The sequence below is a fragment of the Paenibacillus sp. NFR01 genome (assembly GCF_900111565.1).
Lineage (GTDB): Bacteria > Bacillota > Bacilli > Paenibacillales > Paenibacillaceae > Paenibacillus_AQ.
This window is the reverse complement of record NZ_FOIK01000002.1, coordinates 631,903-689,573: the sequence shown is the minus strand read 5'-3', so window position 1 is coordinate 689,573 and position 57,671 is coordinate 631,903. Positions and strand designations below refer to the sequence as shown.

Here is a 57,671-nt window from a genome sequence, read left to right as displayed (position 1 = left end):
GGATACCTCGCCGCGGAGATGGTGATCCGCAAATCCTGGCATGTGCTCTCAAGGAAAGCCGTACGGGAGTTTGCGGTTTACGCTGTGCTGCTTGGGATTGTCATCTACCTTCCGGTGAGCAATTGGAACGGCTATGAGGCCCGGGTTCCGGATACCGATCGCATCACCGCTGCATATGTCGGAGACGAGTACCGGATGTACGCCGAAGATTCGTTTATGACCGACTCTCCGTCTCAAGCGGAACCGATGTTTTCTTCTGATAAAAGTTATATTGCGGCGGCGCGCGGGCTTCATCAGGCATTGGCAACGGCCCGTCCTGTAATGGATACTTCGGCAAACTCGAATCGCACATACAGATATTATGATTTCGTGTATAAGCTGAATAACGGCCGGACCCTGCACCGGGCCTACTGGGTGCCGTCCGCGGGATTCGAACCGGAACTGAAAGCGTTGATGGAGAATGCGGAGTTCAAACGGAAGGAATACAAGCTGTACGCTTTGAATGCGGAAGTGGAGGGCTTCCGGATCACCAACGGGGATAAGGTGCTGAATATCTCCGATCCCGGAGAGGTTGCCGAGCTCAAGGCGCTCCTTGAAAAAGAAAACCTGAACATGTCCTACGCGGATCAAACGGGCAATCAGATGCCGTACGCGTCCTTTCAAACCCTCGTCAAGCCGGACGAGTCCGGGTACCAGGCCTATTACAGTTATTATTGGTATCCGTCGTTTGACGAAATGACGACATGGTTCGAGAAGAACGGGTATACTGCTAAAATACGCACGCTACCGCAGCAGATCAAGTCCGTGGAAATCGTGCCCGGTGCTTTGGGCGGTACTGATCAAGCCGGGTATTACGGGGATTTGCAGGCCTATTTTACCCAAGCCGAAGGCGAAAATCGAGCATGGAAGACGGAAGATCAAGCAGCCATTGCGGATGTGCTGGACCGCCAGCGGTATGTAGTACGTGCATCAGGGGCATATTTGGTTAAAATAGAGTATCCCGATCCCAACGAGCCGGCCAACTATGTTATGCTCGAAGAACAGGATCTTACGCCGGCGCTGAAGGCGCTGATCCGCTAGCCGGTATGCGGCATTCAAGGCGCGGGCTGATTTAAAGGGGCGTCTGCCGCCGTTTGGTTAGCCCTGCATCAGGAGGTGAGCGCAAATGAACGAGATTCCCGATCATTTGGACCATGGTTTGCAGGTCGTATTTATCGGCTTTAATCCGAGCCCGATTTCCGGCGAGCTCGGCCATCACTATGCCAATCCGCGCAACAATTTCTGGCGCATTCTGCATCAGTCCGGGCTGACCCCGCGGCTGTACCGGGCCGCGGAGGATGGAGAACTGCTGAAGCTGGGCTACGGCTTCACGAATATCGTCGCCCGCCCGACGCGCGGCGCCGAGGATATTACCCGCGAGGAATATGCGCAAGGGCGGGAAGTACTGCGCGAGAAGCTGGAGCGGTACCGTCCGGACATCGCCTGTTTTGTCGGCAAAGGCGTCTACACCGAATTCAGCCGCAATGCCAAAGCGGGATGGGGGTTTCAGGAGGGCGTGCCGGTCGTCGACGGGGTGCGCGAATTCGTCGCCCCGTCCTCCAGCGGCCTTGTCCGCATGCCGTTGGAAGAAATCGTCGGCATCTACCGGGAGCTGAGCGAATGCATACAAAAAAGCCGCTGAACGCAGCGGCTTTTTTGTATGCTTGATGGTTGCAGCGGAAGGCGGCGGCCTCCCGCAAATTAGCGGGAGTTTTTCTGCCTATTTTTCCTGTGAGAGGGTGTATGAATCAGCGAATGCGAAAAATCTGGCGGCTGTCGCATCCATCATCTTTAGGTTTGAATCAGCAGCAGGATGATCGACGATAGCGACAGGCAAACGCTGACGAGATACAGCACGGCGACCACCTGCTTCTGGGTGAGCCCGGCTTTCAGCAGCCGGTAATGCACCTGCGTGGCATCCGCCTGGTAGATCGGCTTGCGCTGCATGAAGCGTTTAATCACGACGAACAGATTGTCGAAGATCGGCACGCCGAGCGCCAGAATCGGAATAAACAGCGACAACACAGTCGCCTGCTTGAACGCGCCATCCAGCGCGATGACGGCGAGCATGAAGCCGAGGAAGGTCGCTCCGGCGTCGCCCATGAAGATTTTGGCCGGCGGTTTGTTATAACGTAAATAAGCAAGGGTTACGCCAACGAGCGTAATCGCCATCAGCGCCGAAGCGGATTGGCCTTTGGCCAATGCTACGACAAACAGTGTAGCCGCCGAAATCGCCGTCAGGCCGCCCGCAAGTCCATCCATGCCGTCGGAGAAATTGATGACCGTCGTCACGCCGAAGATCCAAATGATGGTCAGCAGAAATTGCAGCACGACCGGCAGAACCAGGTATTCCCCGGAGAAGGGATTATAAAATCCGGTAAATGCATTCCCGGAGAGGTAGACAAGCACGGCCGCCGTAATCTGCACCAGGAATTTGGGCAGCGCGGGAAAGTCTTTGCCTTTGGTTTTGTACCAATCATCAATCGTGCCTATGGTAAGCAGGAGCACCCCGCCGACAAACAGCGCGAGCGTCTCCAGCGAAAAATCGCGGGCGGTAACCAGGTATGTAATGAAAAAACCGATAAAGATGGCATAGCTTGCGGTCAGCGGAATCGGTTCACGGTGAATTTTGCGTTCGACGTCCTTACGGGGCCGGTCGACAAAATCAAGCCGGAATGCCAGCTTGGCCAGCGGAGGAATCAGCGCATTGACAATAAAAAACGACAGCAGAAACGATAAGACGTAAAAAATGACAATCACCACCGTTGATTTATTTAAGCATGTCCTCTAAATTATATCGCAGAAGACATACCAATGTCGATTAGACGAACCAGGAGGGAATTCCGGCATGAAATACGATGTGATTTTATTCGACGCCGACGATACGCTGTTTGATTACGGCATGGCGGAAAGCAATGCGTTGTACCAGGCTTTTGCCCATTTCGGGCTGCCGACGGGTGCGGAAACGTATGCGGACAGCTACAAGGCGATCAACGCTGCGCTGTGGAAGGATCTGGAGCAGGGACGCATCTCCTCCGCGGTACTGCGGGTAGAGCGGTTTAACCGCTTGTTTGCCGAAAATAAACTGGAATACGATCCTGAAGCCTTCAGTGATGCCTATTTGCGCTTTCTGGGCGAAGGAACGTTCCTTATCCAAGGGGCGGTGGAGCTGCTCGGAGCGCTGAAGGACTGCCGGCTCGCGGTGATCACCAACGGCATCCGGGATGTGCAGCTCTCGCGGATCGGCGGTTCGCCGCTGCGGGAAGCATTCGAGGAGATTATTATTTCCGAGGTGGCCGGCAGCCAGAAGCCGGAGACGGGCATTTTTGATTATGCCTTCGCCAAACTGGGCTTGTCCGCAGCCGATAAGGCCCGCGTGCTGATCGTCGGCGATTCGCTGACTTCCGACATCCAGGGCGGCATCAACTATGGCATTGATACGTGCTGGTTCAATCCTTTGAACAAAACCAACGGCAGCGGGCTGAAGCCCAAATACGAAATTAGGGATCTGGCCGAGCTGCTGGCCATCGTCCGCTAGGAGGGTCGAAACCCTCTCCCCGTGTTAAATATATTACGAGGTTATAGCAGCGCCCAAAACTATTCGTACCAGGGAGAGGATTGCGATGAACAATAAAAAATGGCTGATCGCCCTTGTGGCTGCAGGCATGGCCGTCACCGGCTCGGCCGGGGTCTATGCGGGAACCAAGCTGGAGCAAATCAAGGCTTACCTGAATCATGGCATCGGCGTCGTGGTCGACGGCAGCCCGTATTGGCTGAGGGACGGCAACGGCAAAACGCTGACGCCGATCACCTACAACGGCCTGACCTATCTGCCGGTCCGCTCGGTCGCCGACGCCCTGCATGTACCCGTCTACTATGACGCCGCAAACGGCAAGGTAAGGATCGGCGAAGGTGCGGTAAACGCCGGTTCATCGGGCAGCTCCGGCTCCGGCAATTCCGGCGGCACGCCGGTAGAAACAGTGGCCCGGCCGGTTAACCTGCCGGCGGATTTTCCGATCCCGCAGGATGCCGTGTTGACCATTACCGTGGACACCAATGCAAACGGGGTGAAAAAAGCGGCGTTCAGCTATTCGACGCAGGAAACGCTGGATACGATGGGTTTCGTGTACAGTGAATATGCCCGAATTAAACGGCTTGACAATGCCTCGCAGTCCGTAAGCGCCAGCTCCGTCAAAATCAGCGGCAGACTCGGCGGCACCAGTCCGGTATCCATTGTCGGCAAGCCTTCGACGGCCAAGCCCGGCTTCAACATCTTCACTATCACTTGGTCAGAAAGCTAGAGTCTGGCTTGTTCCTGCCGATCTATGGTATATTTAGTTCACAAAAACCTAAGTAAGGAGATTGGAAATGGAAAAAACGCTCGTTTTTGGACACAAAAATCCGGATACGGATACGATTTGTTCGGCAATTGCCTACGCTGCGCTCAAGAAAGAACTGGGCTGGGACGCTGAAGCGGTTCGCCTGGGCGAAGTCGGCGGAGAAACCGCTTTTGCCCTGAACTATTTCGGCGTGGAAGCTCCGCGCCACGTGGAGAAAGTGGCAGAAGAAGCCAAACAGGTCATCCTGGTTGACCATAACGAACGCCAGCAAAGCGCCGGCGATATCGATCAAGTACGCGTGGTGGAGGTTATCGACCATCACCGGATCGCCAACTTTGAAACCGCGCATCCGCTGTACTACCGCGCAGAACCGGTGGGCTGCACCGCAACGATTCTGAACAAGCTGTACAAAGAGAACGGCGTAGCCATTCCGAAGGCCATTGCCGGACTTATGCTGTCTGCCATCGTTTCCGACTCCTTGCTGTTCAAATCGCCGACCTGCACGCCGGAAGACATTGCCGCGGCAACGGAACTGGCTGAAATCGCCGGAGTCGACAAAGACAGCTACGGCCTGGAAATGCTGAAAGCCGGCGCCGACCTCAGCGACAAGAGCATTGCACAACTGATTTCCCTTGATTCCAAGGAGTTTACGATGGGCGCTCATAAAGTCGAGATTGCCCAAGTCAATGCCGTAGACATCAATGACGTGCTCTCCAAGCAAGCAGAACTGGAAGATGCACTGAACCTGATCGTCTCTAACAAAGGCCTGGACTTGTTCCTGTTTGTCGTAACCGACATCCTGAACAACGACTCCGTCGGCCTGGCGCTCGGCAAGCTGGCCGGTGCGGTAGAGCAGGCTTATGGCGTGAAGCTGGACGACAATAAAGCGGTTCTGAAGGGCGTTGTATCCCGCAAATCGCAAATCGTGCCGGTCTTGACCGAAACGATCTCCAAGCTGTAAGCAATCTTTTTTGAGAAAACAAAGCGAAGGCAATTCCCCTGCACCCGTTACCGCGGTTGCTTACAGGCTGCAGATTGCGGCCGATAGGGGATGACCTTCGCTTTTTTTGCTGTTATTTAAACTGAAATCGGAATTCGTGAAGCAGCAGCTGCAATCGGCTGGAGCGAATTCGAATGAGTTCATCGACAAAATATGCCAATTTCTGATTATAAAAGCCAAATCGGGACTTTAAACCCGGGTTGGCTTTTTATTTTGTGCAAATTATATTGTTCGTCTATAACAAAAGTCACACATTAGTCCGAAATATGGATAGCAGGGAGAATTTTTTATGAAGTCAGCCTCGAGGTTGAGGATATCAGGAAAGGAAAGTGTACAGCATGAAAAACGCATTGTACCATCATCCCCAATTTGCAAGACATCGAACCAAACTGCTGTTGCTGTGCACATTGTTGGCCGCTGCGCCGCTGGGAGGCGTGGTCTCGGCAGCTCCCGCATCTTCTGCAGCTATTTTGGACCCGGTTAACAGTACGGGCATCGGTTGGCTCAACAACGGTGGAACCCCTATCCAAGTGTCAGGCACGACCATTCGGATTGACCTGACTGAACATCATTCGTGGAATTTCGACAATTCCATGCAATGGTCTGCCCTATCCAAAAGCCCTTTGGTGACGGCATCCATCGATGGAAAAATATTAATCCTGAATGTGCTAGGAGCAGGCAGGGCCGATATCGAACTCCGCGCCGAAAAATCCGGGACGGCTCCGGTTGTCGATAGCTGGGTGCTTGAGGTCTCCAAGACGGGGGACATCAACGGCGACGGGCAAATCACATCGGCCGATGCGCTTTATATCATCAAGGTCGTCAACAGCAAACTAACGCTGTCTCCGCAGGAAATCAACCGGCTCGACATCAACCGCGACGGCGTAGTCACCCTGGCGGATTCGACGGCGCTGCTCTCCAATTACGTGGGCAAAACGAGTACCTCCAACGTCTCGTATATTGTGAACTTGCTGGATGCCAACGACGGTCCGGGCATTAAAAACGGACGGATGGAAGGCGAACTGAAAGTTGGCGCGCAGTTGACGGCACGCTACGATTATTACGATGTCGAAAACGACCCCGAAGCCGGTGCTTCCTATCAATGGTACCGGGGCAGAGAAGCGGACGGATCGGACAAAACGGCCATTGCCGGCGCAACTTCCGGGACATACATAATTACTTCTGATGACCTCGGTCATTATCTCTATGCGGAAGTAACGCCTGAAGCCAGTGTTGGCGTGATCCAGGGGCTGCCGAATGTGCTGGCAACCGCATCCTATATTCCGGATACGACGCCTCCCGAGCTGGCGGCCGCTCCGGCCCCGGCCGGCCTGCTGACCAAAGCGCAGTCGGGCGAGGATTGGGTATTGGCCTTTAACGAACCGGTATTTGCCGGCTCCGGCAAAATCGTGCTGCGCAAGAATAACGATACCCTTGTCGGCGAATATTCTGCGAGCGATGCCGCGCATGTCAGCATCAGCGGCAACAAGGTCACGCTGCTGAATCACGGACTGGATGAACTGACGGAATATGCGGTTACCGTCGAACCCGGCGCCATTGTCGATTTGGCGGGCAATCCCTTTGCCGGACTGACCGGCGCAACAGTATGGCGGCTATCGACCCCGGACCTGATAGGGCCCCGGGTGAATGCGAAGTTGCCTGCCGCCCATGCCGTGCAGGTGCTGCCAAGCAGCAATCTGGTGTTGACGTTCAATGAGCCGGTTCGAGCCGCGGCGGGGCAGCCGATTGTGCTGCACCGTACAGATGGCAGCGTGGCGGACACGATTGCCGCGGACGATACGTCGCGCGTCACGATTCAGGGGGCAAATGTGACGATCCAACCGGCTGTGCTGGAAGAAAGTGAAGCTTATTATGTAACGGTGCCGGAAGGCGCCTTTACCGATGCAGCAGGCAATTTCGCCGAAGGCGTTGCCGGGGCGACCGGCTGGGACTTTACGGTGGCGGACATTACGCCGCCTGCCATAACCGGCTGGACGCCGTCCAATCACGCGAAGCAGGTACTGCCGGGCAGCGCCTTGGTGTTGACGTACAGCGAACCGGTTCAGTCGGCCGCCGGCAAGACGATTACAATCTACAATGAAACCACGCATACTGAGACGGCTTCTATTCCGGCGGACGATACGGACAAAGTCACGATCCTGGGCAATCGGGTAACCGTCGCCAATCCGGGCCTGCTTGCCAATATGACCTACCGCATTGATCTGGCGGCCGGGGCGTTTACTGATGCGGCCGGCAACCCGTCCGCGGCGGTGAGCGGAAATACCGACTGGAGCTTCGCGATGATCGATACGATTGCGCCGCAGCTTGTGTCCACACTGCCGGCCGACGGCGGCGTTTCGGGCGGGTCCGGCGCGGATCTGAAGATGACCTTCAGTGAGCCGGTTCTTGCTGCGGCTGGCAAAAAGATCGTCATTCACCGGGCGGATGACGGCAGCTCGGCAGCCGAACTGGATGCCGGGGACATTACGCATGTTGCCGCAGCCGGCACTGCCGTAACTTTGACCGGCCTTCAGCTTGAGGAGAAGACGGATTATTATGTCACGGTGGAAGAAGGCGCGTTGGCCGACTTGGCCGGCAATGATTTTGCAGGGTTCACGCAGGCGACGGATTGGAGTTTTAGCGTCCCGGATAAAACGGCGCCGGCGGCGACGGATTTCTCTCCGGCCCGTTCCTCGTCTGCAGCGGGAATGAACACGCCGCTGGTGCTTACTTTTAGTGAAAATGTGTCGGCGGTGTCCGGTAAATCGATCCGGATTGTGCCCGCCTTAACCCATACTGCAATTGCAACCTATAACGCCGGCGATACGGCTTTCGTGCAGATCGCAGGAAATATAGTCACCATCGCCAATCCCGGTCTCGCCGACGGTACGGCATACCATGTGGAAATCGACAGCGGCGCATTCCGCGACGAAGCGGGCAATGACTTCGCCGGTTTCTCGGGAAGCGGCGGCTGGAGCTTCTCTACCCCGGATACCCTCGCCCCGGTCCTGACGGGCAAGCTTCCGTCAGCTTCAGCGACAGGCGTCGGATTATCCACGGATTTCATGGCGACATTCAACGAACCGGTCGCAGCAAAGCCGGGTAAACAGGTGCGCATCCGTAATCTCGATACCGGTACGGTGGCGGCGGAATTTGCAGCAGACGATACCCAAGCCGTTACGGTGAGCGGTCAAACTGTCACGATTCACAATCCCGGACTGCTAAACCTGACAACTTACGGAATCGAAATCGAAGCCGGAGCATTCACCGACGGCAGCGGCAATCCGTTCGGCGGAATCTCCGCCGCCGGCTGGAGCTTCTCCACACCGGACCCTCGCGGATTTAATGCGCAGAATCTGAGCAGCGACTTCTCGGCTGCCCAGATGATCGCGGATAACGGCGCGGTACTCCTGCTGTCGATGAACGGCGATACCTTCAAAGAAACATTAACGGGAGCGGACTTTACACTGAATCATGCGCCTGCCGGCGTAACGATCTCCAGCGCCGCATACTCCAGCGGCGACAGCGCGTTCCTGACGCTGGGTTACGACGGAACTCCATTTACTGGCACCGTTACCGATTTCAGCGTGACGGCGGCAGCCGGTGCGCTGGCCAGCGGTAAACCCGCCACGTCCGGAACCATGACTATCGTCGGCAATATCGGTCCAAAGGTCACCGCTCTGGCTCCGCAACCCGGCAATACGGACGCGGATAAACGCGGCGTGCTGAGCATCGCCTATGATAAAACGATCTCCTCCGGCGTAAGCGGGAAGAAGATTCTGATCTACAAGGCGTCCGACGATAGCCTGGTACAGCAGATCGATGCCGCTGACAGCACCAAGGTATCGATTTCCGGAAATACAGTAAACATCACGCCGAATTGGCTGCTTGATGCCACGGCTTATTATGTACTGGTGGACAAGGGCGCTTTCGCCGGCGCCCAGGGCGGCGACAGCCCGGCGATTTCCGGCAAGACCGACTGGAGATTCACGACGTCGGCGGCGATTCCGGGGCCGTTTTTCTCGGAATACCTGAATGCCGGGAACGAGCGGATCGCTTATGAGATCTACAGCTCGGTTCCGAACGCCAGCTATGATAATTATAATCTGGTTGCTTACAAGTATATGAAATCGACGGGTAAGGTCGTCACCGATTCCATTAAACTGATCAATTCCTGGACGAATAACCCACTGAACCTCGGCATCAACGCAACGTATTACAGCGCCATGGATCCGGGTGAACTACCGATCTGGTATCTTAACGAGGTTGATTTGGTGCTTTATGATCCGAACTCGTTCACATTGAACGCGCTGGTAATCACCGACCCCTCCGGCAAAGTGATCGATGTGCTCGGCGATCCTACCGCTGCCGGACCAAGCCCATTCCTTCCGAATGGCGGCACGATTGTCCGTAAACCGGGCACGTACGGCGGCTCGCCGACCTTCCGGTTGAATCAGTGGACGGTGTATCCAAAAGGGACGCTGCAATACTTCGGCACGCATACGAACTAACCGCAACAGTGAATGTGTACAACAACAGGAGGAATTTCATTATGTTCAAGTCATTAAGGATGATCCAAACGGCATTCGTCCTGCTGTTAGCGTTTATGCTGTCCTGGACGGGCGGCGTTCCGCCTATCGCAGCTGCCGAATCGGCCGGACCGGCCGTTAAGCTGACTATTGGCGATGTGTCGCTGTCCACGGGCTCGATCAGTACAGTTCCGGTGAAGGTTACCGCCGTCCAAGGCATTTACTCGTATAATCTGCAGCTCAATTTCGATCCCGCGCGTTTGGAGGTGAGCGGCCTTTCCTCGGTGTACGGCAATACGGACAAAGACGCCGGACTTGCAGATCCGAAAGGGTACTTCAGTTCCAATATCGACAATAAGGAAGGCTGGCTGCGGGTGGCCTGGATCGACACCAGCGCGGGCGGCGAGACGGAGCATCCGATTCTGGGCGATCGGGAACTGTTTGTCATTCATGTAAAAGCGAAGGGAGCGACCGGCGACACGGGCTTCACGCTGGCAAGCGGCGACCCGGAGCAGCTGTTGTTCGCCGGCGTGAATTTCGGGGCGGATGCCGCCGCCGAGGCGCTGCAAACGGCGGTGACCGGTGGCGCAGTTACCGTTATTCCAGCCCGCAGCGACGATTCCGGCAAGCTGCCGTCGCTTTCGGATGTAAAGGTCTACTTAGGCGGCAAGGAGCAGCCATCCTATGCCAGTGCCTCAAGCGATGCGGTGAACGGCCGGACCGTGACCACGATCAAGGTAGACAACGATAAAGCCTTGGCACAGATCGGGCAGCAGGGGCAAACCCGTCTGACGCTTGCCCTGAACAGTTCCTTGGCGGATAAAGTCGTCGGCAAACTGAACGGAACGCTGGTCAAAGCGATGGAAAGCGGAAAAGCTGAGGTTGAAGTAAAGACCCCGTTCGCTTCCTATGTCCTTCCGGCCCCGATGATTCAGATCGACGAGGTTGCCAAGAAGCTGGGCGCGGAGAATGCGTTATCCGCGATTACCATCGATATTTCCCTCAATGAGGCGGATGCTGATGCGGCCGCTGCAGCGCAGAAGGCCGCGCAGATGCAAACGGCTTCCTTGGTTTCCGCGCCGGTTGAATTTAAGGTAAGCGCCGAATACAACGGGCATCAGGTAGCCATTGACCGTTTCAACAATTATGTGGAACGCAGCATTGCCATTCCGGAAGGGACGGATCCCGGACGGATTACGACGGCAGTCGTGATGGGCGAAGACGGCAGCCTGAAGCATATTCCGACCCGCGTGGTTCAAGGGAGCGACGGCAGCTATTCGGCCGTGGTCAACAGCATGAGCAACAGCGTATACGCCGTGATCTACAGTGCCAAATCGTTTGCCGATACGGAAAAACACTGGAGCCGGGCGGATGTCGCCGATCTGGCTTCCAGGCTGGTGATTCAGGGTGCTTCCGCAAACCGCTTTGAGCCGGACCGCAGCATCAGCCGGGCCGAATTTGTCACCGTGCTGCTGCGCGGGCTTGGACTTTACGGTTCTACGCAGTCCACGGCTTCCCTGCCGACGGATGTGTCCGCCTCGGCCTGGTACGCAGGCGGCGTGCAAACCGCGGAGTCCCGCGGCCTGATCGGCGGTTATGCCGACGGAAGCTTCAAGCCGGGCGCATCCATCAGCCGCGCCGAAGCCATGGTCGTGCTGAACCGGGCTGCGGCTTTGCTGGGGCAAAGCCGGACTCCGGCCGATCCGCAGGCGGTTCTGTCCGCGTTCGGCGATGCCGGCAAGGTCGGGGCCTGGGCGAAGGAAGCCGTAGCCGCAGCCGTCGGCCAGGGATGGATCAAGGGCAGCGGCGGTGAACTGAAGCCGGGCGCTACCTTGACCCGGGCCGAAGCCGCGGCAATGATCCGCCGCCTGCTGATCCAAGCCGATTTGATCAATTCGTAAACACCTAACCGCTAGAGAAAAAGCGCGCCGCCGGAAACCAATCCGGCGGCGTCTTTAGTTCCGGCAGGCTTATGAATGAGTTCGCGGCGAATGGAGCGGCCAGCCCTTTGCCAAAAACAACAGCACAATCTATACTTTACTTGGAAAGATCCGCAAGAAGGAGCGAGAGACATGGCAAAAATACGAAGCGACGGCGCTTACCAGCATCGGGCATTCGGACTGGTGCTCCAGGCGCTTGTCCTGCTGGGGCAGAAGAAGGAGACTTGTTCCAGCTGCGAGCTCGCCGGCCGGCTGGCGTCGGATGCGACGCTGCTGCGGCGAATCATGGCCAATCTGACCCGCGAAGGCATTCTGGTAACCCGCGAGGGCCGGGACGGCGGTTATCTGCTGAACCGCAAGCCCGAAGAGCTTACGCTGGCCGAAGTCTATCTGGCGCTTGAGGTCGGCGAGTCCTGCAGCCGTGCGGTCAGCGGCACGATGCCCGACGGCGAATTTGGCGAACGGATGAAGTCGGCATGCGGGGAAGTGCTGGAGGAAATGGACCGCAGCGTATTGGGCGTATTGGAGAATTATACGCTGGCCGATCTGATGCGAAGGGCAGGTTGTTGACAGCAAATCTTGGCTTAACGTATACTGTGCGTATAAAATAACAGTTGCAATTGAAGAGAAAAAAATAGGGTAGACGAGAGGAGATCAAAACCATGTCCACTGGGCTGAAACCCGAAACCGAATTCGGGAAAGTGATCCGCGATCGACATTCGGTGCGCAAGTACGACCCGTCCTGGGTGATTTCAAATGAGGAGATTCAGGAGATTTTGAATGAAGCAATCCTGGCTCCGTCTTCCTCGAACCTTCAGCCTTGGCGTTTTATCGTCATCACTGATCCGGAAGTAAAAGCAAAACTGCTGCCGGTCGCCAACAACCAGCAGCAGGTCGTGGACGCTTCCGCGACCATTGCGGTGCTCGGCGACGTTCACGCCTATGAGAATGCCGATGTTATCTATGAATCGGCGATCGCCAAAGGCATCATGCCGTCCGATCTGGGACTGGCGATGGCGAAGCGCAGCCGCGAGGGCTACTCATCCATGCCGGACCAGAAGCGCAAGGAGATCGCGCTGATCGACGGCGGCCTGGTGTCGATGCAGCTGATGCTTGCCGCCAAAGCCCGCGGCTATGACACTGTGCCGATGGGCGGGTTCAACCCCGCTGCTTTCCGGGAGCTGTTCCAAATTCCGGAACGCTACGAGACGGTCATGCTGATCGCGCTCGGCAAAGCGGCTGTGGAGGGACATCCGACGGTGCGGCTGCCGCTGGAATCCGTCGTGCAATGGAATTCCTTCGAGGGCTAAACTGGTACTTCCGGCATATGCAAGCAGGCTCGTTCTCCATGACGGAGGATGAGCCTGTTTTTTGGTTTCGGTATGCGGTCTGTTAAAATGAGGAAGACGAAAAGGAGGGATTTCCATGATTGAACGATATGCCGCAGAAGCTGCGCACCGATTCGATTATGGCTGGCTGAAAGGCGCGCATTTGTTTTCGTTCGGCGACTATTATGACCCGGACAATACCGCATTCGGACCGATGCGGGTCTGCAATGACGACACGATCGCTCCGGGAAAAGGGTTCGGCGCCCACCCGCACAGCGATATGGAGATCGTCTCCATCGTGCTGAGCGGCACGCTGCGCCATGAAGACAACCTTGGCCATGTGGTGGAGACATCGTTCGGCGGCGTACAGCGCATGTCGGCCGGAACAGGCGTCATCCACACCGAGCATAATCCATCGGATGACGAACCGGTCCGGCTGCTTCAGCTCTGGTTCATGCCGCGGCGTCGCGGCGGGGCACCGTCTTACCGCACCGGCGGTTTTGATCCGCAAAAGCTGGACGGACGGCTGCTCCCGGTCGTCGCGCCTGAACGCTCGGAAGAGACGGTGGACATCGCCCAGGATCTGACGATTTATCTGGGGAAGGCGCAGGCGGGAGGACGACTGGAGCTGCGGCAAGCGCCGGGACGCCGGGTGTTTGTGTATGTCATCGAAGGACTGGCCGGGCTGGGAGCGGATGAGCCGCTGCAGCCGGGCGATCATGCCCGGATCGAAGCACCCGGTCCCCTGACGATTGCCGCGATCCATGATCTGTTCGTGATGGTCATTGATCTGCCGTAATGGCATTTCACAGACCGCAACGTGGGAAGCAAATTCGATGAAGCCGGATGGCTTGGGAGGTAGGTACACATGCACAAGGATGAACGAGTGCTGGTCAAACATTCGGTAACCGGAAGAATGCTGGCAGCAAGCGCGGACGGCGTGGAATATGTCCTGGAGCGCGAGGGCGGGCAAACGGTGATTACGCTGACCGGCGTATCTTCGGAGCAGGGGGCCGAGATTCTTAAACTGTGGCCGGAACTCAACGTGTTCCGGTTCGAAGAACCGCCGGGCGGCCCGGTGGTCAAACACTGGTATTATGTCGGCAACCATCCGGTGCAGTACGATGCGGCATCCGGAAGGCTTACCGTTACGGCCGAGTCCGAAATCGAGTACCGCCCCGACCGCTATTGGCAGTAAAGGATAAAGTTTATTGACAATCTTTTTCGGTTGTACTAGCGTGAGTAGGGGTTCTTAACCTTAGGATAGAAGTGAGACGGGAGATATGAAAAAGATGGAATTGTTTGCAGCAATGGAGCAGGAAGATTACGAACAGCTGTTGTTTTGCCAGGACAAGGCATCGGGATTAAAAGCGATTATTGCCATCCATGACACGACGCTGGGCCCCGCACTGGGCGGAACCAGAATGTGGACTTACGCCTCGGAGGAAGAGGCGATCGTGGACGCGCTGCGGTTGGCCCGGGGAATGACCTATAAAAATGCCGTGTCCGGCCTGAATCTGGGCGGGGGCAAAACCGTAATCATCGGCGATCCGCGCAAGGATAAAAACGAAGCGATGTTCCGCGCCTTCGGCCGGTTCGTCGAAGGCTTGAACGGCAGATATATAACGGCAGAGGATGTGGGCACCACCGAAGCGGATATGGACATTATCCACCAGGAGACCGATCATGTAACCGGCATCTCCGCGACCTACGGCTCGTCGGGCAATCCGTCCCCGGCCACGGCTTTCGGCGTCTACCAAGGCATGAAAGCGGCAGCCAAAGCCGCCTTCGGGACCGACTCGCTGGAAGGTAAAACCATCGCCGTGCAAGGCGTGGGCAACGTCTCCTTTACGCTGTGCAAATATCTGCACGAGGAAGGCGCGAAGCTGATTGTTACCGACATCCACAAGCCTGCCGTGCAGCGTGCAATCGAGGCTTACGGCGCCCAGGCAGTGGATCCGGACGAGATCATCGGCGTGAAATGCGATATTTATGCGCCTTGCGCCCTCGGCGCAACGATCAACGACGAATCGCTGCCGCGCCTGAAGGCAAAGGTCATCGCCGGCGCGGCGAATAACCAGCTTAAGGAGGCATGCCACGGCGCGGCGCTGCATGAGATGGGTATCGTCTATGCTCCGGACTACGTGATCAATGCCGGCGGTGTCATCAATGTTGCCGACGAGCTGAACGGCTATAACAAGGATCGCGCCTTCAAGCAGATTGCCAAAATTTATGACAGCATTACGCGCGTGATCGAGATTTCCCGTACGAACAACATTCCAACCTCCGCGGCAGCGGACCGCCTGGCTGAACAGCGGATCGAATTGCTGCGCCAAAGCCGCAGCACCTTCCTGCGCGGCGGCCATCACGCTATCAGCAGACGGGGCTGACAAACAAACACCCGCCCGACCCTCCGGATTTAAACGGAAGATCGGGCGGGTGTCTTTGTGTGTTTACGGCATTTTGGCCGGCTCGGGATAAGTGACGCCGAGCGTATCGACCGTTACCTTTTTTATCACCGGCGGATGATCCGGACGGTCCAAGTCGTTGCGCGGCAGATTTACGATTTCGCTCACGACGTCCATGCCTTCCGTCACTTTGCCGAAAGCGGCATACAGGCCGTCCAGAGACGCCGCATCCCCGTCCATGATGAAAAATTGCGAGCCGGCGGAGTCCATGCTGTCCCCTAACCGGGCCATGGATAATACGCCTGAGGTGTGCTTCAGGTCGTTGGTGAAGCCGTTCGCCGAAAATTCTCCAGCAATGCTGTAGCCGGGTCCACCCTTGCCGGTGCCGTCAGGGTCCCCGCCCTGAATCATAAAGCCGGGAATGACGCGGTGAAAGATGGTTCCGTCATAAAAACCCTTGGAAATCAGGGATATGAAATTGTTGACGGTATTCGGGGCAATCTCGGGATACAGCTCGGCTTTGATGATGCCTCCGTTATCCATCTCGATCGTAACGACCGGATGGCTGGCCGGGCCGGCGGCCGTACCGCTGTTCAACGCTTTGTTGCTCCCGGTTTGGCCGTTCTCTGCTTCGGGTTTGTTTCCGCAGCCGGAGACGAGCGCCAGTGCCAGTATCAGCAAAAATCCGGCAGTAATTCCCCGTTTAAAACGAAACTTCACAATCCATCTCTCCTTGCGGCAAGTTTGCTTTTCCAGTACCCATCATACCCGCTTTGTTCATGGATTTGCAAAATGACGGCTTCGTCCTGACATTGGCAGCTTCAGAAAATGGGTCTACAATGTAAAAATGGCTTCCATCGAAACGTAGAGAGGATGTGGACAGATTGCAATTATCGTGGAAGCGGAACCTGGCTGTGCTATGGACGGGCGTGTTTTTTTGCAGCATGGCGTATTCGATCTCCATTCCGTTTATGTCTATTTTTTTGAGCGACGACCTTGGGGTCCATTCCCATCTCGAAGCGTGGTCCGGCATCAGCTTTGGGATTACCTTTCTGGCCAGCGCGCTGATCTCCCCGTACTGGGGTTCGCTGTCCGACAAATACGGCCGCAAACCGATGCTGATCCGTTCGGGCTTCAGCCTGGCGGCGCTGTATCTGATCAATTATTTTGTGCACGATCCGTATGTGTTCGTCGTGGTCCGGATCTTTCAGGGCCTGCTTGCCGGCTTCGTCCCGGCTTCGATTGCGCTCGTAGCGACCAATACGCCGGATGAAAAAACGGGCTACGCCCTCAGCATCATGTCGACGGCCGGCGCCACCGGCAGCATCGTCGGTCCATTGATCGGCGGGGTGGTCAGCTACTATTCGGATAACCGCACCGCCTTTTTGTTTTCCTCCGCCATCGTTTTGGTGGCGGCGATGATCGCGACCCTGTTTGCGAAGGAGCATAATTTCGACCGCTCGGCGAAACGCTCGCATGTCATGGACGATATCCGCGAAGCGCGGAGCAACAGCGCGTTTATGACGCTGCTCAGCCTGTCGGGGATCGCGACCTTTTCGGTGATGATTCTGGAGCCGCTGCTGCCGATTTATTTGCTGGATATGGGCATCTCCAAGGATTCCGCTACACTGCAGGCCGGGATCGTCTTCTCGGCGGTGGGCATCGCTACGGTAATCATGGCCCCGCTGTGGGGTCGGCTCGGCACCCGCAAGGGCTTCGGAATGATTTTGTTCCTCGGCCTGATCGGCGGTGGCATCGGCAATATTCTGCAGTATTTTGTCTCCGGGTACGTGGAATTCGCCGCCCTGCGGTTTGTGTACGGCTTGTTCTACGCCGGGGTCATTCCTTCGGTGAATGCGATGATCGTCAAGACGATCGAGCCGGGCTTCCGCGGCCGTGCGTTCGGGTTGAACCAGTCCGCTTCCCAGCTGGCAACCATGGCCGGCCCGATCATCGGCGGCCTCCTCGGCGGAATGATGCCGATCCGCGGCGTCTTCGTCATCAACGGCCTGCTGCTGTTGGTTTCGGCGGTGCTTGTGAAACTGTCGCGCCTGAAGTCGAAGCTGGAGCCGGAGCTGCACGAGAAGGTACAGGAGGGCGAAAGCGGCGCTTCCGCGCCGATGGCTTGACCTGGGGCTGACGGGAAAGCGCATCGCTGCGCCGAACCAGCCACGCTCGCTTTTCCGCATCTTTGTCAAAAAAAGACGCCCCCATCTCCGCGTACTCCGCGGGAATGGGGGCGTCTTGCATACCAGGCCGGCACTCCGGCCGCTTGCTCTGCCGCAGCTCCGGTGCCTGGCGGCTTACTCGTCCTCGCCGTTCGAACCGTTCAGCACATCGGTTCCCGGCATGGCGTCGACCGGTGGCGCGGCGGGATCCACTGCCGAGCCAGGGAAGAGCTCGTCAGCGTCGGGAACGTCCTCGAGCGGCGGCTCGTCCGCCTCGTCGGTATATTGCTCCTCGCCGGCTGCGTAATCGCCAAGCCCGCCGGTCAACCCGGCGGCGCCGGCGGCCGCGAGCGCATCCGAGGCGAGCACCTCGTCTCGGCCAGGCGCCGTCTCCGCGGTGCGGACGCCGTGGCGCTCCGCCCGCGGACCCAGCGCGGGCTCCGGTGAGTTCAGGCCGATGTCTGCGGCCAGAATATGGTCACCCGTCAGCGCAGGGTCGGATCCGTCATCGGGCACGCCGTCAAAGTCGACGGGCACGGAGCCGACCGGTTCGTGACGGGTGAATGCGGATTCCAGCGGCCGGTCATTGGCCGGAATGTCCGGGTCGCTCCTTCCCTGCGAAGTGATCGTGCCCAGCGGCCGCAGCTCCTCCAGCGGAATGTCTTCCTCCGGGGTACCGCCGCCCATCGTCTTATAACGTTCATATACAAAATCGGCTTCTGTTTTGTTAAATTCATTGCCCATAGCCGTTCAGCTCCTTTGCCGGAATTAGACTTTGGTTATAATTCTTTTATACCCGTCTGGGACAAGGCGAATCCCCGGGACGAGGGCAAACATGTCTATAATATAATCAACCGGAGAGGAAAATAACCGCCGGGCATGCAGAATTTGACAAGAAACGGCCGTCTTCGTCGTTATTTGCCGCGTCAGGCAGGGAAACCGCGAACGTTGTCGAAACTAACAACCATATGAATCTTTGGACATACTGAACGAATAAATCATAAACTTTTGAGGTGCCGGGATGAAGAGGCCATCAACGAATAAAACGGCGGGAATGTTATTCCTCGTTGTCCTGCTCCTGCTCTCTGCCGCAGTTCCGATTCTGTTCTGGAGCCGCAGCGGACAGACAGGCGTGGCTTTGCATAATTGGGACTACGCGTGGGATTCCTCCCGGGGGGATTCGGCTTCCGCCGCCGCGCTGCCGGACGGGCAATGGGAGCACATGCGTGAAGGCGGAAGCCGGCCGCAGGCGCCTGGAAATGCCACGGGAGCGTGGCTGCGTTTTACGCTGCCGGCAGATGCTGTAGGGGACGCACTGCTCCTCGGGAAGCTCTATGGCAGCGAGCTGAAAGTATATGTGGACCAGAAGCTGATTTATGCTGCAGGCGAAAATGAAGGCTATAACGGCCGCAAGGTGATCATCCCGCTGCCGGAGACGGCTGCGTCCAAGCAAGTCTATGTGTGGAGCAGCGGCGGTGACAAAGGATTCGGACTGGAAGGAAAAGCACGGTTCGGAAGCTATAAGCAATTGCTTACGATATACGTCAAGGAAGATCTGATGGATATGGTTATCGGCTCCGCCATGCTGTTTATCGCCGTTGCCCTGCTGGTCTGCCTGCTCTGCCTGCGCCAGGAGATTTTCGCCGGAGGCTACTGGCTGACAGTAGTCATTTTCTCTTACGGCGGAGTACTGATCACCTATTCGTCGTTTATGCCGATCTTGATGAAAAGTCATGGCCGCTCGATTGAAATTATCAACGATGTGGCTTTGTTTGTGCTGCTTCCGGCGTTCACGATCTTTTTCGGCCATAACTTTGCGCAAGGCCCCAAGAGCCTGCTGCCCTGGTTCCGCCGGTTCCAGGTAACCTATTCCGCAGCCGGTCTGCTGCTCCTGGTCTTTAATGTCATCTCGTCGTATCAACTGGACCCCATATATAAGCCGATCTCCACGAATATATTGGGGGTCTTAATGATCGTGCAGTTCATGTATCTGCTCTATCTGGCGCTCATTCATGCTTATAAAGGCAGCACGGAAGCTTTTGTGTTTTCCGCCGGCTTCACGGTGTTTTCGGCAATGCTCGTCAGCGAGGTGGCCCTCTATTTTTATACGGGTGGCCTCTATCATCTTATCTGGTGGAAATGGGGCATGGTAGTGTTCACTTTGTCGCTGATCGCGGTGGTCGGCCGGAAAATGGCTTTGAATTTCCGTCAGACCGTAAAATATTCGCGTGAGCTGGAGCAGTTTAACAACGAACTGCAGCGTTCGGAGAAAATGGAGATTATCAGCGAGCTGGCCGCCTCCGTTGCCCATGAGGTGCGCAATCCGCTGCAGGTGACGCGGGGATTTCTGCAGCTGCTCGGACAGCGCTCCGGCAAAAAAGAAAAGGAATATCTGCAGCTGGCCATGGAGGAGCTGGACCGGGCTTCGGGCATTATCACCGATTTTCTGACTTTCGCCAAGCCGGGAATGGATACGGTGGATGTATTTGACGTTGGCGGCGAGCTGAGGCATGTAACCGGCGTGCTTATGCCACTGGCTAATCTGCAGGGCGGAAGCGTGCAGCTGAAACTGGCGGACGGCCTGCATGTAAAGGGTAGCGCCTCCAAATTCAAGCAAGCCTTTATCAATCTGATCAAGAACAGCATTGAATCGTTGGGGGAGGAAGGGCTGATTACCGTTACTGCCTGGAAGTCGGGCGAGTATATTCTGGTCAGTGTCGTCGACAACGGGGAAGGCATGAAGGCCAGCGAGCTGGCCCGGCTGGGCGAACCGTATTATTCCAATAAGACCAAAGGCACCGGCCTGGGACTCATGGTTACCTTCCGGATTGTCGAGGCGATGAACGGCTCGATCGCGTTTAAAAGCAAGAAGGGCGAAGGCACCGAGGTTATCGTAAAATTGCCAGCATCAGACAATTTATAGGAATTTTTTTAAATTCATCCGTAATTTAAAAGGGAAAGCCGGGCGAAAAGGCGAATTGATAAACTGCAGAGCTATGCTTCTGAAACTTTAAAGACGTTTGGGGTGCCGGTATGCGCTTGATCGTTAAAAGTCTACATATGACAGCCGTGTTGATTCTGTTTTTTATGACTTACGGTTATTCGGCATCGGCGGAAAGCTACAATGCCCCACGGGCGATCGGGAGCTGGGAAGTGAAATGGGGAGGAACCTCTGCCGACACCGGCGATAATCTGCCCGCAGCCCATTCGGACGGATGGTTCCGGGTAGACACAGACGACGGTACGACGAAGCTCCCGGGTGGCGTTTCCTCGGCGTGGATCCAAGTCCGGCTGCCGGAATATAACTACGCTGCTCCCGCATTGTACATCAAGACGCTTTATGCGCTGAATGTGAAGGTGTACGTGGACGACCGGCTGATTTTTGCAGAGGACCGGAGCTACATTAAAGATCATTATTCCCTGCTGCTCCCGCTTACCCAGGAGGATTCCGGGCATACGCTGTACATATGGACCAAGACGCTCCAGGACCGGATCGGCATCGAAGACGAGGTGCTTCTGGGCGAGCACAGCGATTTGATCAAGGATTATGTCAAACGCGGACTAATCGATATCCTGCTGGGCAGTTCCTTTTTGTTTGTCGCGCTGGTTTTGTTTGTCTGCGCCTTTTATTTGAACAAGGAGTATTTCCCGATTGCCGTGTCGCTGTCGATTGTGATTGCCTCAACGGGCGTCATGGCGGTTACCTACTCTCCTTACATCTATACATTCTACAGTTATCTAGGCGAGCTGAGCATTGTCTTCTTCGATGTCGGCCTGCTGTCGCTTCTGCCTGCGCTCACGTATCTGTTCGAGCAGATTTTCGGACCCGGCAAGTATAATATCATCCGCAATTTCCGCAAATTCCAGATGGCATATTCCATCTTTTGCACAGTTTGCCTGCTAATCAATCTGCTGTCCGGCAACCGGTTCGTGGAATTCTATTATTTTGTCTCTACTACGGTTATTGGGATCCTGCTGATCCTCCAGTTTATTCTGCTGATTGCCTGCGTCATTATTTATTCGCTGAAGGGCAACAAGGATGCGATTATTTTTGCGGTCGGTTTTGGAACAGCGGCGCTTACCGGCGTCGCAGAGCTGATCTGGTATTACGTGCAGGGCGGCAATTATGACCTGATCTACTGGAAATGGGCGCTCGTTGTGTTCATTCTGTCGCTGATCGTTATTCTGGGGCGGCGCCTTGCCCAAAATCACCTGCAGGTCGTCAAATACTCCCGGGAGCTGGAGCTCTTCAACAACGAACTTCAGCGTTCGGAAAAAATGGAGATCATCAGCGAGCTGGCGGCTTCCGTGGCTCATGAGGTACGCAATCCACTGCAGGTAACGCGCGGGTTTCTGCAACTGCTTAGCGAACAGGCCAGCGGCGATGAGCAGCGTTATTTGTCCATGGCGCTCAGCGAACTGGACCGGGCGGCCAGTATCATTACGGACTTCCTCACCTTTGCCAAACCTGAATTCGAACAAATCTCCGTGCTTAACGTGCATGATGAGTTTAAGCACATTGAGAGCATCCTGCTGCCGCTCTGCCATTTGAGCGGAGGCAAAATGCTTCTGGAACTCGAAGATCAGCTCTGGGTCAAGGGGAATTCCTCGAAATTTAAGCAGGCTTTTATCAACATGATCAAGAACAGCATCGAATCGCTCGGCGAAGAGGGCGTCATTCATATGCGCGCCTACGGCAAAGGGGATAAGGTGTACATTCATATTAAGGATAACGGCGAGGGAATGGACGGGGATGTGCTCAGCCGACTGGGCGAACCGTATTTCTCCAATAAAACAAAAGGTACCGGCCTGGGCCTGATGGTTACCTTCCGGATTATCGAGGCCATGCATGGGGAAGTCCGTTTTTCAAGCAGCAAAGGAGCCGGAACGGAATCGGTGACCGTTCTGCCGCTGGCAGAAGCGCCGAACTCGTCCAGCTCCTTCCGAAGTTAAACCTGATGGGGGGTCTTACCAGGAACCGAGTGCTTTTTCTTTCTCTTTAATGCTCATAACGCCGGATGAGGGGCTGGGAGGAATGACGAGATAGAATTCGCTGGCGCCTTCTTCCACAGCTTTGAGTGTGATATTGTCGGGGAAATCAATACCAAGTACTTCGCGGATAGCCGCTTTCGGATTGGCGAGCAATCTGGATTTGAAACTTGGATCTTCCCATGCCTTCTGAATCACTTGATTCGTAAGAATTGCTGTAGACATTAACAATCACCCTTCCTCACTCAATATGGATATTTTTTCCTCATGAGTATAGCACACGTTTCTCTATAATTCTATGACAATATTGTAGATTATTGGAATTTCGCTAGATAGTACTCCAGTCCCCCGCGACTCAGCAAATTCTTCTCGGCTTCTACAGCATCCGCGATCCCCCGCAGGTTGCCGACAAGCTCCCGGTGGAAGGCGGAAAGCCGGCCAAACTGCTGCCCGGTCTCCTGCTGTTCCCGGTAACGGGCGACGGCAATGTCCGCATAGACCGAAAGTCCCCCGAACGTATAAATATAACTACGGATATACTCCTGCGTCAAAAGCGATCCCGACCGCTGCCCCGAATGTGCAGCGAGCGACAGCAGGCAGTTATATCCGCCTTCATGCCAGTCGGCTTCCCAGTCTTCGTAATCATCCAGCATTTGCAGCGCAATCAGCGTTTCGTCCAGGGCCTGGCCCAGCGGCTCAATCAAACCGTTGTTTCCGGAAAGCAGCATGGCGGCAGCGCCTGAAAGCTTGAGCGGACTGGCTTTGTGGGCGATCCGGCGGCGGTCTTTGAAGAAATAATCGCCTTCGGCTTCATTCGTGACGCTGTCGGCCCACTCCCTAAGATAGCGGTTGCAATACGCCCAAAACGGCGAATGCGCAGGAAAAAGCGGCCGGTACAGGTTGAGAAATTCCGCATACAGCAGATTGGCCAGCGGGAGCTGCCAGACGGCGACCGTACCGCTGTCCATCGCATCGTCCTGGAGAAAAAAATACAGCATGCACAGGACGTTGCCGAGCGCCATCCGGCGCGCCGTCTCCGGATCAAGAGAGAATTCGTCGCGCAGCCAGAAGGGAAGCAGGTAACAGATGTAGTTTTTACGGCTGCCCGTGGCGAAAACGTCGAACCGCTCCAGATAAGACATGCCGTACCGGTTCAGCGGCGGCGGGAAATCCGCCAAAATGCGTTTGCCTTCATTGAACACAACATGCAGTTCGCTTTCGTATGTATCCAGCCATTCCATAGACTTGTCCCCCGTCCAGATAGAGTGGAGAATCAGGAAAAATATTCTATATATCCCGATTATAGTATTCGCCCGCTATAGGTACAAGGATAGATTTTCGGAATGCAAAAGGACGGCGGAATATGGAAAAAAGCCGCCCCGGCACCATGAAAATCGGTACCGGGGCGGCTTGATTTATGCTCGGGCCGGGAGCTGGAACCAACGGCAAAAGTGCCGTTATTGGGCCCGCATCTCGCGTGCCCAAGCAACTACAACGCGGCCAGCATCGCCGCGTACTGCCCGCGCAGCCGCTCCAGCTTCGCGGTGCTGCGCTCCAGGCCGCCGGGACGGTTGCGCTCCGTCCAGAGCAGCCGGTATTCATGCAGCAGCAGATCCAGATCCTGGATCAGCGCCTGCAGCGCTCCGGCATCCGGCTGCTGACGCGCAAGCTGCAGCTTGAAGAATCCGAGCTGAACGGCATGCTTCAGGAAATGCAGGCCGCAGCCGAGCTCACGCCGGAGCAAAGCGGCGTCGCCGGAATGGGGCTCCGGCAGGTCCAGGCGGCGTTCGATCCCGGCGAAATACGCCTCAAGTCTCGCAAAACCTTCCGCGCCGATTTGCTCGGCAAATCCTAGGTTCTCCAGGTTGCAGCGCAGCATCATCGACAGCTCGGTATCGTTCGGCCGGTATTTTCCCGACTCCAGGGTGTAATAGTTCCCCATGTCGAGCAGCAGTTTGCCGAGTTCGCCCGCACGGTCTTCAAAGACGAAGCGGTCCAGATATTCGGCGGCATCGGCCTCTATGTTGTTCTCAACCTGCCAGGCCAGCGCTGCGCCGTAGACAAATCCTGCATAGCTTACGGGAAGCTGCTGCCAGTGTCCATGGTCGCCCCAATCGGTAATGAGATAACCTTCTGCGCCGTTTCGCTTGCCGTGAATTGCCGCATTGCGCAGATTGCCGAGCATGTTGTCCGTGCGGCCGGTGATGGAATTCCAGGAGCTGGTGCCGGGACAGACGTAGAACGGAATCCCCGCATCGCGGAATTTTTGCGTATCGTCCTCAAACGGATGCTCTGCGGCGTAGCCCCATTCCATGGCAATGATATCCTTCGGTAGCTGCGGAATCAGTTCCGGGTATTGGATGATGATATCGCCCCAGAACTGCATCGTTTTTCCCCGCTCTGCGGCCAGTTGCCGGATCATTTGCAGGAAAGAGAGATAGAGCTTCCCCTTGCCTTCGCTTTCAGCCTGCGCCTTGCTGCGTCCGAGGCCCAATTCGTAAGTCTCATCGCAGCCGACATTAAACAGCGGAGACGTGAAATAAGGTAGCAGGTCGTCATACATCCGGGAGAGCAGCTTCGGAACTTCGGGATCCAAGGTATTGAAGGTGCCGGGTCTCATCGGCAGCCCTTCGGGATACAGGTCAGGATCGAACATCGTATCCGGCAGCATGAAGCCTTCCGGTATTTCCGCCAGGTGGTTGAACTCCGGCCGGGAGAGCCAGTCTTCCATATGGCCGAAGCTGTTCTGGTTCGGAACCAGCTGGATATACCGTTCCCGGCAATAAGCGTCCAGACTCAGTATTTCTTCTCCGCTGAGCGGCGTTTCAAGCTCCCAGACCTGCGGGAACGACTCGTAGGCAAATGGGGAACCTTCAATATAAAGCTGCAGCTGGTTCAGCTTGAGATCGGCCATCAGATCGACGATCCGGAGCAGCGTTTCCGGCTTGGGAATTTTGTTGCGGCTGATGTCGATCATCAGGCCGCGGTTCGGGAAATCCGGCTGATCCTTGATTTCGAGGCAAGGCAGTGTCCGCCCATAGCGGACCAGGAGCTGCTTCAGCGTAGCCGCCGCATAGAAGGCACCCGCCGGATCAGCGTAAGTTATCGCGACCCCAGCGTCTGCAATATGAAGGGTATAAGCTTCGCTGGATAACGCCGGATCATGGCTGAAACGGAAAGCGGCGGTATCGGCAGGCCGCGTGCCGACGGAGAGGCGGTAGCTTAGCTTCAATGTATCGGCGAGGAGCTGCTGAAGCCGGCGGGCGGCGGGCAGCGTTTCGCGCCCGGCGTCTCCGGCCAGCTTTATTGTGCCGGTGGAGGGAAGCTCGAAGACCCCCGGGGCTGCAGATACATGTTTGGGAGCGGGAAAAAGCCGGATGGAAGAAAGATCGGACATAGCGCGTGCACTCCTTGTTCCTGTAGAATATGATCAAGACTATAACCACCATATCACTGCTAAATATAGAGAGGAATGCATATGATGTCCACGTTCATGGATTATATGATCAGCCCATATCCGATCCGCGTCATCGATCCCAAGGTCGGGCCGTCCATGCTGAAGCTGAAGACGATCCGCATCGGGCGGGTAGGTCATTTGCCCGGAAGAACGCTGTTCCGCAGCGACGCCGTTTTCGGGCATTGGGCTGTTGTCTATATTGCCCAAGGTGCCGGAACGTATTGCGAGAACGGAGGTAAAGTCCAGCAGGTGCAGGGCGGGAGCATGTTCTTTTTCCGGCCGGATGCGTCCTATACGTTCGGGCCGCTGCCGGGCGGAAGCTGGGATGAATATTACATCGATTTCAGCGGAACGCGGACGGAGGAATGGAAGGCGGCGGGATTGCTGCAAGGGGGAGCGGTACTGCAGGGCTATCCGCCGGAGGAATGGCTTCCTACCTTTAAATCGGTGCTGGAGCTGATGGACAGCGGCTCCGCAGCGGATGCCGACCGCGCCGCATTGCTCCTTGAGAATATGCTTGTCGCCCGCGCATATGCCGCCAAAGATTCCGGCAGCGCCCGGCAGGAAGATCTGCTCGCCAGGGTGCGCAGCGATCTGGCCTCCTGCGTCTATGGAGAGCTGGAACCCCAGCACATTGCGGCCAAACATCATATCTCCATGTCCACGCTGCGGCGACAGATTCGCGGGAGCAGCGGTTATCCGCTGCATGAATACATTCATCGGTTGAAGATGGCCGAGGCCAAGCACCTCCTGCTGAACACCTCCCTTCAAGTGAAGGAGATTGCGGGCCTTCTGCATTATGCCGACCCGTTTTATTTTTCCAGATTGTTCAAAACGTATATGGGGGTGTCCCCGCAGGTTTGCCGCAGCAGGGACAGGTGAGTGAGTAAATTGCTTGTTTCATGAGGATAGATGTCGGATTTTGAAGTTTTTTGTTGACACCCGCAAAATTGGAATGCTATCATTTAGCTAAAATTAACAGGTATCATGGTAGTACTTTAAGACTATGTATGCCGGAGATGAAACCATGAAAGATTATTATTGCATCCTGTGCCGCTGTCTCCATCGGATAGACACTGACAATCCCGCGATCCGTATTTTATGTACCGGATATCATATTGTCGGCGAGCAGCGTTACCAGATCTGCATCTGCAATATACCGCGAGGTTCGTCCGCTGCGGCAACCGAATAACCGCAGGCAGCTATGGATTTTTCACTGCCCGTAAATAAACTCATCTGCCGAAAACAGCTTGCCTATCCCCTAGACAGGCTTCTTTTTATATTTTCATTTCCATCCTGCATTCCTGACATTGCCCCAAAAAAAATGAAAACTATCGAAAAAGTATGTAAAAATAAGATTTTGAATGTAAATTTTTTGTAATGAAAACGATGTCAATAAATAACGAAACTTGTTATTGTGATTTTTCTCATGTATTATGCTTTTAACAAAAGCTAAATCTTGCTCGAATTTTCCAAAATGGATGGAGAATAGGGTGGTGGGATGAAATTAAAGGCAACGGCTGAAGACAAAATGTTTACGTTTTACCGGTATTTTTCTTTGTCCCTCACAGCTCTGATGTATCTCCTGAATCTCTCCGGGCCTTCCGTAATCATCAAATCCCTTATCATAATCGCACTTTTTGCATTCGCCTATTTGTTTACGATTTACTACCGGAGGCTTCGGAAGAGACCGCGGATTCTCATGCTTGCGGTGAGCGTCGAAGTGGCTGGCGTTCTTGCCCTGACTTTATTCACCGGAGGCTACGACAGCCCGTTCAAACTGTATGTGCTGAATCCGGTGCTGGTTGCGGCAGGAACATTGTCCGTCTATTTTGGCTGGACGGTCGTTCTCGGATATCTTGGCGTAATCGTGGCGACGTGCTATTTATTTATGCGCTCCGCCGGCAAAACCTTTGCGCAAACCGTGGCAGATAATGGCAACCTGTTTCTAGCCCTGGTACTTACGGTTATAATTATGCAAATGGTTAACCGGCTAAAACGGCAGCGTGAAGAAGCGAATGCGCGCACCAACGAAACGATGGAGCACATCAAATCGCTGTATCACATTGTCGAAACGTCCAGTCAGCATGATTTCATGAACATCGGCCAGGTAATCACCGATTATGTCGTCAAGCTGACCAAACTCGACAAAGCGCTTTTCTGGTTCGCCAGGCAAAACGGCGGCGAGCCTGCACCGCAGAGCCGCCAGACCGGATGGCAGCAAGAGGAGGAGGGACATCTCTTCGCGGAGCTGGAGAAGCACGGCAACGAATGGAGGCTGCAGCGGGATCCCGTATTCAAAAGCTTGCCGGGCCTCGGCGATTTCCTGCTGATGCCCGTGCGGATGAGCACCCGTTTCGTCGGGATGATCGGCGTGAAGCTGGAATCGTCGGAAGGCTTGGAAGGCCGGCGGTGGTATATCCAGCAGCTGATGTTTCTCGCGGAACTGAGCGCCATTATCTTGCAGCGGCATGAACTCGGCGTGATCGAAAACCGGCTGATCATCACCAATGAGCAGAACCGGATCGCCGACGAAATGCATGACAGCGTCTCGCAGAGCCTGTTCGGCATTGTTTATGCCACCCACTCGCTGAAGCAGACGTGGCGCAAGATGACCGAACCCGAGCTGGAAGAACAGATCGAGCTCATCCATGAATCGGCAACCAAGGTGGCCAAGGAGCTGCGGATTACGATCTACAGCCTCAGTTCCAAGAAAAGCGGCGGCCCCACTTGGCTGGGGATGGTTCGTTCGCATCTGAAAAGCTTGTCCCGGCTAAACGATGTCGAGATTGAGCTCAAAATTACGGGGGATGATTTCAGTCTTCCCTATCCGTATCACAAAGCGCTTTTCCGGATCATTTCCGAAGCGACGGGTAACGCCATCCGCCACGGCGCGGCGAGCCGGGTAGAGGTGGAGCTGGCGCTTAAGCCGAAATGGATCCGACTGACGATTGTCGATGACGGGGTTGGATTCAATGCCGAGCATGTCTTTTCCGACAGCGAGAATCACTCCGGCGGATTAGGCATGAAAAATATGCGGTATCTGGCACAGTCCCTTGGCGGGGACTTCCAGTTGACGAGCAGCGAAGATGCGGGCACGCGGATTCATATTACGATACCTGTCGGTGTGGCGGAGCTAAAAAATGCATAACTTTTAGGCAGGAGGTCGATGAAGTGAAAATCATCATTGTCGATGATCACCCCTTGGTGAGAAGAGGTCTGGCCGCGGTTATTTCCATGCAACCGGATCTTGAGTTTGCCGGCGAAGCTACAAGCGGCGAGGAGGCACTCCAGGTCATTGAGGCGATCTCGCCCGATCTTGTGCTGATCGATTTGAAGCTGGCCGACGAATCGGGACTCGATGTCATTAAGGCAGCCCGCAAGCGCGGACTGGTCTGCAAGTTCATTTTGCTGACATCATCGGCAAGCCGGGAAGATTTTTTGAAGGCCGAGGAAGTACTGGTCGACGGATATGTGCTGAAAGAAGCGCTGCCCGAGGAATTGCTGTTCGCCATCCAGCTGGTTCATAAGGGCCGGAAGTATTACGATCCCGGATTGATGGAGGACAAGATGCGGATGAGCGGCAGCAGCCCGACCGACGAGCTTACGCCGAAGGAGAAGGAAGTGCTGATCGAGCTGGGACAGGGCGCCTGCAACAAGGATATCGCTTCACGCCTGTTCATCAGCGAGTTCACCGTCAAAAAACATGTCAGCCAAATTTTGGCCAAGCTGCAGGTCGCCGACCGTACGCAGGCTGCCCTGTACGCCAATGCCGTGGGGCTGGCTAAATTCGAAATGTCATATGATTGAATGCCTCATATACAGATAACATCGCTCTTTCGCGGAGCCGGCAGCTGCCGGTTCATGCGTAGGGGCGATTTTTTTTGCCGTTTTACGCTGCGGTAATAAATATCGCGGCTTCCTTTTAGAGGGGGATTTCCGGCATGGTACAAAAGTATACCATCATCCTATTCCGTCGCACCAAAACGGCTTACCCCAAAGTGAACTTTAAAGTGATGGTACGAGCCATGTGGGCACAGCCTCAGATTGATAGAATAAAAGCAAGAACTTTGAAATTTTCATGATTGCTTTCAGAACGCATCCCAAGTGGAAGGAGGGTTACTGTGGAAAAGACGATTTTAGATTACATTAACCTGCTAAAGAAAAGGTTATGGTTAATCACGGTGTTTGTATTCATCTCCTGCGTTACTACCTTCTACGTCAGCAAAAACTTCGTTGAACCGGTCTACTCCGCCTCCGGACAGCTGCTCGTGAACAACATCGTCAACGTTCCCGAGAGCAACAATCTCAACAACCTGAATTTTAGCCTCAACCTCATCGAGAGCTACAAGGACATCATTAAATCGCCAACGATTATGAAAAGCGTTGTGTCGGAGCATCCGGAGTTCGGACTCAGTGAAGGCGAGCTTGCCGGCAAGCTGCAAATCAAGACTTCGGAAAAAAGCCAGGTCATTAACCTGACGGTGGAGGACGCGAGTTACACGAAAGCTGCAGAGATCGTAAACGCGGTTTCGCAGAATTTCATCCGTAGCCTGCCAGTGCTGATGAAGATCGACAACGTCACGTATCTGACGCCTGCCGATCCGAAGGCATCGCCGGCTCCGTCCAACGGGGGCTCGCTGATGAATATCGTCATCAGCTTCGTCGTTTCGCTGCTGGCGGCCGTCGGCATCATCCTGCTGGCGGATACGTTCAATGGCACCGTACGCAGCGAGAAAGAGGCGGAATTCGAGCTGGGGCTTCCGGTGATTGCGAATATTCCCGCGATCCGCAAGCGAGACGCTGCGGCAGCGGCGGGCAGCAAGGCAAGAGTAGGGGAGGGCGCCTATGTTACGGCTGAATAGAAGCTTGATCGCAGATAAAAATCCGGCCTCGCATGTCTCGGAATCATTCCGCTCGCTGCGCACCTATATCCGCCAGCTCGGACTGCTGGGCGAAGGCGGCAAGGTACTGCTGTTCACCTCGGCGGAAGGCGGCGAGGGCAAAACAACCGTGCTGGCCAATCTGGCGGTGTCTTTCGTACAGGACGGCAAAAAGGTTGCGGTCGTGGACTGTAACCTGAGACATCCGGGACTGCACACCATTTTCGAGGTTGAAGGCAGCCAAGGATTAGCCGCTTATCTCGGGGGACAGGAGGACGCGAAGGATATTGCCGTTTTCGGAAATCTGGCCAATCTGGCAGTGATTCCCGCCGGCATTGCGGCGGTCAGTCCGCCGGACCTGCTCGGCAGCGACAAGATGCCGCAGCTGCTGGAAGAACTGAAAGGCAGCTTCGACCTGATCCTGCTGGATACGCCGCCGGCTGTAGAATACAGCGATGCCCGCGTCCTGGCGCCGCTGACCGACGGCGTGATCATCGTCGCCCGGTACGGCAAGTCGAAGCGTGAGGCGCTCCGCAAGCTGAAGTCGCTGATGGAACAAACGGGGTCCCGCATCCTCGGGATCGCGATGAACCAAACCGATTAAACCTGATAAACCTGAGGAGGTCCATGCGATGAAAAAGGTAAAAAAGGTGATTATCCCTGCGGCCGGACTCGGTACGCGTTTCCTGCCGGCAACGAAGGCGATGCCGAAGGAAATGCTGCCGATCATCAACAAGCCGACGATCCAGTACATCGTTGAAGAAGCGATCGCCTCCGGAATCGAGGATATCATTATCGTCACCGGTAAAGGCAAACGGGCGATCGAAGACCATTTCGACAACGCTTTTGAACTGGAATCCCGGCTGTTGGAGGATGGAAAGCTGGAGCTGCTGAAGGAAGTACAGCGTTCCTCCAAGGTCGAAATTCACTACATCCGGCAAAAAGAACCGAAGGGCCTTGGCCATGCGGTGTGGTGCGCCAGACGTTTTATCGGGGACGAGCCTTTTGGCGTAATGCTCGGGGACGACATCGTAACCGGCAAAACGCCGTGCCTGAAGCAGCTGATTGACCAGTATGAAGAAACGCAAAATTCCGTCATCGGCGTGCAGGAAATTCCGGACGAGTTCACCAACCGTTACGGTATCATCGAGCCGGATTTGCAGGACGGCCGGCTGTACCGGGTCAACAACTTCGTCGAGAAGCCGCCCCTCGGCACTGCGCCTTCCAATCTGGCGATTATGGGCCGCTACGTGTTTACTCCGAAAATTTTCAAGTATCTCGATCTTCAGGAAAAAGGCGCCGGCGGAGAGATTCAGCTTACGGATGCGATCCAGAAGCTGAACCAAAGCGAGCGGGTGTACGCCTACAACTTTGACGGCACGCGCTACGACGTCGGAGAACGCCTCGGATATATCTTGACCACGCTGGAATTCGCGCTGCAAAGCGAGGATTTACGGTATCCGGTGATGGATGCCATGGCCGACTGGCTGACGAAAGCGGGACAAATGACGCTAAGCAGTTAAGTTCTTTTTCAGTGGATGCAAGGTTTATTGCGAAGCCAAGTCAGGATGTCAGTGCTCACAAATTTTTTAGGAGGTATGTGTTAGATGAGCATGCAAAAACTGCCGGAAGAGTATGAGGCCGTCCTGCCGAAACTTTACATGCTGCACGCAAGTGAAGACGGCGGAAGGATGAATTCCTATCTGCTGACCAAGCGGATCATCGATGTCGTATGCGCCGCCCTTGGCCTTCTCGTGTTGCTGCCGCTGTTCGCGGTTGTTGCCATCCTGATCAAGCTGGAGGATCCGAAGGGCAAAGTGTTTTTCCGCCAAAACCGGGTCGGCAAGGACGAAAAGCTGTTCCCGATGTACAAATTCAGATCCATGGTCTCGAATGCCGAAGAGCTGAAGGCCAATCTGATGGCCATGAACGAGGTCAGCGGAGCGATGTTCAAAATCAAAAACGATCCCCGCATTACCCGCATCGGCAAATTTCTGCGCAAGACCAGCATCGACGAGCTGCCTCAGCTCTGGAACGTGCTGTTGGGCCATATGAGCCTCGTCGGACCGCGTCCGCCGCTCGTGGATGAAGTGGCGCAGTACACGGAATACGACAAGCAGCGTCTACTGGTCACGCCGGGCTGTACCGGATACTGGCAGGTTCATGCCCGCAACAGCGTCGGTTTCGACGAAATGGTGCAGCTGGATCTGACATATATCCAAATTCGCAGCACTTTGCTGGATCTGAAGATTATTTTCAAGACCGGACTGATGCTGCTCGGTTCCAAAAACGCCTATTAAAAATTGGGGGATGCCGATGTCTATATACGGAGACATTCCTGAGCTTTCCATCATCATTTGCACATACAACCGCTCGGCGCTGCTCGTAAAGACGCTGGAGTCGCTGCTGTCGCTTGAACATCTGGACAAGGCCGAGATCATCGTGGTGGACAACCGTTCCACCGACGATACGGCTGCGGCAGTCCGGAAGTTCATCTACAGCTACGGCGCGCTGCTGGATATCCGGTATTTGCTGGAGCCGGTTCAAGGGTTGTCCGCGGCGCGGAATGCAGGGATCCTGGCTTCCAGGTCGCCGCTGATCGCTTTCCTCGACGATGACGCCATTCCGGAGCCTAGCTGGATCGGGACGATCGTCGACAGCTTCGGTGAACATCCGGAAGTGATGGCGATGGGCGGCAAGATTGCCCCCATCTTCGAGAGCCGACGCCCCGAATGGCTGATCAAGCCGTTCGAGCTGCCCTACACGATCGTGGATTTGGGGAGCCGGGTACGCGAATACCCGAAGCGGCTGCATCCATGCGGCGCCAATATGGCGATGCGCAAGCCGGTATTCGATATCAGCCTGTTTCCGCTGGAGCTGGGGCGCAAAGGCGATTCGCTCCTGTCCGGTGAAGAAACCTGGCTGTTCGAGCAGATCCGGCGGGAGGGGCACTCGATCCTGTACCATCCGCAAATGGCCGTCGACCATTTCGTGCCGGCAGGCCGGCTGACCGAGGACTGGATTCTGAAGCGGTACTACAGCCAAGGCATATCCAATGCCATGAAAAGCGAAGGATTGAAAGACCGGTTGGTGCTGCTGCTTAAAACAGCCGCCAAAGTCGTTTATATCGTAGTCGATTCAAGTATTTCCCGCAGCGAGGGAAGAAAGCTGCTGAATAAATGCCGGCTGGAGAGCATCCGCGGAACGCTCCATATGATCTGGAACCGGAAGAGAGAATCCGCGGCAGGGTAAGGGGATGAGCAGAGAATGATGAATTTTGGGTGGAGTTCCAAACTAAACGCTTTGCCTTACAGAATGATCTATATGCTGTGCGCGCTGCTCATCGGAACGGCGGTGATCTACCAGCCCGCGATCGCCGTGGCCGCCGCGCTCACGATCCTTCTGCTGGTGGTCTCCATCACGCGTCCCGAGCTCATCAGTTATCTGGTGCTGCTCACGACCTCCATCTCGATCAACTTCCTGTATCCCGGCAATCTGTTCGGCATCGAAATTCTCTCGCTCTACAAGCTGGTGATCCTGATGCTGCTGGTTCCCTGCATTCTGGTGAACGGTATGCGGCTGAAGTTGAGCGCGCCGCTGTGGGCCATGGTCGCCTTGCTGCTGATCACCTTCAGCTTCTCCAACTGGCTGCCGCCGATGAGCGCGTCGATTGCAGTTAAAGCGTTTATCGGGTTGTCGCTGCCCTTCGTGTTCCTGCTGATTAACTGGAAAAAGGAAGTGGCCGAGAAGCAGATCCGCATCATCGCCATGCTGCCGCTGATGAGTGTACTCGCGGGCATCGCCTTGCAGGTGGTGCATCTCCATTCCTTTCTGGACGTGGAATTTACCGGCGCCGTACGGATTCAGGGAGCCAATATCCCTGCACACTTGGCGATGCTGGCCTTCATGGGCGTTGCGGTCGCTTTTATCGAGATCAAGCGCAGTACCCGGCATATCCGTTACTTTTACGTCATGCTGGCGCTGAACTTCCTCATCCTGGTCGGTACCGGAACGCGCGGGCCGGTGCTGGCGCTCATCCTGATGGTACTGTATTACTTTTACGATATTTCGAGGCTGTACCTGAAGGGGAAATCGCTGTACCTGATCCCGCTGCTGTGTTCGGCGCTGCTGATACTGTCCGCCGTCTACCTGCAGCTCGACAACATCAAGAAGCGCTCCTTTGAACGGACGACCGAAACGGGAGTGGACCTGTCGGGACGTGCGGAGGCCTGGGAATACTTCTTGAACAAAGTATCGGATTCGCCATGGTCGGGCAGAGGGCTTGGCGCAGTTACGGTTGCGAACGACGGCACACTCTACAAGGGGTTCGTCGTTCCGCATAACGAGTACATCCGGTTCTATTTCGACGGTGGGTATATCGGCGCGGTTCTGCTGCTGATCTCCCTGCTCGCGGTCTTTATGATCGTGTACCGGGCGCTGGCGCCGCCGGTGAAGCCTTATTACTTGTACTTTATCGCCGCATTTCTGATTTACTCGTTCTCCGATAACACGCTGTCGACGGTCCAATCCATCATTCCGTTCTGTTGGTACCTGAACTGCCTGTATCGATCTTCACAGTAGGCCGATTCTCCATAAAAAGAAGTGATACGATGAACCAAGTGAACATGTTTGATGTCAACTTCGATAACTATGATTTCATGGATTTGCTTGATTTCATCGACAAAACCATCAGGGAAAGGAACAAATCCTACATCCTGACCTGCAACGTCGATCATGTAATCAAGCTGCGCAAGGACAAGGAGTTCCAGAACGTTTATTCCGAAGCGGGCGCGGTGGTTGCCGACGGCATGCCGCTGATCTGGGCTTCCAAGATCCTTGGCAAACCGCTGAAGCAGAAGGTCTCCGGTTCGGACCTGTTCAGCAGGCTCGGCGATGCCTTCGAGCAGCGGAAATACCGGCTGTTCTTCCTCGGTTCAGCGGAGGGCGTGCCGGAGCGGGCGACACAGAATTTGAAAGTGTCCTATCCGGAGATGAACATCGTCGGCTGTTATTCCCCTTCGTACGGCTTCGAGCACAACGAAGAGGAGAACCGGCATATCGTGCGGCTGCTCAACGAAAGCCAGCCCGACATCGTGTTTGTCGGCGTAGGCGCACCGAAACAGGAAAAATGGATTTACCGCCATTACAATTCCTACCGGGCGCCGATCTCGATCGGAGTGGGCGCAACCTTCGACTTCCTGTCGGGCTCCGTGAAGCGCGCGCCGGATTTTATGCAGCGTTCCGGACTCGAATGGTTCTGGCGGCTTAGCCAGGAGCCGGGAAGACTGTGGAAAAGATATCTGGTCGATGACGCCCAGTTTCTGGTGCTGCTGCTGAAAGAGCTGCGCAAGCGGGGGAAGCTGAAGTAGCGGGCGGCAAGCCTGGCGCAATGAGTGGTGACGGGAGGGTGGAATGATGAAGATGATGGGCCGGGAGGAAGGCGGACTGACACTGCCGAGCGCAGAAAACGTAAAATCGGCGGGGATGCTCGCCGGCATAAGCGCAGCCGTACTGGCGCTGCCGCTGGTGATCGGTTTTGCCAGCGCCAAGCTCAGCGCGACGGACAGTCTGCACGGTGCGATATTGGCAGGGATTCTTTTCCCGGCGCTGATTCTGGCGATTCTGAGACCGAAAGCCCTCGTCGCCTACACCCTGCTGGTCTGGGCGGTAGCCCCGGAGCTGCGGCGGATCGCCGACTGGAGTGCGAATGAATACCACTCGGTCTCCCTGCTCAGCCTGGCGCCGCTGCTCACCGGATTGACGCTGGCGATTCCCGTGCTGAAGGAAATCCACCGCATGCAAAAAACATCCTCGCGGATTCTCCTCTGGTTCGCGGCGGCGCTGGGATACGGCTCACTGATCGGCCTGATGAAGAATGGAATGGGCACGGTTTACGATTTGGCGAACTACCTCGTCCCTTTGCTGCTGCTGCCGTTCTTCGCGGTCACGCGTTTTACGCCGAAGGATATCGACCGGCTGCTGTACACCTACGCCAATCTGGCGGTGCTGGTCTCCGTTTACGGGCTCATCCAGTATTTGACCGTTCCGCCCTGGGACGCGTTCTGGATGCGGAATGCGGACATGATGTCTATCGGAACGCCGTATCCCCTGGAAATCCGCGTGTTCTCCAGCCTGAATTCGCCGGGGCCGGCGGCCAACTTCCTAGTCTACGCGCTGGTGCCGATGATTCTGGAGAAAAAATGGCGGGGTACGCTCAGCTGGTTTGGCGTCCTGCTCGTCGTAGTATGCCTCCTGACTACGCTGGTCCGCACCTCCTGGCTGGTCCTGCTGGTCATGTTGCTGGTGTACATCGGCTCTTCCTCCGGCAAGGGCAAATGGAAGGCGCTGATCCAGCTCGGCATCGTCGCCGCGGCGCTTTTCTGGATCGTGCCGAAGCTCCCGGGCGCGGAAGGGCTGGTCGCGCGGATGGAGACACTGACCTCCGTGCAGGAGGATCACTCCTACAATGAGCGGCTCAGCCTGTGGCAGAACATGCTGCCGACGGTGGCGGCCAACCCTGTAGGGCAGGGGATCGGCAGCGTCGGCCAGGGCACGAAGCTCGGCAACGGCGGAGAGCTGGGAGAATACGGGGTCATGGACAACGGGTTCATTGCCCTGTTGCTGACCTTCGGGATCCTCGGAGGACTGCTGTTCTTCCTGGCGCTGGGAGCCGTGGCGAAGCAGATTGCCGGGAAGGTGCTGCGCAAAGGCCCGCTTCAGCCGTACGCACGGTTGGCTCTGGCCACCTGGACCGGAGCGGTCGTCAGCCTCATTTCCGATAACGGGTTCCCCGGCCTGCGCGGGTACCTGATCTGGATGCTGGTGGGGCTGGGACTTGGGGCAAAAGAGATTATGGATAGCAGAAAGAAGGGAAACACCGATGCAGCAGTTGAACGTTAAAACCACCCCGCCCGCGGCCTCGCTCTGGTCCATGCTGCGGAGCTTTACCAAGAGCAAGGACAACAGCTCGGCTGCTGTAAAAACAATGTTCGTCAGCGTCCTGATCCTGCTGGTGAACATGCTGACCGGCGTGCTGACCGCGCGTTATCTCGGACCGTCCGGCCGCGGCGAACAGACAGCGATGGTCAACTGGTCGCAGTTTCTCGCCTTCAGCCTTAGCTTCGGCATTCCTTCGGCGCTGATCTACAACGCCAAGAAAAATCCGCAAGAGGCCGGCGCGCTGTACCGGATGGCCTTGCTGATCGCCGTCGGCTTCGGACTTCTGGCCATGACGATCGGCATTGTGGTCCTGCCATACTGGCTGAATTCCTTCAGCGAAAGCGTTGTGGCTTTTGCCCAGTGGTCGATGCTGCTCTGTCCGCTGATTGTCATCTCCCAGGTCAATAACGCGGCCTTCCAGTTCCGCGGCGACTACCGGACCTTCAATCTGATGCGCTATTTGATTCCATTGCTGACGCTGGCGCTGATCGGCCTGCTCATCGTGACGGATTCCATCAATCCGTATACCACGGCAATGGCATATCTCCTGCCTTCGGTACCGCTGTTTATCGGCATGACGGTCTCGCTGCTGCGGACGTACAAGGTCAAGCTGAGGAATGCTTCCCAGAACTTCAAACGGCTGTTCACCTACGGTCTCGGCTCTTACGGGAACGATCTGCTCGGGCAGTTCTCTTACTACATCGACCAGATCATCATTGCCGGCCTGCTGCGGCCAGCGGATCTGGGCCTTTACGCCGTAGCGGTCAGCCTGTCGCGGATGGTGAACTTCTTCTCCACCTCGATCACGGTGGTGCTGTTCCCGAAAGCGTCGGAGCTGACGAAGGACGAAGCGGTAAGCCTTACCTTTAAGGCCTTCCGCATCAGCACAACCTGCACGCTGCTGGCTTCGCTGCTGCTGATGCTGGCCGCGCCGCTGGTCATCCCGCTGCTGTACGGGAAGGAGTTCAACACGGCGCTGCATGTGTTCCGGCTCCTGCTGCTGGAAGTAACGATCAGCGGCGGAACGATGATCCTGGCGCAGGTGTTCATGGCGCTCGGCAAACCGAAATTCGTCTCCATCCTGCAGGGCGTAGGATTACTGCTGGTGATCCCGCTGCTCTTCGTAATGGTGCCGAAGTTCGGACTGATCGGCGCCGGAATCGCAATGCTCTCATCCGGGGTGCTGCGCTTCCTGTTCATCATTCTCAATATCCGCTTTAACCTGAAAGTCAAGCTGCCGCGGATGATCGTCAGCGGCGAGGACATTCAGTGGATGAAGACGACAATGAATTCTTATATCCGCAAGAAACCGGCGGGAGATACACAATAAAGCATTGTTCCGAGTTCGCACTTTTGCGGATGCAGAAGGCGGAAGTAGCGTAGGGAACGACATCCGTTTCCGGAGCGGTTCCGCCGGACGATGCCGGTATAAATCAAGCGACAGTGAGCTAGGAGCGGAGAGGAAGTTTGGAGCTGGAGAAACGAATGTGGTCGCCTTTGTTTTCCGATTTCTGCCGATGGCAGATATGGATAGGGAAATCGGAAAACAACAGCGATCGGAAGCCCAAATCTTCCCGCAGCGACGACACCCACTGTCCAACCCCACAGTCAAAGGAGGAAACCTTCATGGATTCAGTGAAAGGCGTGCTTGGCGGCCCGGGAAGCTATCCGATCTCGGTGGTAATTATCGCCCAGGATGACGAAGTCCGCATCGCCAAAGCCATCGCGTCCTGCCGGCGTTTTGCCGACGAGGTGGTCGTGATCGACGGAGGAAGCAAAGATGGGACGGTGCGGCTCGCCGAAAGCCTGGGTTGCCGGGTATTCGTCAATCCATGGCCCGGATATGCCAAACAAAGGGAGTTCGGCGTCGAACGCGCCGTCCATGACTGGGTCTTCCTGATTGATACCGATGAAGTGGTCAGCGAGGAGCTGGCCGAGGATATCCTGCAGCGCAAACCCGGGCTCACCGACCGGACGACGGCATATTCGCTGTACCGGATCGGCGATTTTCTCGGCAGATGGCTGGATAAGGGCGAATATCTCGTGCGGCTGTACAACCGCAAGGCTTACGGAATCCGCAATTCCCTGGTACACGAGATGCCCGACGTTGAAGAGGAACGGATGGTCCGCCTGAACGGCGTGCTTTGGCATCATGGCTTCCGCAGCATCAATGACCATGTGGCCCGCTTCAACAAGTACACCGATCTGGAAGCGCAGACCGCCTATGCCAGCGGCAAGCCGTTTAAGCTGAGCCGGTTGCTGGTGCGGCCGCCGGCGCGGTTTGTGCAGAAATATGTGGTGCAGGGATTGTTCAAGAAAGGCATGTCCGGCTTCGCGGTATCCGTATTCTGGGTGATGTATGAATTCATGGTCGGCTTCAAGCATTACGAACTGGTCAAGTCCGGCAAGGCGACGCGCGAGAACGCGGCGGTCCCGGCCGAGAAGGAAAGCAAGGGGGAGAGAGGCTATGCCGTTCAGTGACGGGCTCAACATAATGACGACGGGACTCAGCTGGCCATCCCTGCAGCCCGGCGGGCTGAACACCTATTTCAAATCCGTATGCGAGCAGCTCGCGACGCGCAATCAGGTACAGGCGCTGATCTGCAGCCAGGAGACGCCTTCGGTGCCGAAGGAGCTGATTATCCACAATGCCGGCGATCCGAAGGAATCGATCTGGAAGCGCAAGGAGGCTTTCCAGCGCAAGGCGGCCGAACTGATGGGCAGCGGCAGCGGACGCATCGATCTGCTGTACACCCACTTCGCGCCTTACGGCATCGGGCCGGCACTGGAGGCGAAGAAGCGCGGCATTCCCGTCATCATGACCTTTCACGGTCCTTGGAACGAGGAGATGCGGATCGAAGGCGCGGGCATCAAACACCGCGTGAAGACGACGATCGCCAAATCGATTGAGCGCCGGGCGTATAAGCTGGCGGACCGGTTTATCGTCCTGAGCGAATATTTCCGCGACATGCTGCATGACCTGCACGGCGTGCCGCTGCACAAGATCAGCGTCATTCCCGGAGCGGCCAACGTGGAACGTTTTGTTCCGGCAGCGAACCGCCTGGCCGTCCGGCGGACGCTGAATTTGCCGGAAGGGGCGACGACGGTGCTCACGGTCCGGCGCTTGATGAACCGCATGGGCCTGATCCAGTTGCTCGACGCCTGGCGCCAGGTCAGCGAGCGTTTTCCGAACGCGATTCTGCTGATCGGCGGCAAAGGTCCGCTGCGCGGCGAGCTGGAGGAGAAAATCGCCGATTACGGGCTCGGCAACAAGGTAAGGCTGCTCGGCTATATTCCCGATCAGGACCTTGCCTCGTATTACCAGGCCGCCGACATGTTCGTCGTTCCGTCGCAGGCGCTGGAGGGCTTCGGGCTGATTACCGTCGAGGCGTTGTCGTCCGGCCTGCCGGTCATGGCGACGCCTGTGGGAGGCAATAAGGAAATCCTGCAAAATTTCCATCCGGAGCTGCTGTTCAAAAGTGCAGATTCCGGCGATATGGCCGAAGGCATGATTCATATGCTGGGCAACCGCAAGCTGCTTCCAAGCAGGGAAGAGTGCCGTAACCATGTGCTAAAAAAATATACCTGGGAGCATGTCGCCGATCAGGTGGAATCAGTCTTCCTCGATGTGCTGGGAAAGGGGGTTGCGGCGGTATGATGAAAGTCGCTTATATTGATCACACCGCAAGATGGAGCGGGGGAGAAGTCGCCCTCTTCAATATTTTGACCCATATCGGAAGCCAGATTCAGCCGCTGGTCATACTGGCCGAAGAAGGGGCGCTGGCCGACCGGCTGCGGGAGCGGGGCATCGACGTAAGAATCGTGCCGCTGGACGACAGCATCCGCAACCGCGGCAGAAACACCGTCAATCTCGGCGCGCCCGCCGCTGCGGTAAGGCTGCTGTCTTACGGCCGCAAGCTTGCTCCGCTGCTTAAGCAGGAAAAAGTGGATTTCGTGCACACGAATTCGCTGAAATCGGCCTTTTACGGAGCGGTGGCCGCCAAGACAGCCGGTGTGCCGCTGATTTGGCATATCCGCGACCATATCGGCGCGCCGTACTTGAAGCCGGTTGTCGCCAAGGCGATCCGGCTGCTGTCCCGGCTGCTCCCGAACGGCGTGATCGCCAATTCCCATTCGACGCTGAACGCGCTGGAGCTGCCGCGGAGCAAAAAAACGCTCGTTGTCTATTCGGCTTTCGCCAAAGCGATCGGGGACGGAATTGCCGGGCGGGATTCCGGCGCTTTCAATGTACTGCTGGTCGGTCGCCTCGCCGAATGGAAAGGCCAGCATATCGTGCTGGAGGCGGCAAAGGCTTTTAAAGATAACCCGAAGGTGAAATTCTGGCTGGCCGGCGATGCCTTGTTCGGAGAAGAGGCGTACAAGCAGCAGCTTCAGGATACGATAGCCCGGGAACGGCTAGACAATGTCAGCCTCCTTGGCCATGTGGAGGATATTCAGGGGCTGATGGGCCAGGCGGATTTGCTGATCCATACATCGATTACGCCGGAGCCGTTCGGCCAGGTCATCGTCGAAGGCATGGCGGCCGGCTTGCCGGTGATTGCCTCCAATGAAGGAGGGCCGGTGGAGATTGTCGTTCCGGGCGAAACGGGCCTTTTGATCGAGCCCGGCAAACCTGCCTTGCTGGCGGAAGCGATTCTCTGGATGCTGAATCATCCCGAAGAACGCAGGAAGATGGCGGAGAACGGAATAAAGCGGGTGAAAGAGCATTTTGTCATCGAGAACACGGTCAAGGATATCGTCAATTACTACAAAGGGCTGCAGGCAACCAGCTGAGCTCCCGGTTCAGCCGATGAATTCCGCGGTCAGGCGATAGTCCCTTCCAGCGTCCGCGCTGACGATGCTGCTCCATAAAACGTTGAGGATGATTCACATGAAAATTGCGATAGCGCACGATTATTTGATTCAGATGGGCGGGGCAGAACGGGTGGTGGAGGTATTTCACCATATGTACCCGGATGCTCCGATCTTCACTACCGTGTTTAACGGGAGCCGCCTGACCGACAATCTCAAGGATGCCGACATCAGGGCTTCATGGCTGCAGAAAATCCCGGGCGTGAAGTCGAATTTCAAAGGGGTGCTGCCGCTGTATCCCGTGGCGATCCGTGACCTGGATTTCAGCGGATATGATATCGTCCTGAGCTCGAGCAGCGCTTTTATGAAAAGCATACAGGTTCCCGAGGCCACCTTTCACTTGTGTTACTGCCATACGCCCATGCGGTTTGCCTGGGATTATGACACTTACATGGAGCGGCAATCCAATTCCGGCCTGTTCAAAAGAGTGCTGAAGCTTTACATCCAGCAGCTCAAGACCTGGGATCAGCGCACCTCCAAAAATGTAAACCAGTTTGTCGCCAACTCTTCCGTCGTCAAGACGCGGATCCGGAATTATTACCACCGGGATGCCGATGTGATTTTTCCGCCGATCAATACGGCGCGGTTCACCAGCTCTTCCACCATCGGGGATTATTATCTGATCGTCTCCCGGCTGGTGTCCTATAAGCGGATCGACCTTGCCGTCGAAGCGTTCAACCGCAACGGGCTGAAGTTGTACATCGTCGGCGACGGACCCGACCGCAAGCGGCTGGAGGGGATGGCCAAAGACAATGTTTCGTTCCTCGGACGGCTGGATGATGAAGAAGTCACCGGGCTGATGTCGCATTGCCGGGCCTTTATTTTTCCCGGGGAAGAGGATTTCGGCATTACGCCGCTGGAGGCGAATGCCGCAGGCAGACCCGTCATTGCTTATCAGGCAGGCGGGGCGCTGGATACGATCGTTCCCTATGTCAACGGCGTGTTCTTCCGCAACCAGGAAGTTGATGATTTGCTGAAGGCGATCCACGAAGTGGAGTCCTATGCATGGGATATCGGTAAAATCATGGGCCATGCGCGCAAGTTCGATGAACAGGCGTTTATGGTTCAGTTCAAGCAATACGTGGAACAAGCCTATGTCAATTTTCTAAAGGGAGGATGAGAGTATGAAGCTGGCAGTCATCGGAACGGGATATGTCGGTCTGGTCTCCGGCGTGTGCTTCACGCTGAACGGAAACCATGTCATTTGCGTCGATAAGGATGAGGAGAAAATCAATAAACTCAACCGCATGGAGTCTCCGATCTATGAGCCGGGCATCGAGGCGCTGATCGAGCTGAACCTGCGCGAGGGCAGGCTGTCCTTCTCCGCCGATCTTAAAGAGTCGGTGCGGCGCTCGGATATCGTTATTCTTGCCGTCGGTACGCCTTCCTTGCCGGGCGGTGAAGCCGATCTCCGGTACATCGAAGGGGCGGCGACGGAAATCGCCGAAGCGATGGAAGGCTATAAAATCATCATGACCAAATCCACCGTCCCCGTCGGGACGAACGAAAAAATCCGCAGCATCATCTCCGCGCACACTTCCCATCCCTTCGACATCGTGTCCGCTCCGGAATTCCTGCGTGAAGGTTCGGCGATCCGCGATACGCTCCATCCCGACCGCATCGTCATCGGCATCGACAACCCGCGGCTGGAGGAGACGATGCGCCAGCTTCACCAAGGGTTTACAGACAACATCGTCGTGACCGACATCCGCAGCGCGGAGATGATCAAATACGCGTCGAACGCGTTTTTGGCCACCAAAATCTCGTTCATCAACGAAATCGCCAATATCTGCGAAAAAGTGGGAGCCGATGTGACCGAAGTGGCGGCAGGCATGGGAATGGACCGGCGGATCGGTTCCACCTTCCTGCAGGCCGGCATCGGTTACGGCGGCTCCTGCTTCCCGAAAGACACCAATGCGCTGATCCAGATCGCCGGCAACGTCGATTACGAGTTCAAGCTGCTGAAATCGGTCGTAGAGGTGAATAAGGATCAGCGGTTCATGATCATCGCCAAGCTGCATGAATCGCTCGGCGATCTGCGCGGCGCGGTGATCGGCATCTGGGGTCTGGCCTTCAAGCCGAACACGGACGACGTCCGCGAGGCTCCGGCACGGGAGATCGTCGAGACGCTCGTCGCCGAAGGGGCGACGGTGAAACTGTACGATCCGATTGCGGCGGACAACTTCCGCAAGCAATACGATCACCCGCAGCTCCGCTGGTGCGGGCTGCCGGAAGAGGCGGCGGAAGGCAGCGACGCGGTGTGCCTGCTAACCGACTGGAGCGTGTTCAAGGAGATCGACCTGCACCGGCTTGCGGGGACGATGCGCCGCCAGGTGCTGATCGACGGCCGCAACGTATACACGAAGGCCCAGATCGAAGGCACCGGGCTGGAGTACCATTCCGTCGGCCGCCCGCAGATGGGCGGGCTGAGCGGGTATTCGCCGAGCGTCGCCGGCGCGGTGTAAGCGGAGGCGGAGTGGTTGGTGCCGCTTCACATCCCGATCTGCGAATCGGGAACGTGAGAGCAATTAGTGGGAGAACATCCCGCTAATCTCCCACAGAGTCGGCGACAGTGCAATTAGAGGGACGAAATCCCACTAATTCGCAGCCGAGCCGCAGATGGAGCCATAGCGGGACGATTTTTCCGTTCATTTGCCTCCTTGGCCTCCCGGTCAAGACAATCCGCTCTTCAAGATTGCCCGATCCGGATTCTTGTTCTTGGTGTGCTCAACCTTTGTTTTCTCCGGCTCCCGGCGCATAAGCCCGGCCGATATCCTAAACACCCAAAATTGAGGAGGGTTCACGTATGAAACTGGTACTACTTTCTGGCGGCTCCGGCAAGCGGCTCTGGCCGCTCTCGAACGATTCACGCTCCAAGCAATTCCTGAAGGTGCTGGAAAGTCCCGCAGGCGAGCCGGAGTCCATGGTGCAGCGGGTATGGCGCCAGTTGCAGGAAGCCGGTATGGCCGATTCGTCGTATCTGGCGACCGGACGCGGACAGGTGGAGATGATTCAAAGCCAGCTCGGCGGCGCCGTTCCGATTATTGTTGAGCCGGAGCGCCGGGATACGTTCCCGGCCATCGCGCTAACGGCGGCCTATCTGTATTCGGTTGCCGGCGTGTCGCCGAAGGAGACGGTGGCGATTTTGCCGGTCGATCCTTACGTGGAAGCAGCGTTCTTCGATACGGTGGCGAAGCTGGAAACGACGATGGAGGAAAGCGGAGCCAATCTGGCGCTGATGGGCGTCGTGCCGGAATATCCTTCCGAGAAATACGGGTACATCATTCCGACCACGGATGAGGCTGCCGAGGGCGGATATATGCAGGTCAGCCATTTTCAGGAGAAGCCGGGCCGCGCCCAAGCGGAGCAGCTGATGGAGCGCAAAGCGCTGTGGAACTGCGGCGTATTCGCTTTCCGGCTTGGCTATCTGCTCGATATTTTGCAGCGCAAAGGGCTGCCGCTGAATTACGAAGAGCTGCAAAAGCAGTACAAGCTGCTTGCTTCGATCAGCTTCGATTACGAGGTCGTCGAGAAGGAAGAGAACATCGTCGTCCAGCCGTATGCCGGCTTCTGGAAGGATCTCGGCACCTGGAACACGCTGACCGAAGAAATGAACAAAAGCCAGGTCGGCAAAGGCGTAGTCACCGAGGATTCCGAGGGTACCTGCCTGATCAACGAGCTGGACATTCCGGTCACGGTCATCGGGGCCAAGGATCTGATCATTGCCGCCAGTCCGGACGGGATTTTGGTCACCCATAAAGCGGAAAGCCCGCGCATCAAGGAAGTGCTGAAGTCGTTCGACCAGCGCCCGATGTACGAAGAGCGCCGCTGGGGACATTACAAGGTCATTGATTATGTGAAATATGACGAGGGCAACGAAGTGCTGACCAAGCGGATTTTTATCGGGGAAGGCAAAAACATCAGCTACCAGATGCACCACAAGCGCAGCGAGATCTGGACCTTTGTCAGCGGGGAAGCGAGCATCGTGCTCAACGAAAAAATGCATCACGTGAAAGCGGGCGATGTGGTGCGTATTCCTGAAGGAACCAAACATGCGATTCTGGCGCTGACCGACGTCGAGTTTATCGAAGTGCAGACCGGCTCCGAGCTGGTGGAAGAAGACAATATCCGGATTACGCTGGATTGGGAAGACATTACACTGCATCAGTTTATCTCTTGAAGGCAAACTGAAAAAAAGGCGTTATAAATGCCAAATTATCTATTTAACCAATTTAGACACATTTAAAACAGGTATAACGGACTATTTATTCGAAAATTACCAATTTTGCTCTAAAAAATAACAAAATAGAGACGATACTTACGGTAAGAGGGAAAAACCTTCCAAAATACGAAAAGGGCAAACCTATCGAAAGGTAGGGACGCAAAGCTATAGGGCCTTCGAAAGAGTGGCAGCCTGGCTACCGAAAGGAAGATCATTTTGAAAACTTACCGCAAGTCTCGTCTGCTGTCCGCCGTATTGTCGCTTGCCGTTTTACTGACGGCCATTCCGCTCGGATTTGGAGCGGCATCGGTCACCGTCCACGCAGCATCCGCTCAGGCGGCTCCGGTTAATCCGGACGCCTCGCCCGAAGCCGTCAAACTGCTTGCCAAATTGTACTCGATATCCGGCAATGGCATCGTTACAGGCCAACACGATTATTTGGAAAGTCCGGACGAGTTCATGAACAAGCTTAAAGGAACCAGCGGCACATTTGCGGCTCTCCACGGCTACGAACTGGGCGTGATCAGCGGCCAATCGGAAAGCACGGCGGCGACGCAGCGCATGAATGTGGTAAACAGCGCAATCAACTGGAGCAAAAACGGCGGCATTGTCGTGATGACGTTCCATGAAAATTTGCCGGGAACGACGTACGACTGGTCCAATGTGCAAAAATCGCTCAGCCAGGCCGACTTCAACAAATACGTTACGCCGGGCACGACCGAATACAATAAGCTGATTGCCGATCTCGACAAGGTGGCGGTTTCGCTCAAAACGCTGCGCGACGCCGGTGTTCCCGTCTTGTGGAGACCGTACCACGAAATGAACGGCGACTGGTTCTGGTGGGGCAAAAAGAGCAATTTTGCGCAGCTTTGGAACATCATGTACGACCGTTTTGTGAATTATCATAAATTGAACAACCTGCTGTGGGTGTGGAATCCGAATGCGCCGAACACCTGGTGCGATCCTTATGCCGGTACGTACCCTGGAGCCGACAAGGTCGATATTCTCGCCGCAGATATTTATAACAACGATTATATGAACAAGTATTACGACAGCCTGTACGCCCTGGCGGCGGGTAAGCCGATCGCCATCGGCGAGAACGGCGAGATGCCGAGCACCGCGAAGCTGCAGCTGTCCCAGCGCAACTGGGTATACATGATGACCTGGGGGAAAATGCTGTACGAGAACAACACCAACGATACGATCAAGAGCTTTATGGGCGACAGCTATTCGCTGACGCTGGATGAATACAAAAACTATGTTGCCCCAGCAGCGACGCCGACGGCTACGCCGACACCAACCGCGACGCCAACTGCGACGCCGACCCCGGCACCAACTGCAACGCCCACGCCGGTGTCCGCGCCGGCTGCCGTTACGGTGGAGAACGGTCTGAAGGGCGAATATTTCAACAATATGACGTTGTCCGGCACGCCGGCACTCGTGCGAACAGACGCGCAGGTCAACTACAACTGGCGGCAGGCTGCCCCGGCCAGCGCGCTCGGCATCGACTCTTTCTCGATCCGCTTTACCGGGAAGATCAAACCGCAATACAGCGAAACCTATCAGATCATTACATCGTCCGATGACGGGATCCGCGTCTGGGTTAACGGCGTCTCCGTCATCGACAGCTGGGTAAAGCAAAGCGGAACGGAACGGGTGGGGAGCATTGCGCTCACTGCGGGCCAGTTATATGACATTAAGGTGGAATATTACGAAAATGCCGGCGATGCGCGGATCAGCCTGATGTGGCAAAGCCCTAGCCAAGCCAAGGCGGTTGTACCTTCCAGCGCCTTGTTCACCGGCGCTGCCAACGCGACGGTCTCATCGGCATTGATGACTACGCTGGCCGCAGCCGTATCGACCCCGGCGCCTGCGGCAACCGCCGCGCCAGTGCCGACGGCTACGCCAACGCCGGTACCGACAGCAGCACCTACAGTAGTACCGACACCAACACCAACACCAACGCCGGCACCGACAGTCGCGCCGACCCCGACCCCGACCCCGCTCATCAGCGGCCTGAAGGCGGAGTATTTCAATAATGCGACGCTGGCCGGCACGCCGGCACTGGTCCGCAATGACAGCGCCATTGACTTCAACTGGCGACAGGGCAGCCCGGATGCGGCCATCGGCATCGACTTCTTTACGGTGCGCTGGACCGGAAAGATTAAACCTTCATACAGTGAAACTTATCAGATTTACACGACTTCGGATGACGGCATCCGCGTCTGGATTAACGGCAGCCTGGTCATCGACAGCTGGGTCAAGCAAAGCGGTACCGAGAGGGTCGGCAGCATTGCCCTTAACGCAGGCCAGTTGTATGACATCAAAGTGGAGTATTACGAAAATCAGGGCGACGCCAACATTCGAATGATGTGGCAAAGTCCGAGCCAGGCGAAAGGCGTGGTTCCGGCCAGTGCCCTGTTTCATCTCTCCGCTTCCTGACGGCGCCGGTTCATGATCCATGCTTTAGCGGGAAAGCCGTGTAAACGCTAATTTCTTGAACATCCAACCTTCCTGGCCCTGCCTTTCGGCAGGGCTACATAGCTATCATCCGGAGTAAGGCTGGAAAGGAGATTACAGTGAACATTTACCGCAAGTACCGGCTATATATGACGATTCTTCCCATTATCTTTATATTGTCGCTGCTGCCCTGGACCGAGGCCCGCAGCCTTCCCGTGACGCGCAGCTTCACCCCCGTCGCCGTGCCCGCGGTTCCGGCCAATCCGAACGCTTCGCAGGAGGCTGCGGACCTGCTCGGTTATTTATCCGAGCTGAGCGGCAAAGGCATTTTGTCGGGGCAGCACGATTATTTGGAGAGCCCCGATGAATACAGCGGAAAGCTCAAGAACGCCAGCGGTGAATACGCCGTGCTTCACGGCTATGAGCTTGGCGCGATCAACAACCAGTCCAAGGCGACCATCGCCAAGCAGCGCCAGGCTGTCGTCGACAGCGCGATCCGCTGGCATGACAGCGGCGGCATTGTCGCCATGACGTTTCACCAGAATCTTCCGGGGACCGATCCGGAATGGGCCAATGTCCATATGACGCTCGGCCAGGAGCAGTTCGATCCTTATGTTACGCCCGGCACGCCCCAGTACAAAAGCCTGATTGCCTCCATTGACGAGATTGCGGACTATCTGAAGGAGCTGCGCGACGCAGGCGTTCCCGTGCTATGGCGGCCTTATCATGAGATGAACGGCGACTGGTTTTGGTGGGGGCATAAGGACAATTTTGCGGCACTCTGGAACATCATGTACAACCGGCTTACCGTAACCCATAAGCTGAACAATCTGCTTTGGGTCTGGAACCCGAACGCCCCGAATGAATGGTCGGATGCCTACGAGCCTTATTATCCGGGTGCCGACAAGGTCGATATTCTGGCCGCGGACATCTACAACAACGATTTCAAACAATCGTATTACGAGAAGCTGCTGATCCTGGCGGACGGCAAGCCGATCGGCATTGGCGAAAGCGGCGAGCTGCCGGATGCATCCGTGCTTGCGCAAACCCAGGGCGAGTGGGTATATATGATGACCTGGGGCAAAATGCTGATGGAAAACAACACGCTGCGGCAAATCCAAAGCTTTATGGGCAACATTTATACCGTAACCCGCGAGGATTATGCTAAGGCGCTTGAACAAAAAAATGCGCAAAAGCCAACAAATATTGGCGGAAGCGTTTCAAAAAGCGGTTTCACGGGCCAATACTTTGGTAATGCCGAACTTTCAGGTAAGCCGGTTCTGGTCCGCACGGACAGCAAGCTTGATTTTAACTGGCATGAGGCCGCACCGGCGCCGGGGATCGGCAAGGATTCCTTTTCGGTGCGCTGGACGGGAACCATCAAACCCGCTTACAGCGAGACCTACACGTTTACGGCCTCTTCGGACGACGGCGTGCGCGTCTACGTCGGCGGCCGATTAATTATCGACAGCTGGAAGAAGCAAAGCGGGATCAGTCATCAGGGAAGCATCGCGCTCCAGGCGGGAACAGCCTACGACATCAAAGTGGAATATTACGATAACCGCGGCAATGCCAGCCTGAAGGTGATGTGGCAAAGTCCGAAGCAAAAGCCTGCCGCGTTGACCGGCTTACGCTGACCCACATCGACTTCTGAATCCCGTAAGAAAGCGAGGACAACAGAATGAGGACCAGGAAACCGAGCAACAACCCCGTAAAACTGCTGCTGAAATTCACACTACTCGCTATCTTGATTCTATTGTCCGTGTCTTTCTTCGGCGACGAGCGAGTGCAGAAGGAGACGGTGAAGGTGGACATGTCCGAACTCTCGGCACCCCCGGAGTCCGGCCCGAAGCTGCCGGACGGCACCGTTCTGTGGCAGCTTGGCCAGCATAACGGCTCTGCGGCGGAGTTTGCCGCGGCTGGCTCCCGCGACGCCGTTTCGGCTTTCAGCATCCCTGCAGCCACCGTCAAGGCGGCTGAGCTGAAGAGCCTGCCCTCCGGACTTCGCGGGGATACCGAGCCGGCGCTCAGCCTGACGTATAAACTGGATAAGATCCCGGCGAACGGGGTCTTATTTCGCGTCAGCATTCTCGATGCGTACAAGGCGATTCCGCAAATGGGCGTATTCTCCAACCGCCAGCTCTCGGGCATCATTCAGATTGCCGGCGTTTCCGGCACGGGCAGCGCGTATACCTATCGCAAGAGCTACGAGCTGTATATCCCGAAGGAGCAGCTCCAGGTCGGCAGCAATGAGCTGAAGCTGCGCTCGGTCCGCGGCCTGTATTCATCGGAAATGGAGGATCAATATGACTGGTGGACTTGGGATGATCTCAGCCTGGAGGCCTTGAGCGCCCCAATCAAGGAGCCGATTCACGGAAGCTATACGTTGACCGGTACAATGGTCAATAACAAACAGTTTTATTTCGACGAAGGCGCGACCTCGCATCTGCCTTATATCCTCAAGTGGCTCGGCATTGCCTACAGCGGCAACATTATGCGGACAAGCTGCGCGAGCGACGTCGGACTCTCCTGCTCCGATATGGAGAATTATTACAAAGTGTTGAAGGATTACAACATGCAGGCGGTCGCCCTGTATCTATACACCGGCGATATCAAACTGAAGGCGGATGGCACGCTGCCGGAGGATGCGCAGAAGAAGCTGACCGATTATTTTACGAAATACGGCCCGTATTTTCAATATTACGAGATCGACAACGAGCCTGGTCTGTTCAACCGCTCCAAGGCGGTGAATCTGGCCATTGCCGACTGGCTGAACGAGAAGGGGAAAACCATCGCCCCTCATCTGCAGACGGTGGCGCCGGGCTGGGCATATTGGCCGAGCTATAGCGAGGATTCCTGCGGCAACCAGAAGGGGAGCGTGAAGCAGTGCGGCGATCCGGACGGCTGGGAGCGCGACCCCGAGCAGCGCAAGGAGCTGGAGGATGTGACAGACCTGACCAACGGCCACTCCTACGGGGAATCTTATATTTTCGCGAACGGAGGCAGCTTCACGGAGAATTTGAAGACCTTCGGCGGAGCCGCGGACGGTTTGCCGAAAAAGATGCTGACCACCGAGTTCGGCACCTCGGACAGCCATGTCGACGCTTATCAATACGGCGCCGCCGAGCGAACCTCGGCCGTGTTCGACCGGATCATGCGGGGGCATATCGGCTATGCGGATCTGTTTGTCCAGCATGCGGCGTTCTTCAAAAATTTCAGCCTGTTCAAATACGGCTTTAACCTGGAAGACCATGATCCGGCGAAAACCGAGATTTATTACACCAAAAAAGGGGAGGACTCCCGGGTCAGCATCATGCGGCGGCTGAGCCTGGCTTATGCGACGCACGGCGCGCCGCTGACCTACCAGATCACGAATAGATCTCAACTGGCCGACAAGCTAGTATATGTCCGTGCGGTAGATACCTCCACGCTTCAACCGCTTGCCGGCAGCGGAGCGACCTCGAACAAGGTGCTGGTCAACTTCGTCAACTTCGAGAATACGCCACAGACGGTCACCGTCAAGGTGACGATGCCCGAGAAGACGGTTTACGAGGGCGAGCGATTCGGCGCCGGCGATACGTACGAACAGTCCCGCAGCTATATCTCGGGCGCGGCGGCTTCGCCGGTGCTGGAGTTCACGGAGAAGCTGGGGCCGGGCGAAGCCGTCCAGTACATTCTGCAGCCGTCGGACGAACTGCCGGATACGGCACCGCAGGGCTTTAAGGCGTCCGCCGTCAAGGGGATGTCCATCAAGCTGAACTGGCTTGAGGCTCCCGGGGCAAGTTATGAAGTGCTCCGGGCCGAGGGCACCGGCGGAGATTTGAAGCTGATCGCGTCGGGGATCCAGAACACGGAATACACGGACAAAAATCTGCGGGAGGGTACGCTGTACACGTACGCGGTGAGGGTGGCGGGTTCAGGGGTTATGTCGGATAAGATCCAAATCACGGCGACCGGGCTGGTGCCGCTGGACCGATCGAAATGGAAGGCTACGGCCAGCCTGCAAGGCGATGGCGCGGCAAACGCGATCGACGGCGACCGCCGCACGCGCTGGGACACAGGGAAGCACCAAACCTCCGGCGAAAGCTTCGAGCTGGATCTCGGACAGCGCCACAGCTTCGAAGCGATCGAACTGGAGAACACCCTGTCTTCCTATGATTATCCGCGCGGATACGAGGTCTACATATCGGATGACGCCCAGGACTGGCGGCTCCTGACCACCGGCAAAGGCAAGCTGAGCCTGACCCGGATCGAGTTTACTGCGGTCGAAGCGCGGTATATCCGGATCAGGCAGACGGGTGCCGGAGGCAACTACTGGTCCATCCATGAGCTGCAGGTCTACTCGCGGGAAAACTAGTCAAAGGGACGCGCGGGAAGGCTCTCTCCGGTTTCGGTCGAAGCAACGGCATACGTAAAGGAACTCGGATTCGGAGATTTGTCCCTCACGGTAAAGCGCCAGGAAGCTTTCTTTCAAATCAATCGTGCCGTCATGCTTCATTCCAAGCCGGTTAAGCAGGCTGCGAACCGAAAATTCCAATCTCATGAACTCAAAGCTCCTTTTTGGCAGATTGAATAGATTTTCCCGCTGCTGTATTGGTTTAAAGCAACTTTACTACGTCTTGCTGAAAAAGGGTGTCACTCCCTGTCGGTGAGAAAACGGGGATTTTAACTTCTTTAGACGTTTTTTATTTCATTTTAGCCGCAGGCATTGGGGGAAATGTTGAAATATATGCATTTTCCTCTGAAAACATGCATGTTGTCTTTTGCAAGCAGCGCAAAAAAATAAAGGCTGGGAACTGTCTTTGCAAGACAATTCTCAGCCTTTATCCGTTTCAATAAGCGTTCTATTCCGATTCGGGTTCCTCGGCGCCGGAAGACATGCGGTTGCGGACAACACGCTCCAGCAGCATGCGTACGAGCTCCAGATCCTGTTCCTCAAGCAAAACACCGTCCCAATGAAGCTGATGCTGGTTCAATATTTCCCTGGCGTTGCTGGTCATCTCCACCGGATCCGGATTGTCGGTGAGACCAATCAGGTAGTCCGAAGTGGTATGAAGCTTGCGAGCAATCAGCTGCGTGTTCTCAAGGGTAGGCTGACGATAGCCGGATTCGTATCCCGCGTACGTACTCTTGGCGACGCCTACCGCTTCCGCAACCTCCTGCATGGAGAGCTTTCGGGTTTTTCTGAGCTGCTTCAGCCGTTTCGCAAACATCTGCATGCCTCCATTTGACTGTTCAAACGTTAAAAAAATATGCGAATTGAATCAATATTTAGCAGTATTATAACACAACCTGTGATGAACGAACATCTTTTGTCAGTTCTAAAGTTACGGAACAAAGATACAATTAAGGGTGGTGACCTGTTTGTTCACCGTTTTGGCCTGGAAGACGGAATTGTACGCGGTGATGGTTCCGCCGACCGGCAGATCGGTATTATAGATGGCCAGCTTGCTGTACCCGGTGTCCGCGGCGAGGAATTTACTGTTGTAGACGGCAACCTTGGCATTCGACAATACGGCGATGTCCGCGCGCGGACTGCCCGTATAATTGGCGGAGCCGCTGTTTTTGAAGACGGAATTGATGATAGTAACCTCCGCGTAGTCCTCGACATGCACCGCCTGCCCGCGGGTATAGATGAAACTGGAATTTTTGATTGTTATATTTTTGGCTTTCATGGCAACCCCGACGCCGAAGCCGGCCCAGGAGCTGGGACTTGTATTCGTATCGAATACGCAGTTGTCGATGACCCAGTCGGTGCTGGCCGCATTGATTTCGATGGCGTCGCTCTTGATGTTGACAAACCGGCTGTTTAAAATTTTGACGTCATGGCTGGGGTTCACATTCGACAGTATCCCGTAACCCGAATTCTCGAACAAGCTGTTGATCACGGTAAGCCGGTTCACCGTCACCGCATTTTGAATTCCCTGGATGCTGGATTCGAATCGGACATCGATCACGTTGATATCGTCGCCGCCTGGCGTCAAGCCGATCGGCGCGCGGATGCCGATGCCTTGAATGCTCTGGTTGCCGAGCAGGCGCAGCGCGGCTTCTTCCTTATTGTCGGTGCGTAGAAGCACGGAGTCGGTCCGGCCCGCACCCAGCAGCGAAATGTTCGCCGGAACATGAATCGCATTGATTAGATAAGTGCCCTTGGGAAAATACACCGTACCTCCCCCCGCATCGTATGCAGCCTTGACCGCCTTCGCAATGCTCGCCGTATCGTTCGTTTTACCGTTGCCGGCCGCTCCGTAACTCATCACATTAAACGTTGGGACAGCAAAGGCCGTCGACAAGGCGGTCTCAGCCAGCGTTGCCGTGTCCGCCTCGCTCCAAGCGGTCTGCGGCGACATGTTCCAGCGGAGTCCCAGACCCAGCACAAAGGCCATCGCAAAGCATAGCGCTAAAGTCAGTGTTCTGCGCATCTCCATCACTCTCTTTCCCGAAAAATGTTTGACGGTTCGCCGTCCGCATATTTTTTCCTGAAAAACTGCAATTGTTGTTTACAAAGTTATTCTAAATGAATATAATTACTTTGACAAATACTCCTAACGAATAATTATTCTAAAACCATCTGGAATGTCATATGCTGTGAGGAATGAAAACACCCGTGAAAAGGCTATTTTTTTTATCAAATGGTTCGCGTTATGAATAACTTTGTGGAAAAATAGTTGTGCCAATATGCGAATGGAATGAATAGAGGGGGCCAGTCCTCTTGCAATCGGTGGACGTCCACCTCAGTACACTATATGCACGGGATGAACAAGCGGTTCGGCATCAAGCGGGGCAAGCGTCCCGCCGGGACCGGAAAAATATTTGCTGAATCCAAGCTGCAAAGGTAATGTCTCCCGCACCTTTATCACCGGAGGCACTCGGTCATGCTGTGGGCCAATGCGGCCTTAGACGTTTATCGTCAGGGGTGTGATGTGAGGGGGGGTTCGATGCCCCGTTAGATGTCAATGCGTTCATTTTGAATAATGAGACGGGAGTGATCCGGGATGAACAAAGTTAGAAAAGCAATAATTCCGGCGGCAGGGCTCGGAACTCGGTTTCTTCCCGCAACCAAGGCCATGCCGAAGGAGATGCTTCCGATTGTCGACAAGCCGACGATCCAGTACATCGTAGAAGAGGCGATCGCCGCAGGAATCGAGGATATCATCATCGTGACCGGCAAAGGCAAACGCGCCATCGAGGATCATTTCGATATTGCCTTCGAGCTGGAGCATACCCTGCAGGAAAAAGGAAAGCTGGATTTGCTGGATGAGGTACGGCGCTCGTCCCATGTAACGCTGCATTACATCCGCCAGAAGGAAGCGAAGGGACTGGGCCACGCCGTCTGGTGCGCGCGCAGCTTTGTCGGCGACGAGCCGTTTGCCGTGCTGCTGGGCGACGATATTGTCGAGAGCGAGGTCCCATGCACCAGACAGTTGATCGAGCAATACGAAGCGCACGGCAAATCGGTTATCGGCGTCCAGGCGGTTCCCGACGAACATACGACAAGGTATGGGATCGTTGACCCTTTGTGCGCGAGAGGCCGGCTGTACGAGGTTGACCGCTTTGTGGAAAAACCTGCGAAAGGCCAGGCGCCTTCAAATCTGGCCATTATGGGCCGTTACGTGCTGACGCCGGAAATCTTCGAATTTCTCGAGCAGCAGGAGATCGGCGCCGGCGGCGAAATCCAGCTGACCGATGCTATCCAGAAGCTGAACACCGAGCAGGGCGTGTATGCTTATGATTTTCACGGCACGCGTTATGATGTCGGCGAGAAGCTCGGTTTTATTCTGACGACCCTCGATTTCGCCCTGAAACGGCCGGAACTGCATTCGGAACTGTTAACCGCGCTGCAGGAGATCGTTGAGCGAGAACTTTCCGGCTCCTATATCCAGTGAGAGGTGAATGAACAATGATACCTTCCAGACAAAGCGAAGAGGACGCCGCTCTTTATCCGCGCCGCTATTATGCGGCCGTCCGGCGGACGGGAGACAAACCGGTCACGCTCTATCTGATTGCCAAACGGATCTTTGACATCGCGGCATCCGCAGTCGCCCTGATTGTGCTGTCTCCCCTTTTCCTGATCCTGGCGTTGGCGATCAAGCTGGA

Annotated in this window: 47 protein-coding genes and 1 riboswitch (2 of these 48 only partly in view); of the genes, 38 read left to right on the top strand and 9 right to left on the bottom strand. The window is 55.9% G+C overall.

What is annotated here, in order from left to right:
- Both BMW84_RS14310 and BMW84_RS14305 read left to right on the top strand, forming a co-directional pair.
- On the top strand, positions 1–1,080 hold the 3' portion of the coding sequence (locus BMW84_RS14310) for a DUF6449 domain-containing protein (RefSeq protein WP_091069533.1). Its footprint begins 930 nt before the window's first position; 1,080 of the gene's 2,010 nt are visible here — the last part of the coding sequence; its start codon lies beyond the left edge, outside the window; the stop codon is at positions 1,078–1,080.
- An 85-nt stretch (positions 1,081–1,165) separates the two neighbouring features.
- Positions 1,166–1,681, top strand: a complete 516-nt coding sequence (locus BMW84_RS14305) for a mismatch-specific DNA-glycosylase (protein WP_091069532.1) — start codon at positions 1,166–1,168, stop codon at positions 1,679–1,681.
- A gap of 149 nt (positions 1,682–1,830) precedes the next feature.
- Here the strand turns inward: BMW84_RS14305 and BMW84_RS14300 are convergent, their stop codons facing one another.
- Positions 1,831–2,799: an MraY family glycosyltransferase gene (locus BMW84_RS14300; protein ID WP_091069766.1), complete on the bottom strand. Its 969-nt coding sequence runs from the start codon at positions 2,797–2,799 to the stop codon at positions 1,831–1,833.
- An 88-nt stretch (positions 2,800–2,887) separates the two neighbouring features.
- Between BMW84_RS14300 and BMW84_RS14295 the strand changes: the two genes are divergently transcribed.
- From BMW84_RS14295 to BMW84_RS14250, 10 genes are all read left to right on the top strand, one after another.
- A complete protein-coding gene (locus BMW84_RS14295; protein WP_091069530.1) occupies positions 2,888–3,577 on the top strand; it encodes a YjjG family noncanonical pyrimidine nucleotidase in 690 nt (229 codons plus the stop codon).
- A gap of 85 nt (positions 3,578–3,662) precedes the next feature.
- Positions 3,663–4,340, top strand: coding sequence for a hypothetical protein (locus tag BMW84_RS14290; RefSeq protein WP_091069529.1), 678 nt, complete (start codon positions 3,663–3,665; stop codon positions 4,338–4,340).
- A 67-nt stretch (positions 4,341–4,407) separates the two neighbouring features.
- Entirely contained in the window at positions 4,408–5,340 is a 933-nt protein-coding gene (locus BMW84_RS14285) for a manganese-dependent inorganic pyrophosphatase (RefSeq protein WP_091069527.1), read from the top strand.
- Positions 5,341–5,717: 377 nt separating this feature from the next.
- Entirely contained in the window at positions 5,718–9,890 is a 4,173-nt protein-coding gene (locus BMW84_RS14280; protein WP_091069525.1) for an Ig-like domain-containing protein, read from the top strand.
- Positions 9,891–9,931: 41 nt separating this feature from the next.
- Positions 9,932–11,809 carry an S-layer homology domain-containing protein gene (locus BMW84_RS14275; RefSeq protein WP_091069524.1) on the top strand — a complete coding sequence of 626 codons (1,878 nt, stop codon included), beginning with the start codon at positions 9,932–9,934 and terminating at the stop codon, positions 11,807–11,809.
- Positions 11,810–11,980: 171 nt separating this feature from the next.
- Complete coding sequence (locus BMW84_RS14270) at positions 11,981–12,418, top strand: Rrf2 family transcriptional regulator (RefSeq protein ID WP_091069522.1); 438 nt, start codon at positions 11,981–11,983, stop codon at positions 12,416–12,418.
- 92 nt (positions 12,419–12,510) lie between these two features.
- Entirely contained in the window at positions 12,511–13,158 is a 648-nt protein-coding gene (locus tag BMW84_RS14265; protein ID WP_091069521.1) for a nitroreductase family protein, read from the top strand.
- A 115-nt stretch (positions 13,159–13,273) separates the two neighbouring features.
- Complete coding sequence (locus BMW84_RS14260; RefSeq protein ID WP_091069519.1) at positions 13,274–13,975, top strand: pirin family protein; 702 nt, start codon at positions 13,274–13,276, stop codon at positions 13,973–13,975.
- 69 nt (positions 13,976–14,044) lie between these two features.
- Complete coding sequence (locus tag BMW84_RS14255; RefSeq protein ID WP_091069518.1) at positions 14,045–14,374, top strand: BTB/POZ domain-containing protein; 330 nt, start codon at positions 14,045–14,047, stop codon at positions 14,372–14,374.
- A gap of 94 nt (positions 14,375–14,468) precedes the next feature.
- Complete coding sequence (locus BMW84_RS14250; RefSeq protein WP_091069516.1) at positions 14,469–15,566, top strand: Glu/Leu/Phe/Val family dehydrogenase; 1,098 nt, start codon at positions 14,469–14,471, stop codon at positions 15,564–15,566.
- 63 nt (positions 15,567–15,629) lie between these two features.
- Here the strand turns inward: BMW84_RS14250 and BMW84_RS14245 are convergent, their stop codons facing one another.
- Entirely contained in the window at positions 15,630–16,304 is a 675-nt protein-coding gene (locus BMW84_RS14245) for a peptidylprolyl isomerase (protein WP_091069515.1), read from the bottom strand.
- Between the two features lie 164 nt (positions 16,305–16,468).
- On the opposite strand from BMW84_RS14245, the gene BMW84_RS14240 reads away from it, so the two are divergent.
- On the top strand, positions 16,469–17,713 hold the full coding sequence (locus BMW84_RS14240) for an MFS transporter (RefSeq protein WP_091069513.1): 1,245 nt from the start codon (positions 16,469–16,471) through the stop codon (positions 17,711–17,713).
- Positions 17,714–17,887: 174 nt separating this feature from the next.
- Here BMW84_RS14240 and BMW84_RS14235 read toward each other — a convergent pair whose 3' ends face one another.
- Positions 17,888–18,496, bottom strand: a complete 609-nt coding sequence (locus BMW84_RS14235) for a hypothetical protein (RefSeq protein ID WP_091069511.1) — start codon at positions 18,494–18,496, stop codon at positions 17,888–17,890.
- A gap of 277 nt (positions 18,497–18,773) precedes the next feature.
- Here BMW84_RS14235 and BMW84_RS14230 point away from each other — a divergent pair, with 277 nt between their 5' ends.
- Together BMW84_RS14230 and BMW84_RS14225 are read left to right on the top strand one after the other, a co-directional pair.
- Entirely contained in the window at positions 18,774–20,675 is a 1,902-nt protein-coding gene (locus BMW84_RS14230) for a sensor histidine kinase (protein WP_091069509.1), read from the top strand.
- A 137-nt stretch (positions 20,676–20,812) separates the two neighbouring features.
- Positions 20,813–22,705, top strand: a complete 1,893-nt coding sequence (locus BMW84_RS14225; protein ID WP_254772989.1) for a sensor histidine kinase — start codon at positions 20,813–20,815, stop codon at positions 22,703–22,705.
- 15 nt (positions 22,706–22,720) lie between these two features.
- On the opposite strand, the gene BMW84_RS14220 is transcribed toward BMW84_RS14225, so the two are convergent.
- The 3 genes from BMW84_RS14220 to BMW84_RS14210 form a co-directional block, all read right to left on the bottom strand.
- Positions 22,721–22,966, bottom strand: a complete 246-nt coding sequence (locus BMW84_RS14220) for an NHLP leader peptide family RiPP precursor (RefSeq protein WP_091069506.1) — start codon at positions 22,964–22,966, stop codon at positions 22,721–22,723.
- A gap of 89 nt (positions 22,967–23,055) precedes the next feature.
- Complete coding sequence (locus BMW84_RS14215; RefSeq protein ID WP_091069505.1) at positions 23,056–23,982, bottom strand: hypothetical protein; 927 nt, start codon at positions 23,980–23,982, stop codon at positions 23,056–23,058.
- Between the two features lie 248 nt (positions 23,983–24,230).
- Entirely contained in the window at positions 24,231–26,138 is a 1,908-nt protein-coding gene (locus BMW84_RS14210; protein WP_091069503.1) for a glycoside hydrolase family 20 zincin-like fold domain-containing protein, read from the bottom strand.
- An 81-nt stretch (positions 26,139–26,219) separates the two neighbouring features.
- On the opposite strand from BMW84_RS14210, the gene BMW84_RS14205 reads away from it, so the two are divergent.
- The 21 genes from BMW84_RS14205 to BMW84_RS14095 all read left to right on the top strand — a co-directional run bounded on the left by BMW84_RS14205 (position 26,220) and on the right by BMW84_RS14095 (position 53,931).
- Positions 26,220–27,080, top strand: coding sequence for an AraC family transcriptional regulator (locus tag BMW84_RS14205; protein ID WP_175498817.1), 861 nt, complete (start codon positions 26,220–26,222; stop codon positions 27,078–27,080).
- 619 nt (positions 27,081–27,699) lie between these two features.
- On the top strand, positions 27,700–29,349 hold the full coding sequence (locus BMW84_RS14200; protein ID WP_091069499.1) for a sensor histidine kinase: 1,650 nt from the start codon (positions 27,700–27,702) through the stop codon (positions 29,347–29,349).
- A 23-nt stretch (positions 29,350–29,372) separates the two neighbouring features.
- Positions 29,373–30,008 carry a response regulator gene (locus tag BMW84_RS14195; protein ID WP_091069498.1) on the top strand — a complete coding sequence of 212 codons (636 nt, stop codon included), beginning with the start codon at positions 29,373–29,375 and terminating at the stop codon, positions 30,006–30,008.
- Positions 30,009–30,322: 314 nt separating this feature from the next.
- The gene (locus tag BMW84_RS14190; RefSeq protein ID WP_091069496.1) at positions 30,323–31,063 is read left to right on the top strand and encodes a YveK family protein; all 741 of its coding nucleotides are present in this window, start codon (positions 30,323–30,325) and stop codon (positions 31,061–31,063) included.
- The gene (locus tag BMW84_RS14185) at positions 31,047–31,685 is read left to right on the top strand and encodes a CpsD/CapB family tyrosine-protein kinase (protein WP_091069494.1); all 639 of its coding nucleotides are present in this window, start codon (positions 31,047–31,049) and stop codon (positions 31,683–31,685) included. Before BMW84_RS14190 ends, BMW84_RS14185 begins: the two co-directional genes overlap by 17 nt.
- A 28-nt stretch (positions 31,686–31,713) precedes the next feature.
- Complete coding sequence (gene galU / locus BMW84_RS14180) at positions 31,714–32,604, top strand: UTP--glucose-1-phosphate uridylyltransferase GalU (protein WP_091069492.1); 891 nt, start codon at positions 31,714–31,716, stop codon at positions 32,602–32,604.
- A gap of 84 nt (positions 32,605–32,688) precedes the next feature.
- A complete protein-coding gene (locus tag BMW84_RS14175; RefSeq protein WP_091069491.1) occupies positions 32,689–33,381 on the top strand; it encodes a sugar transferase in 693 nt (230 codons plus the stop codon).
- A gap of 16 nt (positions 33,382–33,397) precedes the next feature.
- Complete coding sequence (locus tag BMW84_RS14170; protein WP_091069489.1) at positions 33,398–34,333, top strand: glycosyltransferase; 936 nt, start codon at positions 33,398–33,400, stop codon at positions 34,331–34,333.
- 15 nt (positions 34,334–34,348) lie between these two features.
- The gene (locus BMW84_RS14165; RefSeq protein ID WP_091069488.1) at positions 34,349–35,662 is read left to right on the top strand and encodes an O-antigen ligase family protein; all 1,314 of its coding nucleotides are present in this window, start codon (positions 34,349–34,351) and stop codon (positions 35,660–35,662) included.
- Between the two features lie 29 nt (positions 35,663–35,691).
- Positions 35,692–36,450, top strand: coding sequence for a WecB/TagA/CpsF family glycosyltransferase (locus BMW84_RS14160; protein WP_091069486.1), 759 nt, complete (start codon positions 35,692–35,694; stop codon positions 36,448–36,450).
- Positions 36,451–36,565: 115 nt separating this feature from the next.
- Positions 36,566–37,981 (top strand): O-antigen ligase family protein, encoded by a 1,416-nt coding sequence (locus tag BMW84_RS14155; protein ID WP_368086720.1) that lies wholly within the window; start codon positions 36,566–36,568, stop codon positions 37,979–37,981.
- Positions 37,962–39,350: a lipopolysaccharide biosynthesis protein gene (locus tag BMW84_RS14150; protein WP_091069485.1), complete on the top strand. Its 1,389-nt coding sequence runs from the start codon at positions 37,962–37,964 to the stop codon at positions 39,348–39,350. Before BMW84_RS14155 ends, BMW84_RS14150 begins: the two co-directional genes overlap by 20 nt.
- 296 nt (positions 39,351–39,646) lie before the next feature.
- Positions 39,647–40,501 carry a glycosyltransferase family 2 protein gene (locus BMW84_RS14145; protein WP_091069483.1) on the top strand — a complete coding sequence of 285 codons (855 nt, stop codon included), beginning with the start codon at positions 39,647–39,649 and terminating at the stop codon, positions 40,499–40,501.
- Positions 40,488–41,678, top strand: coding sequence for a glycosyltransferase family 4 protein (locus tag BMW84_RS14140; RefSeq protein WP_091069482.1), 1,191 nt, complete (start codon positions 40,488–40,490; stop codon positions 41,676–41,678). Before BMW84_RS14145 ends, BMW84_RS14140 begins: the two co-directional genes overlap by 14 nt.
- The gene (locus BMW84_RS14135) at positions 41,675–42,814 is read left to right on the top strand and encodes a glycosyltransferase family 4 protein (protein ID WP_091069480.1); all 1,140 of its coding nucleotides are present in this window, start codon (positions 41,675–41,677) and stop codon (positions 42,812–42,814) included. The genes BMW84_RS14140 and BMW84_RS14135 overlap by 4 nt, the downstream gene beginning before the upstream one ends.
- 97 nt (positions 42,815–42,911) lie before the next feature.
- Complete coding sequence (locus BMW84_RS14130) at positions 42,912–44,012, top strand: glycosyltransferase (RefSeq protein WP_091069478.1); 1,101 nt, start codon at positions 42,912–42,914, stop codon at positions 44,010–44,012.
- Between the two features lie 4 nt (positions 44,013–44,016).
- The gene (locus BMW84_RS14125; protein ID WP_091069477.1) at positions 44,017–45,357 is read left to right on the top strand and encodes a UDP-glucose dehydrogenase family protein; all 1,341 of its coding nucleotides are present in this window, start codon (positions 44,017–44,019) and stop codon (positions 45,355–45,357) included.
- 341 nt (positions 45,358–45,698) lie between these two features.
- Positions 45,699–47,072: a sugar phosphate nucleotidyltransferase gene (locus BMW84_RS14120; RefSeq protein WP_091069475.1), complete on the top strand. Its 1,374-nt coding sequence runs from the start codon at positions 45,699–45,701 to the stop codon at positions 47,070–47,072.
- 166 nt (positions 47,073–47,238) lie between these two features.
- Positions 47,239–47,318: riboswitch (cyclic di-GMP riboswitch) on the top strand.
- A 12-nt stretch (positions 47,319–47,330) separates the two neighbouring features.
- Positions 47,331–49,556: a PA14 domain-containing protein gene (locus tag BMW84_RS14115; protein WP_254772987.1), complete on the top strand. Its 2,226-nt coding sequence runs from the start codon at positions 47,331–47,333 to the stop codon at positions 49,554–49,556.
- Between the two features lie 137 nt (positions 49,557–49,693).
- Complete coding sequence (locus BMW84_RS14100) at positions 49,694–51,211, top strand: glycosyl hydrolase (protein ID WP_254772986.1); 1,518 nt, start codon at positions 49,694–49,696, stop codon at positions 51,209–51,211.
- 176 nt (positions 51,212–51,387) lie between these two features.
- A complete protein-coding gene (locus BMW84_RS14095; RefSeq protein WP_254773003.1) occupies positions 51,388–53,931 on the top strand; it encodes a discoidin domain-containing protein in 2,544 nt (847 codons plus the stop codon).
- Here BMW84_RS14095 and BMW84_RS14090 read toward each other — a convergent pair whose 3' ends face one another.
- The 3 genes from BMW84_RS14090 to BMW84_RS14080 all read right to left on the bottom strand — a co-directional run bounded on the left by BMW84_RS14090 (position 53,932) and on the right by BMW84_RS14080 (position 55,996).
- Positions 53,932–54,117 (bottom strand): hypothetical protein, encoded by a 186-nt coding sequence (locus BMW84_RS14090; protein WP_091069473.1) that lies wholly within the window; start codon positions 54,115–54,117, stop codon positions 53,932–53,934.
- 301 nt (positions 54,118–54,418) lie between these two features.
- Positions 54,419–54,787 carry a helix-turn-helix domain-containing protein gene (locus BMW84_RS14085; protein WP_091069472.1) on the bottom strand — a complete coding sequence of 123 codons (369 nt, stop codon included), beginning with the start codon at positions 54,785–54,787 and terminating at the stop codon, positions 54,419–54,421.
- A gap of 114 nt (positions 54,788–54,901) precedes the next feature.
- Complete coding sequence (locus BMW84_RS14080; RefSeq protein WP_175498816.1) at positions 54,902–55,996, bottom strand: glycosyl hydrolase family 28-related protein; 1,095 nt, start codon at positions 55,994–55,996, stop codon at positions 54,902–54,904.
- A 573-nt stretch (positions 55,997–56,569) separates the two neighbouring features.
- Here BMW84_RS14080 and galU (BMW84_RS14075) point away from each other — a divergent pair.
- Both galU (BMW84_RS14075) and BMW84_RS14070 read left to right on the top strand, forming a co-directional pair.
- Positions 56,570–57,460 (top strand): UTP--glucose-1-phosphate uridylyltransferase GalU, encoded by an 891-nt coding sequence (galU, locus tag BMW84_RS14075; RefSeq protein ID WP_091069468.1) that lies wholly within the window; start codon positions 56,570–56,572, stop codon positions 57,458–57,460.
- Positions 57,461–57,474: 14 nt separating this feature from the next.
- On the top strand, positions 57,475–57,671 hold the start of the coding sequence (locus BMW84_RS14070) for a sugar transferase (protein WP_091069467.1). It continues 499 nt past the right edge of the window; 197 of the gene's 696 nt are visible here — the first part of the coding sequence; the start codon lies at positions 57,475–57,477; its stop codon lies off the right edge, out of view.

What these genes read in the sequence shown, in the direction of transcription:
- BMW84_RS14305 (WP_091069532.1), top strand. Translation starts at nt 1,166, where the DNA reads ATGAACGAGATTCCCGATCATTTGGACCATGGTTTGCAGGTCGTATTT.
- BMW84_RS14295 (WP_091069530.1), top strand. Translation starts at nt 2,888, where the DNA reads ATGAAATACGATGTGATTTTATTCGACGCCGACGATACGCTGTTTGAT.
- BMW84_RS14290 (WP_091069529.1), top strand. Translation starts at nt 3,663, where the DNA reads ATGAACAATAAAAAATGGCTGATCGCCCTTGTGGCTGCAGGCATGGCC.
- BMW84_RS14285 (WP_091069527.1), top strand. Translation starts at nt 4,408, where the DNA reads ATGGAAAAAACGCTCGTTTTTGGACACAAAAATCCGGATACGGATACG.
- BMW84_RS14280 (WP_091069525.1), top strand. Translation starts at nt 5,718, where the DNA reads ATGAAAAACGCATTGTACCATCATCCCCAATTTGCAAGACATCGAACC.
- BMW84_RS14275 (WP_091069524.1), top strand. Translation starts at nt 9,932, where the DNA reads ATGTTCAAGTCATTAAGGATGATCCAAACGGCATTCGTCCTGCTGTTA.
- BMW84_RS14270 (WP_091069522.1), top strand. Translation starts at nt 11,981, where the DNA reads ATGGCAAAAATACGAAGCGACGGCGCTTACCAGCATCGGGCATTCGGA.
- BMW84_RS14265 (WP_091069521.1), top strand. Translation starts at nt 12,511, where the DNA reads ATGTCCACTGGGCTGAAACCCGAAACCGAATTCGGGAAAGTGATCCGC.
- BMW84_RS14260 (WP_091069519.1), top strand. Translation starts at nt 13,274, where the DNA reads ATGATTGAACGATATGCCGCAGAAGCTGCGCACCGATTCGATTATGGC.
- BMW84_RS14255 (WP_091069518.1), top strand. Translation starts at nt 14,045, where the DNA reads ATGCACAAGGATGAACGAGTGCTGGTCAAACATTCGGTAACCGGAAGA.
- BMW84_RS14250 (WP_091069516.1), top strand. Translation starts at nt 14,469, where the DNA reads ATGGAATTGTTTGCAGCAATGGAGCAGGAAGATTACGAACAGCTGTTG.
- BMW84_RS14235 (WP_091069511.1), bottom strand. Translation starts at nt 18,496, where the DNA reads ATGGGCAATGAATTTAACAAAACAGAAGCCGATTTTGTATATGAACGT.
- BMW84_RS14230 (WP_091069509.1), top strand. Translation starts at nt 18,774, where the DNA reads ATGAAGAGGCCATCAACGAATAAAACGGCGGGAATGTTATTCCTCGTT.
- BMW84_RS14225 (WP_254772989.1), top strand. Translation starts at nt 20,813, where the DNA reads ATGACAGCCGTGTTGATTCTGTTTTTTATGACTTACGGTTATTCGGCA.
- BMW84_RS14220 (WP_091069506.1), bottom strand. Translation starts at nt 22,966, where the DNA reads ATGTCTACAGCAATTCTTACGAATCAAGTGATTCAGAAGGCATGGGAA.
- BMW84_RS14215 (WP_091069505.1), bottom strand. Translation starts at nt 23,982, where the DNA reads ATGGAATGGCTGGATACATACGAAAGCGAACTGCATGTTGTGTTCAAT.
- BMW84_RS14210 (WP_091069503.1), bottom strand. Translation starts at nt 26,138, where the DNA reads ATGTCCGATCTTTCTTCCATCCGGCTTTTTCCCGCTCCCAAACATGTA.
- BMW84_RS14205 (WP_175498817.1), top strand. Translation starts at nt 26,220, where the DNA reads ATGATGTCCACGTTCATGGATTATATGATCAGCCCATATCCGATCCGC.
- BMW84_RS14200 (WP_091069499.1), top strand. Translation starts at nt 27,700, where the DNA reads ATGAAATTAAAGGCAACGGCTGAAGACAAAATGTTTACGTTTTACCGG.
- BMW84_RS14185 (WP_091069494.1), top strand. Translation starts at nt 31,047, where the DNA reads ATGTTACGGCTGAATAGAAGCTTGATCGCAGATAAAAATCCGGCCTCG.
- galU (WP_091069492.1), top strand. Translation starts at nt 31,714, where the DNA reads ATGAAAAAGGTAAAAAAGGTGATTATCCCTGCGGCCGGACTCGGTACG.
- BMW84_RS14175 (WP_091069491.1), top strand. Translation starts at nt 32,689, where the DNA reads ATGAGCATGCAAAAACTGCCGGAAGAGTATGAGGCCGTCCTGCCGAAA.
- BMW84_RS14170 (WP_091069489.1), top strand. Translation starts at nt 33,398, where the DNA reads ATGTCTATATACGGAGACATTCCTGAGCTTTCCATCATCATTTGCACA.
- BMW84_RS14165 (WP_091069488.1), top strand. Translation starts at nt 34,349, where the DNA reads ATGATGAATTTTGGGTGGAGTTCCAAACTAAACGCTTTGCCTTACAGA.
- BMW84_RS14160 (WP_091069486.1), top strand. Translation starts at nt 35,692, where the DNA reads ATGAACCAAGTGAACATGTTTGATGTCAACTTCGATAACTATGATTTC.
- BMW84_RS14155 (WP_368086720.1), top strand. Translation starts at nt 36,566, where the DNA reads ATGCTCGCCGGCATAAGCGCAGCCGTACTGGCGCTGCCGCTGGTGATC.
- BMW84_RS14150 (WP_091069485.1), top strand. Translation starts at nt 37,962, where the DNA reads ATGCAGCAGTTGAACGTTAAAACCACCCCGCCCGCGGCCTCGCTCTGG.
- BMW84_RS14145 (WP_091069483.1), top strand. Translation starts at nt 39,647, where the DNA reads ATGGATTCAGTGAAAGGCGTGCTTGGCGGCCCGGGAAGCTATCCGATC.
- BMW84_RS14140 (WP_091069482.1), top strand. Translation starts at nt 40,488, where the DNA reads ATGCCGTTCAGTGACGGGCTCAACATAATGACGACGGGACTCAGCTGG.
- BMW84_RS14135 (WP_091069480.1), top strand. Translation starts at nt 41,675, where the DNA reads ATGATGAAAGTCGCTTATATTGATCACACCGCAAGATGGAGCGGGGGA.
- BMW84_RS14130 (WP_091069478.1), top strand. Translation starts at nt 42,912, where the DNA reads ATGAAAATTGCGATAGCGCACGATTATTTGATTCAGATGGGCGGGGCA.
- BMW84_RS14125 (WP_091069477.1), top strand. Translation starts at nt 44,017, where the DNA reads ATGAAGCTGGCAGTCATCGGAACGGGATATGTCGGTCTGGTCTCCGGC.
- BMW84_RS14120 (WP_091069475.1), top strand. Translation starts at nt 45,699, where the DNA reads ATGAAACTGGTACTACTTTCTGGCGGCTCCGGCAAGCGGCTCTGGCCG.
- BMW84_RS14095 (WP_254773003.1), top strand. Translation starts at nt 51,388, where the DNA reads ATGTCCGAACTCTCGGCACCCCCGGAGTCCGGCCCGAAGCTGCCGGAC.
- BMW84_RS14090 (WP_091069473.1), bottom strand. Translation starts at nt 54,117, where the DNA reads ATGAGATTGGAATTTTCGGTTCGCAGCCTGCTTAACCGGCTTGGAATG.
- BMW84_RS14085 (WP_091069472.1), bottom strand. Translation starts at nt 54,787, where the DNA reads ATGTTTGCGAAACGGCTGAAGCAGCTCAGAAAAACCCGAAAGCTCTCC.
- BMW84_RS14080 (WP_175498816.1), bottom strand. Translation starts at nt 55,996, where the DNA reads ATGCGCAGAACACTGACTTTAGCGCTATGCTTTGCGATGGCCTTTGTG.
- galU (WP_091069468.1), top strand. Translation starts at nt 56,570, where the DNA reads ATGAACAAAGTTAGAAAAGCAATAATTCCGGCGGCAGGGCTCGGAACT.